At 68.7% G+C, this 56,402-nt stretch carries 55 protein-coding genes (2 of these 55 running past the window's edge); 27 read left to right on the forward strand and 28 right to left on the reverse strand.

All coding sequences use genetic code 11. The features are described from left to right. The 5 genes from NF557_RS17910 to NF557_RS16175 all read right to left on the reverse strand — a co-directional run. A protein-coding gene (locus NF557_RS17910; protein WP_370584414.1) for a GNAT family N-acetyltransferase crosses the window boundary here: on the reverse strand, positions 1-462 show its 5' portion. 126 nt of this gene lie to the left of the window's left edge; only the first 462 of its 588 coding nucleotides appear in the window; it begins with the start codon at positions 460-462; its stop codon lies beyond the left edge, outside the window. Further along, on the reverse strand, positions 416-1,645 hold the full coding sequence (locus tag NF557_RS16160; protein ID WP_252620796.1) for a lipopolysaccharide biosynthesis protein: 1,230 nt from the start codon (positions 1,643-1,645) through the stop codon (positions 416-418). Before NF557_RS16160 ends, NF557_RS17910 begins: the two co-directional genes overlap by 47 nt. Further along, positions 1,642-2,640, reverse strand: a complete 999-nt coding sequence (locus NF557_RS16165) for a hypothetical protein (protein ID WP_252620797.1) — start codon at positions 2,638-2,640, stop codon at positions 1,642-1,644. The genes NF557_RS16160 and NF557_RS16165 overlap by 4 nt, the downstream gene beginning before the upstream one ends. 332 nt (positions 2,641-2,972) lie before the next feature. Beyond that, the gene (locus NF557_RS16170) at positions 2,973-3,989 is read right to left on the reverse strand and encodes a Gfo/Idh/MocA family protein (protein WP_252624255.1); all 1,017 of its coding nucleotides are present in this window, start codon (positions 3,987-3,989) and stop codon (positions 2,973-2,975) included. 68 nt (positions 3,990-4,057) lie between these two features. After that, on the reverse strand, positions 4,058-5,176 hold the full coding sequence (locus tag NF557_RS16175) for a DegT/DnrJ/EryC1/StrS family aminotransferase (protein WP_252620798.1): 1,119 nt from the start codon (positions 5,174-5,176) through the stop codon (positions 4,058-4,060). A gap of 74 nt (positions 5,177-5,250) precedes the next feature. Between NF557_RS16175 and NF557_RS16180 the strand changes: the two genes are divergently transcribed. The 5 genes from NF557_RS16180 (at position 5,251) to NF557_RS16200 (ending at position 11,274) form a co-directional block, all read left to right on the forward strand. Further along, positions 5,251-6,570, forward strand: coding sequence for a nucleotide sugar dehydrogenase (locus tag NF557_RS16180; protein WP_252620799.1), 1,320 nt, complete (start codon positions 5,251-5,253; stop codon positions 6,568-6,570). Positions 6,571-6,698: 128 nt separating this feature from the next. Beyond that, complete coding sequence (locus tag NF557_RS16185; RefSeq protein ID WP_252620800.1) at positions 6,699-6,983, forward strand: DUF4235 domain-containing protein; 285 nt, start codon at positions 6,699-6,701, stop codon at positions 6,981-6,983. A gap of 207 nt (positions 6,984-7,190) precedes the next feature. Next, positions 7,191-8,921, forward strand: a complete 1,731-nt coding sequence (locus tag NF557_RS16190) for a polysaccharide biosynthesis protein (RefSeq protein WP_252620801.1) — start codon at positions 7,191-7,193, stop codon at positions 8,919-8,921. 64 nt (positions 8,922-8,985) lie between these two features. Then, positions 8,986-10,416 carry a tyrosine-protein kinase domain-containing protein gene (locus NF557_RS16195; protein WP_252620802.1) on the forward strand — a complete coding sequence of 477 codons (1,431 nt, stop codon included), beginning with the start codon at positions 8,986-8,988 and terminating at the stop codon, positions 10,414-10,416. Positions 10,417-10,419: 3 nt separating this feature from the next. Then, on the forward strand, positions 10,420-11,274 hold the full coding sequence (locus NF557_RS16200; protein ID WP_252620803.1) for a hypothetical protein: 855 nt from the start codon (positions 10,420-10,422) through the stop codon (positions 11,272-11,274). An 86-nt stretch (positions 11,275-11,360) separates the two neighbouring features. On the opposite strand, the gene NF557_RS16205 is transcribed toward NF557_RS16200, so the two are convergent. Both NF557_RS16205 and NF557_RS16210 read right to left on the reverse strand, forming a co-directional pair. Then, a complete protein-coding gene (locus NF557_RS16205) occupies positions 11,361-11,930 on the reverse strand; it encodes a hypothetical protein (protein WP_252620804.1) in 570 nt (189 codons plus the stop codon). Next, on the reverse strand, positions 11,887-12,594 hold the full coding sequence (locus NF557_RS16210; RefSeq protein WP_252620805.1) for an integrase: 708 nt from the start codon (positions 12,592-12,594) through the stop codon (positions 11,887-11,889). The genes NF557_RS16205 and NF557_RS16210 overlap by 44 nt, the downstream gene beginning before the upstream one ends. A 301-nt stretch (positions 12,595-12,895) precedes the next feature. Between NF557_RS16210 and NF557_RS16215 the strand changes: the two genes are divergently transcribed. Next, positions 12,896-13,579: a sugar transferase gene (locus tag NF557_RS16215; protein ID WP_252620806.1), complete on the forward strand. Its 684-nt coding sequence runs from the start codon at positions 12,896-12,898 to the stop codon at positions 13,577-13,579. Here NF557_RS16215 and NF557_RS16220 read toward each other — a convergent pair. From NF557_RS16220 to NF557_RS16230, 3 genes are all read right to left on the reverse strand, one after another. Next, a complete protein-coding gene (locus NF557_RS16220) occupies positions 13,576-14,403 on the reverse strand; it encodes a glycosyltransferase (protein WP_252620807.1) in 828 nt (275 codons plus the stop codon). The two genes, NF557_RS16215 and NF557_RS16220, sit on opposite strands and share 4 nt — an antisense overlap. A gap of 260 nt (positions 14,404-14,663) precedes the next feature. Then, positions 14,664-15,950: an O-antigen ligase family protein gene (locus NF557_RS16225; protein ID WP_252620808.1), complete on the reverse strand. Its 1,287-nt coding sequence runs from the start codon at positions 15,948-15,950 to the stop codon at positions 14,664-14,666. Beyond that, positions 15,947-17,401, reverse strand: a complete 1,455-nt coding sequence (locus tag NF557_RS16230; RefSeq protein WP_252620809.1) for a tyrosine-protein kinase domain-containing protein — start codon at positions 17,399-17,401, stop codon at positions 15,947-15,949. The genes NF557_RS16225 and NF557_RS16230 overlap by 4 nt, the downstream gene beginning before the upstream one ends. Positions 17,402-17,461: 60 nt before the next feature. Here NF557_RS16230 and NF557_RS16235 point away from each other — a divergent pair, with 60 nt between their 5' ends. From NF557_RS16235 to NF557_RS16255, 5 genes are read left to right on the forward strand one after another with little or no spacing between them, the layout of a single operon-like run. After that, a complete protein-coding gene (locus NF557_RS16235; protein WP_252620810.1) occupies positions 17,462-18,751 on the forward strand; it encodes an oligosaccharide flippase family protein in 1,290 nt (429 codons plus the stop codon). Further along, complete coding sequence (locus tag NF557_RS16240) at positions 18,748-19,848, forward strand: glycosyltransferase (protein ID WP_252620811.1); 1,101 nt, start codon at positions 18,748-18,750, stop codon at positions 19,846-19,848. The genes NF557_RS16235 and NF557_RS16240 overlap by 4 nt, the downstream gene beginning before the upstream one ends. Then, positions 19,841-20,899, forward strand: coding sequence for a glycosyltransferase family 2 protein (locus NF557_RS16245; protein WP_252620812.1), 1,059 nt, complete (start codon positions 19,841-19,843; stop codon positions 20,897-20,899). Before NF557_RS16240 ends, NF557_RS16245 begins: the two co-directional genes overlap by 8 nt. Continuing rightward, positions 20,896-22,029, forward strand: a complete 1,134-nt coding sequence (locus NF557_RS16250) for a glycosyltransferase (protein WP_252620813.1) — start codon at positions 20,896-20,898, stop codon at positions 22,027-22,029. Before NF557_RS16245 ends, NF557_RS16250 begins: the two co-directional genes overlap by 4 nt. A gap of 46 nt (positions 22,030-22,075) precedes the next feature. Continuing rightward, positions 22,076-23,194: a glycosyltransferase gene (locus tag NF557_RS16255; protein ID WP_252620814.1), complete on the forward strand. Its 1,119-nt coding sequence runs from the start codon at positions 22,076-22,078 to the stop codon at positions 23,192-23,194. Here NF557_RS16255 and NF557_RS16260 read toward each other — a convergent pair. Further along, positions 23,191-24,444 (reverse strand): ATP-grasp domain-containing protein, encoded by a 1,254-nt coding sequence (locus NF557_RS16260; RefSeq protein ID WP_252620815.1) that lies wholly within the window; start codon positions 24,442-24,444, stop codon positions 23,191-23,193. The genes NF557_RS16255 and NF557_RS16260 overlap by 4 nt on opposite strands. Before the next feature lie 18 nt (positions 24,445-24,462). Beyond that, a complete protein-coding gene (locus NF557_RS16265; RefSeq protein WP_252620816.1) occupies positions 24,463-25,209 on the reverse strand; it encodes an esterase family protein in 747 nt (248 codons plus the stop codon). 231 nt (positions 25,210-25,440) lie between these two features. On the opposite strand from NF557_RS16265, the gene NF557_RS16270 reads away from it, so the two are divergent. From NF557_RS16270 to NF557_RS16280, 3 genes are all read left to right on the forward strand, one after another. Continuing rightward, a complete protein-coding gene (locus NF557_RS16270) occupies positions 25,441-25,782 on the forward strand; it encodes a hypothetical protein (protein WP_252620817.1) in 342 nt (113 codons plus the stop codon). Between the two features lie 170 nt (positions 25,783-25,952). Beyond that, a complete protein-coding gene (locus tag NF557_RS16275; RefSeq protein WP_252620818.1) occupies positions 25,953-27,200 on the forward strand; it encodes a sensor histidine kinase in 1,248 nt (415 codons plus the stop codon). Then, a complete protein-coding gene (locus NF557_RS16280) occupies positions 27,197-28,039 on the forward strand; it encodes a response regulator transcription factor (protein WP_252620819.1) in 843 nt (280 codons plus the stop codon). The genes NF557_RS16275 and NF557_RS16280 overlap by 4 nt, the downstream gene beginning before the upstream one ends. Before the next feature lie 423 nt (positions 28,040-28,462). Here NF557_RS16280 and NF557_RS16285 read toward each other — a convergent pair whose 3' ends face one another. Next, positions 28,463-28,930 (reverse strand): hypothetical protein, encoded by a 468-nt coding sequence (locus NF557_RS16285; RefSeq protein WP_252620820.1) that lies wholly within the window; start codon positions 28,928-28,930, stop codon positions 28,463-28,465. A gap of 380 nt (positions 28,931-29,310) precedes the next feature. Here NF557_RS16285 and NF557_RS16290 point away from each other — a divergent pair, with 380 nt between their 5' ends. After that, positions 29,311-29,997 (forward strand): class I SAM-dependent methyltransferase, encoded by a 687-nt coding sequence (locus NF557_RS16290; protein WP_252620821.1) that lies wholly within the window; start codon positions 29,311-29,313, stop codon positions 29,995-29,997. 165 nt (positions 29,998-30,162) lie between these two features. On the opposite strand, the gene NF557_RS16295 is transcribed toward NF557_RS16290, so the two are convergent. Further along, on the reverse strand, positions 30,163-30,633 hold the full coding sequence (locus tag NF557_RS16295; RefSeq protein WP_252620822.1) for an Lrp/AsnC family transcriptional regulator: 471 nt from the start codon (positions 30,631-30,633) through the stop codon (positions 30,163-30,165). Positions 30,634-30,826: 193 nt separating this feature from the next. Between NF557_RS16295 and pdhA the strand changes: the two genes are divergently transcribed. The 3 genes from pdhA to NF557_RS16310 are packed head-to-tail and all read left to right on the forward strand — an operon-like array spanning position 30,827 to position 34,247. Then, positions 30,827-31,933 (forward strand): pyruvate dehydrogenase (acetyl-transferring) E1 component subunit alpha, encoded by a 1,107-nt coding sequence (pdhA, locus tag NF557_RS16300; RefSeq protein WP_252620823.1) that lies wholly within the window; start codon positions 30,827-30,829, stop codon positions 31,931-31,933. Next, positions 31,930-32,943 (forward strand): alpha-ketoacid dehydrogenase subunit beta, encoded by a 1,014-nt coding sequence (locus NF557_RS16305; protein WP_252620824.1) that lies wholly within the window; start codon positions 31,930-31,932, stop codon positions 32,941-32,943. Before pdhA ends, NF557_RS16305 begins: the two co-directional genes overlap by 4 nt. After that, positions 32,940-34,247 (forward strand): dihydrolipoamide acetyltransferase family protein, encoded by a 1,308-nt coding sequence (locus tag NF557_RS16310; protein WP_252620825.1) that lies wholly within the window; start codon positions 32,940-32,942, stop codon positions 34,245-34,247. Before NF557_RS16305 ends, NF557_RS16310 begins: the two co-directional genes overlap by 4 nt. A 281-nt stretch (positions 34,248-34,528) precedes the next feature. On the opposite strand, the gene NF557_RS16315 is transcribed toward NF557_RS16310, so the two are convergent. After that, entirely contained in the window at positions 34,529-34,774 is a 246-nt protein-coding gene (locus NF557_RS16315; RefSeq protein WP_252620826.1) for an addiction module protein, read from the reverse strand. A 50-nt stretch (positions 34,775-34,824) separates the two neighbouring features. Continuing rightward, the gene (locus NF557_RS16320; protein ID WP_252620827.1) at positions 34,825-35,391 is read right to left on the reverse strand and encodes an NADPH-dependent FMN reductase; all 567 of its coding nucleotides are present in this window, start codon (positions 35,389-35,391) and stop codon (positions 34,825-34,827) included. Positions 35,392-35,529: 138 nt separating this feature from the next. Between NF557_RS16320 and NF557_RS16325 the strand changes: the two genes are divergently transcribed. Further along, on the forward strand, positions 35,530-38,007 hold the full coding sequence (locus tag NF557_RS16325) for a helicase-associated domain-containing protein (protein WP_252620828.1): 2,478 nt from the start codon (positions 35,530-35,532) through the stop codon (positions 38,005-38,007). A 26-nt stretch (positions 38,008-38,033) separates the two neighbouring features. Here the strand turns inward: NF557_RS16325 and NF557_RS16330 are convergent, their stop codons facing one another. Further along, positions 38,034-38,423: a PIN domain-containing protein gene (locus tag NF557_RS16330; protein ID WP_252620829.1), complete on the reverse strand. Its 390-nt coding sequence runs from the start codon at positions 38,421-38,423 to the stop codon at positions 38,034-38,036. Further along, positions 38,420-38,674, reverse strand: coding sequence for a type II toxin-antitoxin system Phd/YefM family antitoxin (locus tag NF557_RS17915; protein WP_370584415.1), 255 nt, complete (start codon positions 38,672-38,674; stop codon positions 38,420-38,422). The genes NF557_RS16330 and NF557_RS17915 overlap by 4 nt, the downstream gene beginning before the upstream one ends. A 138-nt stretch (positions 38,675-38,812) precedes the next feature. Between NF557_RS17915 and NF557_RS16335 the strand changes: the two genes are divergently transcribed. After that, complete coding sequence (locus tag NF557_RS16335; RefSeq protein ID WP_252624257.1) at positions 38,813-39,277, forward strand: YbaK/EbsC family protein; 465 nt, start codon at positions 38,813-38,815, stop codon at positions 39,275-39,277. Positions 39,278-39,283: 6 nt separating this feature from the next. Here the strand turns inward: NF557_RS16335 and NF557_RS16340 are convergent, their stop codons facing one another. Continuing rightward, positions 39,284-39,922 carry a DUF2652 domain-containing protein gene (locus NF557_RS16340; RefSeq protein WP_252620830.1) on the reverse strand — a complete coding sequence of 213 codons (639 nt, stop codon included), beginning with the start codon at positions 39,920-39,922 and terminating at the stop codon, positions 39,284-39,286. A 101-nt stretch (positions 39,923-40,023) separates the two neighbouring features. Here NF557_RS16340 and recC point away from each other — a divergent pair, with 101 nt between their 5' ends. Genes recC through recD form a run of 3 tightly spaced genes read left to right on the forward strand, consistent with a single transcriptional unit; the run spans position 40,024 to position 48,772 of the window. Beyond that, a complete protein-coding gene (gene recC, locus NF557_RS16345) occupies positions 40,024-43,536 on the forward strand; it encodes an exodeoxyribonuclease V subunit gamma (protein ID WP_252620831.1) in 3,513 nt (1,170 codons plus the stop codon). Continuing rightward, a complete protein-coding gene (locus NF557_RS16350) occupies positions 43,533-46,955 on the forward strand; it encodes a UvrD-helicase domain-containing protein (RefSeq protein ID WP_252620832.1) in 3,423 nt (1,140 codons plus the stop codon). The genes recC and NF557_RS16350 overlap by 4 nt, the downstream gene beginning before the upstream one ends. Beyond that, positions 46,952-48,772, forward strand: a complete 1,821-nt coding sequence (gene recD / locus NF557_RS16355; protein WP_252620833.1) for an exodeoxyribonuclease V subunit alpha — start codon at positions 46,952-46,954, stop codon at positions 48,770-48,772. Before NF557_RS16350 ends, recD begins: the two co-directional genes overlap by 4 nt. A gap of 39 nt (positions 48,773-48,811) precedes the next feature. Here the strand turns inward: recD and NF557_RS16360 are convergent, their stop codons facing one another. The 7 genes from NF557_RS16360 to NF557_RS16390 form a co-directional block, all read right to left on the reverse strand. Next, the gene (locus tag NF557_RS16360) at positions 48,812-49,042 is read right to left on the reverse strand and encodes a DivIVA domain-containing protein (RefSeq protein WP_252620834.1); all 231 of its coding nucleotides are present in this window, start codon (positions 49,040-49,042) and stop codon (positions 48,812-48,814) included. Positions 49,043-49,046: 4 nt separating this feature from the next. Further along, positions 49,047-49,409: a DUF2200 domain-containing protein gene (locus tag NF557_RS16365; protein WP_252620835.1), complete on the reverse strand. Its 363-nt coding sequence runs from the start codon at positions 49,407-49,409 to the stop codon at positions 49,047-49,049. Between the two features lie 62 nt (positions 49,410-49,471). Further along, complete coding sequence (locus tag NF557_RS16370) at positions 49,472-49,732, reverse strand: Txe/YoeB family addiction module toxin (RefSeq protein WP_252620836.1); 261 nt, start codon at positions 49,730-49,732, stop codon at positions 49,472-49,474. Beyond that, complete coding sequence (locus NF557_RS16375; protein WP_252620837.1) at positions 49,729-49,977, reverse strand: type II toxin-antitoxin system Phd/YefM family antitoxin; 249 nt, start codon at positions 49,975-49,977, stop codon at positions 49,729-49,731. Before NF557_RS16375 ends, NF557_RS16370 begins: the two co-directional genes overlap by 4 nt. A 74-nt stretch (positions 49,978-50,051) precedes the next feature. After that, positions 50,052-50,423, reverse strand: a complete 372-nt coding sequence (locus NF557_RS16380; RefSeq protein WP_252620838.1) for a DUF4333 domain-containing protein — start codon at positions 50,421-50,423, stop codon at positions 50,052-50,054. A 118-nt stretch (positions 50,424-50,541) separates the two neighbouring features. Then, positions 50,542-50,916 carry a hypothetical protein gene (locus NF557_RS16385; RefSeq protein WP_252620839.1) on the reverse strand — a complete coding sequence of 125 codons (375 nt, stop codon included), beginning with the start codon at positions 50,914-50,916 and terminating at the stop codon, positions 50,542-50,544. Between the two features lie 134 nt (positions 50,917-51,050). Continuing rightward, a complete protein-coding gene (locus NF557_RS16390) occupies positions 51,051-51,470 on the reverse strand; it encodes an Hsp20/alpha crystallin family protein (RefSeq protein ID WP_252620840.1) in 420 nt (139 codons plus the stop codon). A 160-nt stretch (positions 51,471-51,630) separates the two neighbouring features. Between NF557_RS16390 and NF557_RS16395 the strand changes: the two genes are divergently transcribed. Continuing rightward, a complete protein-coding gene (locus NF557_RS16395; RefSeq protein ID WP_252620841.1) occupies positions 51,631-51,987 on the forward strand; it encodes a J domain-containing protein in 357 nt (118 codons plus the stop codon). Between the two features lie 8 nt (positions 51,988-51,995). Further along, entirely contained in the window at positions 51,996-52,319 is a 324-nt protein-coding gene (locus NF557_RS16400) for a MerR family transcriptional regulator (protein ID WP_252620842.1), read from the forward strand. 87 nt (positions 52,320-52,406) lie between these two features. Here the strand turns inward: NF557_RS16400 and NF557_RS16405 are convergent, their stop codons facing one another. After that, on the reverse strand, positions 52,407-53,060 hold the full coding sequence (locus tag NF557_RS16405; RefSeq protein WP_252620843.1) for a hypothetical protein: 654 nt from the start codon (positions 53,058-53,060) through the stop codon (positions 52,407-52,409). After that, entirely contained in the window at positions 53,053-53,676 is a 624-nt protein-coding gene (locus NF557_RS16410; protein ID WP_252620844.1) for an RNA polymerase sigma factor, read from the reverse strand. The genes NF557_RS16405 and NF557_RS16410 overlap by 8 nt, the downstream gene beginning before the upstream one ends. A gap of 100 nt (positions 53,677-53,776) precedes the next feature. On the opposite strand from NF557_RS16410, the gene NF557_RS16415 reads away from it, so the two are divergent. Both NF557_RS16415 and NF557_RS16420 read left to right on the forward strand, forming a co-directional pair. Continuing rightward, the gene (locus tag NF557_RS16415) at positions 53,777-54,382 is read left to right on the forward strand and encodes a COG4315 family predicted lipoprotein (protein WP_252620845.1); all 606 of its coding nucleotides are present in this window, start codon (positions 53,777-53,779) and stop codon (positions 54,380-54,382) included. A 247-nt stretch (positions 54,383-54,629) separates the two neighbouring features. Then, positions 54,630-56,402: the 5' portion of a serine hydrolase domain-containing protein gene (locus NF557_RS16420; protein WP_252620846.1), read on the forward strand. 63 nt of this gene lie beyond the right edge of the window; only the first 1,773 of its 1,836 coding nucleotides appear in the window; it begins with the start codon at positions 54,630-54,632; its stop codon lies off the right edge, out of view.

Raw genomic sequence — 56,402 nt, forward strand, 5'->3', positions numbered from 1 at the left:
AATCAGGATCCACCTCTCAGGCCATTCACTCGCGGCGGCCAGCGCCAACTGGACAAGGAGCGCCCGGTACACCCCCTGGCCCCGGCAGTCGAGAGATACATAGCAATTCCTAATGAGACAACTCGTCTCCGGGACCCGAATATGCTCCGGGCGCGTCCTACGTGGTCCTGGTATCTTCCGAACCCACCCGTGGCCGACCACCCTTCCTCCCTTCATAGCGAAAAGGCCTATATCTGCGGTGGACTTTACCGCAGCGGCGAACGCCGCGGTGGGGGGATCCGCGCGCGCTTCGCCGACGCGGAGTAGATTGGAACGGGTGATTCGTTCGAACTGAACGTCCGCGAGTGGGCGCCCTTGCGGAGCACCACCTGGCCAGCCGTAGATGGCCTGCTTCCGCACGGCAAACAGTCTCATGCTAGTTTCTCCTAACCAAGCGGTACGCCACGATCCAGGTCGCCACATAATTGGCGAGTTGCCCTATGGAGGCGCCTAACACAAGGCTCACGGGATCGCGTTCCATCGCGTAGAACCCGTAGGCAAAGGCGAGGACAAGCACTGGACGCGACAAATCAATAGCAATTGACGCCCGAGCCGCCTGATAGAGGGTAAACACACTGGACACCGGGGCGACAATCAGGCTCGCGATGGCACTCACGGCAAGGGCACGTATGTAGTTGGGGATGTCAGGCCAGTCCGGTGCCACCCATTGGCACACGGTCAACAGGACAGGCGAGTAGACGAAAGTTGCAACGGCGGATGCCAGAACAAATAACATCCCCGTGGCCGCCCTAAACAACTGAAGGCTTGAACGCCCGGCACGCATCCTTGAAGCGATCTCGGCGGACACGACCTGCCCTACCCCCTGCGTTATCAGAGCGGCGGGTGCTTGAAGCAGTCGTTGGCCGACCGCGAGCGCGCCCGCGGCTACAGGACCGAACAGGCTAGCGGTAAGAAGTATTGGAATGTTTGACCCAAAAGAGTTTAAGAGTGCCGAGGGAGCAAAAACAACCGGAAATTTCCAATAGGTGACTGCCACCTCTCTGAGGGGCTCCGCCCGCGGCCTCACTGAGTATCGTGAAGCACCCTTAACTAGTGGAACAATCCCAATCCACCGTCCCACCAACTGTCCAATCAGGAGTCCGTAGCCCAGTCCGATCCGCGCCAAACCGAGGCCAACCTGGATCGCTGCTGTTGCAACTCCTTGCACAACGTGACGCGTGGCTACACGTCGATAGTGACCATCGCGTAGTGCCAGTTGTGTCAGCAAAGCAAAGAGTCCGTTGGCTACTACTAGTCCGGCCGCCCATAGGCCATATGTCCAATCAGGCACTGCCCCGAACTTTGATAGGGTCGCACAGACAATCAGGGTCGCAACGCTCGTGAGCAGAAGACTGAGTAGGCCTAGCCACGCGAGCAGGCCGACTTCTCGAGTCGCTTCGGGCAGTAGTAAAGCCCTATCAAACTTGAGACATGCGGCCGGCGCGGCGACCGCAGCCAGTGCCAATATCGTCCCAAAGATGCCGAAGGCTTCTGCCCCATACGTTCGAGTTAAGAGTGGCAGCGAAAGCAAGGCTATACCCTGGGCTACAACGGCCCCAAGGGTGATCTGGGCCACTCCCGAATACAGATACCGAAAGCCACTCATCCCGAGTCCACAGTACGAGTACTGTATCTATTTGTCCTGATTCGTGCTGCTTTTAACCAAGTGTAGGCCCGTGTTTTTACTTCGCGGATAGCGCGATCACTGGGGTGCTGAATAACGTAGTACGCGTGAAGGTTCATGCCCCATCGCTTCTTGCTAGCGTCAACGCTGGGGATGTTAGCCCCTATGTAATCGTAGGTGGTCGCCCCCGCGCTCGCGAGCTCTTCAAGCACTTCCTTCTGCATGAATTGAGCGGCGCCGAGACTTAATCCCCGAGGAGTGGTCGCTTGCAGCCAGCCGAGCGCAGTTGCTCCGGGCGTTAGAAGTCTGATACCTGCGCTGAGCACTTCCCCGTCGCCACCACGGACAGCGCTCGTCCGCAAGGCCGCCGCGCCCAGTCCGGCCCTTAGAGAATACAAATCATCTAGAGTTATACCGAGTTTGTACCCCTTCCTGTCCGATGCGTCTCTCAGGAGTGGATAGATGTGTTGCGGGTGCTCGAGTTCCTGGTAAGTCAAGCCTTTCCGTGATACGTTTCGAATGCGTTTCTTAAGTCGGGCGTCTGCACTATCGAGATCGTAGGGCAACTTGCATGTGTACGTATATTGTGGTTCGACAAGAAATCCTGCCCACTGGAATGCGCGGACATCTGAGATGATGGGCGGGAGGGCCAGGGCGCCACCGAACTTTCGGGCCTTAAGCGTTTTCGCGAACTGCTCTAGCAGGCCGCTGACAGCACTGCGATCAACTGCCGGACCCACTCGACGGATACTCATAGGGACATAAGGTAGGTGGCGTGGCATGACGAATCGCCCTCTCTTGTCCGCAAAAAGGATGACCTCTAGTACCGCCTTATTGCTCTCATAGTAGAGCGCCTCCGGAACCAGGTCATACTTACTACTGAACCAATCCACTAATCCCGGATTCGTGAGTGATGCGTAGTCAAGGTCGGACGTCGTTCCCGCACAAGAGTGTTTACTGCTAGGAGTGGCGTTCATTCCAAGTCCCTCCATACTGCCGTACGGCGCCGACTACGAGTTATTCGGTGACGGTGGAACCTCACGTTCGCGGCGTTTAGGACCGCGACGCGATTCCACGGAAGGATGCTGCATGGCATCTCAGTTGCCGCCTTCGGCTGGAATGCAGTGCGAGCTTGACAGGCTCTCACTGGCACTCGGGCGTCATTGTGCGCTGCGGGGGCAGCGAGATATTTTGGCGACCCCATGTTAGGGCAGACACATCTAAAGCATTGTGCTTGTCGCCGTTCTGCACCGACACCATCGCGATTACGTCCCTTTCTGACATCCTCCGCAGAGAATTTTTTCTGTACCTAGGACAACTGACCTTTTCGCTGTTCCCTCTCGTACGCCGAGCGGCCTAGGAACTGCAGGGTCTGGGTCTCTGCCGACTGTAAGAGCGCTTGGGTGACGCGTAGCGCGTGCACGCCCTCGGACATACTCACCGACTCAGACTCCCTGCCCCACAAGCGATCCCGGAAGTTCTCCTGCTCCACCCGCAGGGGCTCCCGCTTGGCGATCGCATAGCGGATCGAGTCGCCCTCGGAGACACCACGGAACACGGTGACCCGGTCCCAGTCCGACCGCACATCACCATTGGCCACAAACGTCAGGTCCCCCGAGAGGGTGTTGGCCACGAACGAGCCCTTCTCCCCCGTCGCGACCGTCTCACGCACCTTTAACGGCGAGAGCCAGTTCACGATGTGGTTGACGATGATTCCGTTGGCCAACCGCCCCGAGGCCACCATCATGTCCTCGTGCTCCCGCCCCGACCGGTGCGTGACCTGCGCGCTGACCATCGCATAGGGCGACTGCGCGATCCAGGACGTCAGATCCACATCATGAGTCGCCAGGTCCTTCACCACCCCCACATCCGCGATCCGCGCCGGGAACGGCCCCTGCCGCGAGGTGGTGATCTGATAGACATCCCCCAGCTCACCGGCCTCGATCCGGTGCCGCATCTCCAACAGCGCCGGGTTGCACCGCTCGACATAACCCACACACCCCACCAGGCCAGCGTCCGCAAACGCCGCCGCGACCGCCTCCCCCTCGGCCACGGTCGCCGCGATCGGCTTCTCGATCATCGCGTGCACCCCCGCGCCGGCCAGCTCCAACGCCACCTGCTCATGCAGATAGGTCGGCACCGCCACCATCGCCGCGTCGATCCCCTCACCGATCAACGCCGCCACATCCGGCAACACCTCCAGCTCACGGGCCACCCCGTGCTTATCGCCCTGCGCATCAGCAACCGCGACCAGCTCCATCCCCTCCACCTCACGGATCACCCGCGCATGGTGGCGGCCCATCGCGCCCAACCCGATCAACCCCATCCGGATCGGCTGCCCCTCCGGGACCACCGCACCCGACGGGCCACCATCGGTGCCACCCCACGCCCCCATCAGGAACCCGCCCCCACAACCGTGGTGACGCCCGTCGCGATCCGCTCCAGGTCCTCCTGGCTCAACGACGGGTGCACCGGCAGGCTGATCACCTCAGCCGCCGCCCGCGCCGTCACCGGCAGCTCATGCTCCGGGGCAAACCGCGCCAACGACACCAGCTCATGGTTCGGGATCGGGTAATACACCCCACACCCCACCTTGTGCTCCTCACGCAACGCCGCCACCACACGGTCCCGCTCAGCCCCGCTCGCCCCCGCCAAACGCACCGTGTACTGGTGATACACGTGCGTGCACCCCTGCCGCACCGGCGGCACCACCACCCCAGACAGGTTCGCGTCCAACCACGCCGCGTTGGCCTGCCGCGCCGCCGTCCACGCCTCCACCTTGGTCAGCTGCACCCGCCCGATCGCCGCGTGGATATCAGTCATCCGGTTGTTCAACCCCACCAGCTCGTTCTCGTACTGCTTCTCCATCCCCTGGTTGCGCAACAACCGCACCCCCCGGGCGATCTCCTCATCCTCACACGCCACCATGCCCCCCTCACCCGAGGTCATGTTCTTCGTCGGATACAAGCTGAACATTCCAAACGTGCCAAACGAACCCACCGGCGCACCGGCATACCGCGCCCCGTGCGCCTGCGCCGCGTCCTCAAACAGCTGCAACCCCGCCTCGTCCGCGACCCCCTGCAGACCAGCCAGGTCCGCCGGGTGACCATACAGATGCACCGGCATAATCGCCGCCGTGGCATCCGTGACCGCAGCCCGCACACTGACCGGGTCCAGGTTGAACGTGTCCGCCTCAATGTCCGCAAACACCGGCGTCGCCCCCGTCAACGCCACCGAGTTCGCCGTCGCCGCAAACGTGAACGACGGCACGATCACCTCATCCCCAAGACCGATCCCCGCCGCCAACAACCCCAGATGCAACCCCGACGTGCCCGAGTTCACCGCCACACACGTGCGCCCACCCACCAGCTGCGCCGCGAACTCCTCCTCAAACGCCGCCACCTCCGGACCCTGCGCCACCATCCCCGAACGCATCACCCGATCAACAGCCGCCCGCTCCTCATCACCAATAATCGGCCTCGCCGCCGGGATCATCGCCTGAGTTCCTAGCATGTGGACTAACCTCTCTGGTTCAAACTCAAAGAATACGCAGGCCACCCTAACCCTCAGAACAGAAGGAGGCGAAAATGAAGATCGCCGTTGTCGCACTGGGCAAGATCGGCCTGCCGCTGGCAGTGCAGTTCGCCGATGCGGACCCCAGCCACGAGGTCGTCGGGGTCGACGTCAACCAGGGCCTGGTCGACCTCGTCAACCAGGGCACCGAGCCGTTCCCGGGGGAGGCGCACCTGGCAGAGAAGCTCGCCGAGCTCGTGCCGGCCGGTCGACTGCGCGCCACCACGGAGTATGCCGACGCGATCCCGGGTGCGGACGCGATCGTCCTGGTCGTCCCCCTGTTTGTGGACGAGGCCACCGGTGCGCCCGACTTCGGCTGGATGGACGACGCGACCAGGAGCCTGGCCCAGCACCTGACCCCCGGGACGCTGATCTCTTATGAGACGACCCTGCCGGTCGGCACCACCCGCGACCGGTGGAAGCCGATGATCGAAGAGATCTCCGGGCTCACCGAGGGCAGCGACGAGGGTTTTCACCTCGTCTTCAGCCCGGAGCGGGTCCTGACCGGGCGTGTCTTTGCGGACCTGCGGCGCTATCCCAAGCTGGTCGGCGGTCTGACCGAGGCCGGCACCGTCAAGGCCGTGGAGTTCTACAAGTCTGTCCTGTCCTTCGACGAGCGCGACGAGCTGCCGCGGCCCAACGGCGTGTGGGACATGGGCACTGCCGAGGCGGCCGAGATGGCCAAGCTCGCCGAGACGACCTATCGGGACGTCAACATCGGCCTGGCCAACCAGTTCGCCCGCTTTGCGGACACGGTCGGCATCGACGTCCAGCGTGTCATCGAGGCATGCAACTCCCAGCCGTTCAGCCACATCCACCAGCCCGGCATCGCCGTCGGCGGCCACTGCATCCCGGTCTATCCGCGGCTCTACCTGGCCACCGACCCCGACGCCACCGTCGTGCGCAACGCCCGCGAGGCCAACGCCGCGATGCCGGAGTATGCCGTGGCGCGCGCCGAGTCCCTGCTCGGGTCACTGGCCGGCCTGAAGGTCGCCGTGCTGGGCGCGTCCTATCGCGGCAAGGTCAAGGAGACCGCCTTCTCCGGCGTCTTCGGCACGGTCGAGGCGCTGCGGCAACGGGGGGCCGAGGTGGTGGTGCACGACCCGATGTTCTCCGCAGACGAGCTGGCCACCTACGGCTGGACCGCGCACGCCCTCGGCGAGCCCGTCGACGTCGCGATCGTCCAGGCCGACCACCCGGAGTATGCCGAGCTGACCCTGGCCGACCTGCCCGGACTCAAGCTGCTGCTGGACGGCCGCCGGATCACCGACCCTGCCGCGTTCACCGGGGTGCCCCGGCTGACCATCGGCGGGGGTGAACCGGTCAGCGGATGAGCTGTGAGACGTGGACTGCCTTTGCTCCTCCTCTGAAGCTGAATGAGCTCAACGATCCTGCGCTCCGATTCAGCGCTTCTAGGTGACCCAGGTGACGCAAGGACACAGGTCATGGCAGGCTAGGGCTTATGGGCAACATCGTGGCTAAGATCCTGACCGCCGGTGCGGCCGTCGCCGCGAGTTTCATCGCACGCAAGGCGACGGACGGCACCTGGAAGTTCGTGACCGGCAGTGACTCCCCAGAGAACCCGGAGGACCCGGACATTGACATCAAGGAGGCCATCGCCTTCGCGGTCCTCTCCGGTGCGCTCGTCGGTCTGGCCAGGCTGCTGGCCAACCGGCAGACGAGCAAGGTCGTCGCCAAGGGCAGCCACAAATCCTCCGAGCAGGTGGCGGACGCCGCCAACGGGTGAGTTGCGTCACCCTTGTTGCGGGACACACGATGCTCAGGAGTCTGGGCCTCTTGCCGCGCGTGTACCTTGAAGCGATTGAATGTGAAAGCACTGCCGTGAAGGGGTCTGATGGCAGACGTTCCTGCCTCCATGTTGTCTAGTCGTCGCGAGCACACCGTGCGAGCTCTCTGGATCGCGATAGACGGAGCCTGTTGGGTCATCGCCATCATGGCGACGCTGTGGACCCGACTGGAGCTTGACGGCAACGTCTTGACGCACCTCAACACCTGGCTCGTCGCGCTGGGAGCCGCCAGCCTCCACGCCGTCGTCGGCACCGTCCTCGGGCCCTACATGGTGCGCCACGTGCGCGGCAGCTTTGAGGAAGTCATCTCGGTGGTCCGCGCGGCTGCCATCACGGGCCTGGTCCTGCTGGTGGTCGCCTTCGCCTTCAACACCATCTTCCTGCCAAGGTCGGTCCCCTTCCTCGCGACAGCGCTGGCGATCGTGCTCATGCTCGCCGCCCGCTTCACCATCCGCACCTATCGCTCCCGACGTGCGGGGACGCGGGAAACAGCCGGTCGCGTCATCGTTTACGGCGCCGGGCTGGCCGGCCGCCGCCTCGCCTACAACATGCTGCACGACGACCGCAGCGAGCTCGTGCCCGTCGCCTACATCGACGATGACCGCCACAAGCGTCGCCTCAGGGTCGAGGGCGTGCCGGTCCTGGGCACCGGTGCTGACCTCGTCGCCGTGGCCGAGCGCACCAACGCCACCCACGTCGTGGTCGCCATCCCTCGTGTTGACTCAGAACTGCTGCGCGAGACGCGCGAGCTCGCCGAGGAGGCCGGCCTGAAAATCAAGGTCCTGCCCCCGCTCAACGAGTGGGTCCGGACGGCTGATCCCCAGGGGAGCGACCTGCGCGACCTCAACCTCGAGGACCTGCTCGGTCGGCATGCTGTCGCGCTCGACCAGGACGCGATCAGCGCCCACCTCACCGGTAGGGTCGTCCTGGTCACCGGCGCCGGCGGCTCAATCGGCTCAGAGTTGTGCCGCCAGATCGCGAAGTTCAACCCCGGACGCCTCGTCATGCTCGACCGCGACGAGTCGACTCTGCATGCCACCCAGCTCAGCATCACCGGTCGCGCGCTGCTCGACGCCGACGACCTGATCCTGGTCAACATCCGCGACGCCGACACGCTTCGAGCCCACTTCGCCGAGTTCAAACCCGAGATCGTCTTCCACGCAGCCGCCCTAAAGCACCTCAGCCTGCTCGAGCGCTACCCCACCGAGGCATGGCAGACCAACGTGTTGGGCACCCTCAACGTGCTGCAGGCCGCCACCGAGGCTGGCGTCGACACCTTCGTCAACATCTCCACCGACAAGGCGGCAAGTCCGACCTCCGTCCTGGGCTACTCCAAGCGGATCGCCGAGCGGCTCACCGCGCACTACGCCCAGACCGCCCCCGGCCGTTATGTCTCCGTCCGCTTCGGCAACGTCCTGGGCTCCCGCGGCTCGGTCATCCCCGCCTTCACCGAGCAGATCCGTCGTGGCGGTCCCGTCACTGTCACCGACCCCGACGTCGAGCGTTACTTCATGCTCATCCCCGAGGCGTGCCAGCTCGTGATGCAGGCCGGCGCCATCGGCCACGACGGCCAGGCGATGGTGCTCGACATGGGCACCCCCGTGAAGATCGTCGACGTCGCCCACGAGCTCATCGCGCTCTCCGGCAAGGACGTCGAGATCCAGTTCACCGGCCTGCGGCCCGGGGAGAAGTTGACTGAGGTGCTCTTCATGACCGATGAGGCCCACCAGCCGACCTCCCATCCGATGATGGCGGCCGTGGACGTCCCCTCACTGGACCCGCACTTTCTAATGCGACTGCAGGTCCAGGACCCCGCATCCGTCCGCCGAGCCTTCGAGGCCTGCGGGAACAGCGACACCTCCGCAGCCGCGATGTGAAAGCTACGACCCCTTCGCGGGTAGGGTGACCCAGTCCGCAACCGTCTCAAGTACAGGATTATCGGTGGAGCTAACTGACTACGTGCGAATCGCCAGACGCAGTTGGCGGCTCATCCTGGCAGCGGTGCTCACCGTGGTCGCCCTGGCCGCGCTGCTGACGGCTCTGACGCCGCGGGAGTATCGATCCACGGCTCAGCTGTTCGTGTCGACAGCCGGCGGTGACAGCGTCTCAGACCTGGCCCAGGGCGGGTCGTTCACGCAGCGTCAGGTCGCGACCTATGCCGACATCGCCACGACACCGATCGTCCTTGACAAGGTCGTGGCAGAGCTCGGACTGGATGAGTCCGCTGGGTCACTGGCGGGACGCGTGAGTGCCGTCGTGCCACCCAACACCGTCCTCATCGACGTCGCGGTGGTCGATGACGACCCGGTGGAGGCAGCACAGGTCGCGAACTCTGTCGCCGCTGAGTTCGCCGAGACCCTGCAGGAGCTGGAGCGAGTCGACGCCTCAGGCGAGAGTCCTGTCAAGGCGACGGTCGTGAAGCCCGCGACCGCGCCGCAGTCGCCTGCGAGTCCCAGCCCCCTGCGCAACCTTGCTCTGGCGACCGTCCTGGGTCTGCTGCTCGGGGCTGGGCTAGCTGTGCTTCGCGACCTGCTCGACACCAACGTCAGGGGGGAGTCCGACATCCACCGCGTCACTGACGAGCCCGTGATCGGGGCCATCGCCTTCGACAAGGACGCCGAGGACCACCCCCTCGTGATCGAGATTGACCCGCACAGTCACCGCTCCGAAGCTTTCCGCTCGTTGCGGACCAACCTCTTCTATCTCAGTCCCGACGAGCCGGCGCGGACGCTGCTGATCACGTCCACGGTGCCGAACGAGGGCAAGAGCACCACCTCGGTGAACCTGGCGCTGACCATGGCCGAGACTGGCGCCAGGGTCTGCCTCATCGAAGGTGACCTGCGGCGCCCGCGGATGCTCGAGTACATGGGGCTCGAGAGCGCTGCGGGCCTCACGGATGTGTTGGTCGGGCGGGTGGACGTCGAGGACGTGCTGCAGCCCCACGTGTCGAACCTGCACGTCCTCGGGTGCGGGCCCATCCCACCGAACCCGAGCGAACTGCTCGGGTCCGCTGCGATGGAGCGTCTCCTGGAACGACTCTCGAAAGACTACGACTACGTCGTCATCGACGCACCACCCGTCCTGGCAGTGACGGACGCGGCCGTCCTCTCGACGTTGGCGGACGGGACGATCGTCGTCGTCGGGGTTGGGGTGGTCAAGCGTGACACTCTGTCGCGAGCGATCGCCGCGCTCGAGCGGGTGGACGCCAACGTGCTGGGCGTCGTGCTCAACCGGCTCCCGGTCAAGGGGCCAGACGCCTACGCCTACGACTATCAGAGCTATCGGCCCGGGGTGGAGATCGAGGGCCGGGGGCGACGCGCAAGGTCCAAGGCCTCGCGTCGGCGCTCTGAGCTCGCGCAAACACAGGAGTGAGCGATGGCGCCCAGCACCAGGACTCAGAACGTGATCGTCACGGTCCTTGCTGTGCTCGCCATAGGTCTGTCGGGCTTTGCGATGTGGAGTGTCGCTCAACCGCACTCGTCTCTCGTGGACGGCGCGACCGCGACGACGCGACCTGCGACTGGGTCTGACAACCAGGCGGCCGCAACCTCGACTGCTGCGCCAACCGGTGACGAGGACGAGACCACCGAGAGCGCCACGGGCGAGACCGAGACGGCCACGGCCTCCAACGCGAGTGTGGACAGCGAGTCCACCCCCAGTGTTGAGAGCTGGGTGGACGCCTGGTCTGGGGAGGCGGACCTGCTCGTCATCGGCGACGGCCTGAGCAACATGCCAAACCAGTGGGTGCAGCTGTGGGCGCGGCAGGTCGGCCAGGACCGTCCCGTCCAGCTCCACCACTGGGGCGAGCGCTCGAACGTCTCCTTCAACGACCCGCGGGTGCTCTCCGAGGCGGGCGGAGCTGCCCTGACCGTCTGGAGCGCCAGCCGCGCCGGGTCGAGCGTCGCGGACGCCGCAGAGCACTACGAACGCTTCGTCGAGGCGTCGACCACGCCTGACGCGGTGCTCGTCACGCTCGGGCACAGCAGCGGGCGCGAGGACGTGGCAGCCGGCCTCGACGCACTCCTGGACCAGATAGACGAGACCATCCCCGTGCTCATTGCGATCGGGCCCGAGGGGCTCTATGCCGACGGCGTCGGTGATGCCTTCCTCGACTGGGCCCAGGACCACGATGACCGCGTCTCGATGCTCGACATCCGGCCAGTCGCACCGGCCTATCCCACCGCCGAGCAGTGGGCTCTCGCCTTCCAGGAGGCGCTCGACTCACCCTGACCAGGGTCCGTAGTGCCTCATGTCAAGATGCCCGCGAAACGGGGCCCGTGCCTCAACTAGGAGCTGCCCGCGAAAGCGGGTGTGGCTCAGCTGGCCTGGACGCGGATGCCGCAGCGGACGTCGGGCAGGGCTGAGGGGAAGCTGGCGAGGTAGAGCTGCTCGGTTTTGTCCTTGGCCAGGACGAGTAGCCGCTCTTGTAGGTCGGCGATGCGGCGGGCGAGGTCGGCGGGGTTCAAGGAGTCGCGGTAGGTGGTCAGCTCGGCCTCCTGCTGGGGGGACAGGACCTGGGCGCTCAGGAGGCGGTCCAGCGGGGTGGCGGGCATGTCGTAGAGGCGGGTGCGGTGCCCGTGGCGGTCCTGCCCGTACCCGATCGGCTTCTTGGTCGGGGTGAGGTAGTTGAGGCGGTCGTTGACCAACGGCCAGAGCCGGCCCAGCACCTTGCGCTCCTCGGCGGTGTCGTAGCGGTAGTAGAAGCCGTACCTGCGCACCAGGTGGTTGTTCTTGGACTCGATGGTGGCCTGGTCATTCTTCTTGTACGGCCGGGACCTGGTGAAGAAGATCTGCCGGTCAGCGGCCCAGCTGATGACGGCGTGGTTGAGTAACTCGCTGCCGTTATCGAAGTCGAGGCCGGTGACGGCGAACGGGATAGTCTGCACCCCGGCCTGAAGCGCGCTCAGGATGTGGGTGTGGGCGTTGTTTGCGCACCGTGGTCGTGAACACCCACCCGGTGTGCATGCAGGTCAGGTTCACGGTACGAGCGAACTCGCCCTTCAGCGTCGGCCCGCAGTGCGCGACGGTGTCGCCCTCGAAGAACCCTGGTTCGGCCTCGACCTCATCACCGGCCTTGCGGATCGCGATCGAGGACCGCAGCAACGGCGAGGGCTTGGTCGTGCAGACCCCGCGCAACTGGTCGGTGGCCTTGACCGGCTTCAGGTACCGGTCGATCGTGGCGGCGCTCATCGACAGCAACTCGACGCGCACACCCGGGCTGTACCTGCCCTGCGGGTCCAGCCGGCCTGACCCGTCCAAGGCGAACTCGCCATGACGTTCCAGGGCATCGAGCTGGGTGGCCATCGAGGCGGCCAGGTACTTGCCGCACTGCCCTCCCGAGGCCGCCCACACCTTTTGCAGGATCTTGGTCGCGTCGTAGGAGTACTTCGGCGCCCGTGGCTTCCTGGGCCGTGCTGCGACCTGCCGGCCCGGCCCTGGCGGTGCTTTCGCCGCCGCCGTCAGGCGGCGTCGGGCGTTGTCCCGCGACCAGCCTGTCACCGAGACCACCTCGTCCAGGATCTGTCCCCTCTCCTTCTTCGCGGCCCTCACGTACGCCTTGGCGTACCTGGTTGTGACCTCGGCACGAGACCTCATCGACAGCCCACCGTCCATGTCCCAGGATGCACCCCCAGCCCCCATTTCGCGAGCATTCATAGGTGAGGCACCAGGCCCGTTTCGCGGGCGCTTTAGGTGAGTCTCGTCGGGGTCTTGCCCTCCGGACCATTCCACGACAGACTCTGTGCCTGTGGTCGTGCGGCACGCGATGCGCGACTCCCCGAGGGAAAGTGGGCCCGACGTGGTGGTTTCGGGGTTCGGTCGTGCGCACCCGCAGCACAGCACCCGTCGACGCGTGGCCGCCGTGCCGTCGCCTACAGGGGGCGTTGCTGTGCCGGAACCGCGCAAGGTAGTGGCACTCGGGGGCGGGCAGCCGCACCACGCGAGTCGTTTTCCCACCTCGTCCGCGAAGCGGACCATCGACCTCGCCACCGGGGTGCTGCTCGCCACTCTCCTCGCCGTCCTGATCGTCCCCCTGGGTATCCTGATCAAGATCGGCTCTCCCGGGCCGGCGATCATCCGACAGCCACGCGTCGGTCAGCACGGCCGGGTATTCCAGATGTACAAGCTGCGGTCAATGCGCTCGGACGCCGAGGCGGACGGCGTCGCCCGCTGGGCGCAGATCGACGACCCCAGGATCACGCCCATCGGCCGGATCCTGCGGAAAACCCGACTCGACGAACTTCCGCAGGCCATCAACGTGCTCCGCGGCGACATGGCCGTCGTGGGTCCACGCCCAGAGCGACCGGAGTGGATCGACCTGCTCGGCAGCACCCACGAGAACTTCCACCTGCGTCACAACGTCAGGCCCGGAATCACCGGGATGGCCCAGGTCCACCACTGCTACACCTCGACCCTGACGGACTGGGAGCAGAAGCTTCTCTACGATCTGCACTACGTCCGTTCCGCGACGCTGGGCCTGGAGCTGCTGATCCTGCTCAGGACCGTCGCCGTCGTGCTCAATCGCCGCGGTCTCTAGCCTGCGGGCGCGACGGCGGCCTCTGCCGTGTCAATCGCGTACTCCCAGGACAGGAGCGCCGCCGATCGGGTGGACAGGGCTCTCCGCTCGGAGTCACGCGACTGGCCGACGAGGTCTGCGACCGCGAGCGCCACGTGCCTGGCCGTCTCCTCGACCGTGATCCCACCCTGCGCCAGAAGCACCGTATTCGTCTGCTGGCGCAGGGGAGAGACGACGGCCGGAACGCCCAGCACCAGGCTGTCCAGCAACTTGAACGGGATCCCGTTGATCTGGTTGCGTTCGAGGTCCGAGGTGGGCAGGCACAGACTGACCGAACTGGCCGCCAGGACCTCCAACGCTCGGTCCCGAGGGAGCCGTCCGTGGTATCGAATGTGGGGCAACTTGCGTGCAGCGTGGCGCACAAGCCCCGCGTGCTGGCCGTCGCCGACGACCTGCAGCCCCACGCCCTGCGGCCAGTGCGGTGAGGCTGAAGCCGCAAGCAGGAGCTCGATCCCCTGCCAGCCGGCCAGCACGCCCACGAAGCACGCATACGCCGGCACGGCCGCCGACCGCCGCCGCCGCACAAGCTCGGGATCCGCCCCGTTCCTGGCCCAGCGGACGTCGGTGTGACCGCGGGCGGTCCGCCGGACCCACGCCTGCAGACCAGGGCTGACGCAGATCACCGAGTGCGCGAGCCGGAACTCGGTCCGCGCCAGGAGCCGCAGGAGCGGGGCAAGGGTGCGCGCCCTCGGGTGGGCAATCGGGACGTCCCCGAGACCGCCGTTGACCTCGAGGACGAGCCGCTTGCCGTGAAGCCGCGCGAGAAGGCAGGTCGGGAGGTCCACAACATGCCAGCGACAGTAGACCGCGTCCACGTGCCGCACGCTGCGGAGCGTTCGCCACCAGTACCGGGACCAAGTGCTGAACCTCCCTCCCGGGCCAGAGGGGCTCGCCGCCGTGTTCCAGTTCCTGACGACTCTGAGACCCCGCCGGGTGAGGCCCCTGCAGATGACCTCACCGTGCACGCGCGCGGCCGACCCCTCGATCGCGGGCTCGAGGCACGTGTGCAGGACGGTGACGCGCTGCCGCATGTCCGTCAAGCCTGTCATGGTCGCAGAGCCAGCAGCGACCGGCCGTGGCCGGTCCGTGACCGCACGAAGTCTGTGCCGTCAGACGGGGCCGTGTCTCCGAGGAGCGTCAGCCCGGCGACGACCCAGACCAGGCAGGTCGCCTGGACCGTGAACATCGGGGCCAAGGTGAGCGACCCGAGCGCCACGACGGCGCACACGAAGGCCAGCGGCATCACCCGCGGTCCCCCCCGCAGGTGCAGCACGAGCGGGGACAGGAGAGCGAGCACGTAGGCACCGACCAGGAACAGTCCGCCCTGCAGGTAGAACGCCACGAACTGGTTGTCGATGAACCCCCCGAACTGCACCTGCGGCGGCCCCAGCGTCCCGAAGCTGAAGCGGGGGTCGGCGGGGCTGTAGTCCAGCGCGAGCCGCCAGGCCTCGACCCGCCCCATCAGGTTGGCATCCGTCCGGATCCCCTCGGTGAGGATGTCGGTCACGCTGCCCAGGCGGTTGGCCAGACCACCCTCGAGCAGCCGCTGCGGAAGTCCCCACGCATACAGAAGCAGCGTACCGGGCAGCACGAACACTGCGGCGCCCACGACGATGCGGCCGAGCCGTGCCCAGTCGCGGACCGCGTGGACCGCCCAGACCAGGAGCAGCACTGCCAGGCAGAAGATCCCCGTGCGGGACTGGCTTGCCAGGATGCCGACGATCGCCAGGGCAGCTGCACTGTGACGACGCGCGCCGCTCAGGTAGCAGTAGGAGAGGACCAGCGCCGCGACCCCCCACATGGCAAAGGTGTTGGCATTGATGAACAGACCCGTGGACCGGCCGACGATGACGTAGGCCTCGCTCAGGGAGCGCTGGGACTCGATGTCCCACTGCTGAAGCGGCCCCCACACCGACGTCGGCAGCAGTCCCAGCCGGTAGAGCGCCTGGCCCAGCGCGTAGGCCCCGTGGATGACGATGGCTGCGTGGCAGAACGGCAGGATTCGCGCACCCGCGGTCACGGTCAGGGCCAGCACGGCCAGCGGCACCAGGACGACCATCCACGAGTAGAGCGAGGTCACCCCGTAGGTGCCCAGCAACACACCTGCCGCGGGATACACCAGCAGCAAGAAGAACAGCGGGCCGACCGTCTCCACCCACCCGCTGCGGACGGCCGGCCATGGGCGGCCGGCGCCCACCCACGCGAGGACCGCCGCCGCGACGAACAGCACCTCGAGGACGGGAAGACCAGCGAAGTCGCCCGTCCGTCCGATATTCACCCTCATGCCTAGCGTCAGGTAGACCAGGAACAGCCAGAGGGCGACGGAGGTCATCGGAACCCGGCCCTGGCCCTGCGGTCGCGCCGGTCCCGACGCTCCTGCCGCTCGCGCCGGCCCCGACGCAGGCCCTTGTCGGTGGGCGACGGCCCGTAGCCCTCGTAGTAGTAGCCGTAAGTGTTCGCAGAGTTGACCGGCTGTCGGTTCATCAGCAGCCCGAGGATCTTGGCGTCCACACTGTCCAGGATCTCCAGGGCTCGCGTCAACTGATGGCGGCGCACGATGCCGCTCCCAACGACCATGATCGTGCCGTCGACCACCTTGGACAGGACGGCGGCGTCGGTCACCGGCAGCAGCGGCGGGGCGTCGATGAGAAGATACTCGAACCGATCCCTCAGCTCGGTCAGGAGCGTGCGCATCGCCGGGCTGCCCAGCAGCTCGCTGGGGTTGGGCGGGACGGCACCGGCGCCGAGAGTCGTCAAGTGGCGGCCGTAGGGCTGGAGCACGTCATCCAGCGAGGCCTGACCGATGAGCACCGAGGTCAGCCCTGCGGCACCCTCCAGCCCCATGTACTCCAGCAGCTTCGGCCGGCGCAGGTCTGCCTCGATCACGCAAACCTCGGACCCCGCGGCAGCGAGAGTCAGTGCCAGGTTGAGCAGGGTCGTGGACTTGCCCTCCCCCGGCAGCGAGGAGGTGATCAGGAGCGACCGCGGCTGCTCGGCCGCGTCGAAGAACTGCAGGTTGGTCCGGATTGCCCGGAACGCCTCCGCCCGCGGGCTGTAGTCGGCGGCGTCCACCACCAACGGGATGCGCGCAGCCTCCTTGTCGAAGGCGATCCCGCCGATGACCGGGAGGTCGGCGATGCGTTCCAGGTCCGAGACGCTCCGGACCCGGGTGTCCAGCACTTCCCTCAGGACCGCGGCGGCGATGCCCAGCATCAGCCCGAGGCTGACGCCGAGGGCGAGGTTGCGGGACGGGTTCGGCAGGTCCGGTGTGCTCGGTGCCTGAGCAGGACGCACCAGCGACGCCTTCACGGGGCTGGCGCCCTGGGCATCGGACCGTTCCAACTGGTCGATGGTCCGGGTGAACTGATCGGCTACGGCGTTAGCGATCTCGGCCGCCTGCTGGCTGTCCTCCCCGGAGACCGAGACGTTGATGAGCACCGTGTCGTCTGGGACGGCGGTGCTGATCCGGGCGGCCAGGTCTGCCGGATCATCATCCAGCTCCAGGGTCTCGATCACCGGGTCCAGCACGACGGGCGCCGTCACCAGGTCCGCATACGTGGTGACCTGGCGGAAGGTGAACGAGCTCCCCTGCGCCAGGTCGGAGACGTTGCTCTGGGAGGTCGTCGAGATGAACAGCTGCGCCGTCGCACGGTAGGTGGGGTTGGTCAGCGCCGTGGCGGCCAGGGCGCCGCCGACACACACCACCAGCAGCAGCGCGACCCAGGGCCAGCGCCGCGTCAGAAGTCGCAGGTAGTCACCCAGGTCCACCAGCAGATCACCCATCTCGGTCGTCTCAGGCGAAGACTAGTAGAAGAGCACTCTCGATCAGGCATGATGGCGGTCGTGTCCCCCAGCCGTCTCGACCGTGGGTTCGCCCGAAACGCCGGGGCCCTTCTCCTCGGGCAGGCCGTGCGGGTGCCGATCACGGCCGTCTACTTCGTCGTGGCGACCCGTGCACTCGGCGTGGAGTCGTTTGGCCGGCTCGCGGCCGTGACCGCGCTCATCATGATCGCCGCACCGTTCTCCGCCCTCGGCTCGGGCGCGCTGATCGTCAAGTACGGCGCCATCCAGCCAGAGACCACCGGTCGGTGGCTCGGTGCCGGACTCACGATGAGCGTGATCGGCGCGACGGTCGTCGGCATGCTCCTGCTGGTCTTCTCCCCAGTGCTGATCCCGGTCGGCACCGAACTGGCGGTCGTGGGCGGGCTCGTGCTGGCCGAGTTCGTCTGCGCCCGGGCGGCGGACCTGGCCTCGTCCGTCTTCGTCGCCCGCGAGCAGATGCACATCACCGCGTTCTGCCAGGTCCTGCTTCCCGCCCTCCGGCTCCTCGCCGTCGGGCTGCTTCTGCTCTCTTCCTCGCCGGTCAGCCTCCGGGCCTGGGTCGCGGCACTTGTGCTTAGCTCCTCGCTCTCCGGCGCCATCTGCCTCGCCCTCGCGGTGCGGGCGGTCGGGCGGCCCAGGTTCGGGCTGGCGCCGTTCCGTGGCCGCTGGCGGGAGGCCGCGCTCTTCAGCGTGGGGATCGGCGTGCAGGTCGCTCACAACGACATCGACAAGGTCATGCTCGGCCGGCTCGACGATCCGGCGGGCGTCGGCGTCTACGCCGCCGCCTACCGAGTCGTCGACACGGCGTGGTTGCCGATGCGGGCGGTGCTCGGCGCCGCGTGGCCGCGCCTCTTCCGGCACGCCCGCGGAGGACCGGGAGAGCTCCTGCCCTTCGTGCGCAAGGTCGCCCGGCCCTCCCTCCTCTACAGCACGGCGGTCGTCATCGTGATGGTCACCGCCGCCGGCGTGCTGGTGCCGCTGCTCGGCCAGTCGTATGCGGCGTCGGTACCGCTTCTGCGCGTCCTGGCGGTGGTCGTGCTGCTGCGCTGCCTGCACTATCTGCCCGCCGATGTGCTCACCGGCATGGGCCGTCAAGGGGTGCGCACCGTCATCCAGGTGGCGGTGCTCGCCGCGAACATCGGTCTCAACCTTTGGCTCATCCCGACCTACGGGGTATGGGGTGCCGCCTGGGCGACGCTCGTGTGCGAGGGCGCCCTGGCCGTAGCGCTGTGGACCGCTCTGATCGTCGTGCTGCGCCGACTGCGCGGGGAACCGGTGACGCCGGGGGGCGCCACGGGGGCGGCGCCATGACCGGGGCGCGCGCCTCCCTGCGGGTGACTTTCCTGGCCACGGTTCTCACCCCACGGCACGGCATGGAGCATGCCCTGCTGCGGCTGGCCACAGCGCTCGCGGAGCACCATACGGTGGAGATCCTGGTCCTGCACGACCCCGGACCGGTCGACGCGCCCACGGTCACGGTCACGTCGCTGGACCGCGGGACCGAAAGCCGCACAAGGAGGGCTCTGCGCCAGCGGCTCCGGGCCGCGCGGCAGCAGGAGGTCGTCGTCGTGACCGGGGTTTGGGCGGGCGCCCAGCTGCTTCTAGCCACCCCGTGGGCCTTCCGCTCTGCGGTGGCCTGGGAGCACTCACTCACACCGCAGCGCCTCGCCAGCGGGCGCCGGTTCCGACTTCGGGCGGAGACGGTGGCCCGGTGCTACCGGCTGTGTGCCGGCACGGTCAGTGTCAGCCCGGTGGTGGCCACGCTCCTCGATGAGCGGTGGCGGGTCGACTCGACCGTGATCCCCAACCTCCTCGACCTGCCGGAACGCTCTCCTGGCCACCGACGCCACGATCGGGAAGCCACGACGGTCGAGCAGAGCGATGACCGAGGACCGGTCCGCCTGCTCGCGCTCGGCGAGGCCAAGCCGGTCAAGAACTACGACGTGCTCATCCGCGCTCTGCCACTCCTCGACGTCGACTGGCGGCTGACGCTCGCGGGAGGCGGGACGCAGCAGCTCGAGCTCCGGGCGCTCGCCGACTCTCTGGGCGTCGGCGACCGGATCGAGTGGCTCGGCTTCGTGGCCGATCCAACACCGCTGTTGATCGGCAGCGACCTGCTCGTCCATCCCTCCGCCTCCGAGACCTTCGGATACGTCCTGCTCGAGGCTGCCGAGCAGTGGCTGCCCGTCGTCGCCACCGATGCCCCGGTGATGAACAGACTGGTGCCGGCCGTGGTGCCCGGCACGCTCACCACGGCCGATCCTCCCTCGCTGGCCGAGGCGATCGTCTCGACGCTGGCCAGGTCACCGCAGGTAGCCTCGGACCTCGTCGCCGCCGATGAGACACGGCGTCGCGAGTTCGACCGGGCGAAGGTGCTCGCTGCCTGGGAAGGAGTGCTGCATGGCTGACGATCGGCCGGCCGCTAAGGTGCGGGTCAGCGCGATCCTGCCCGTCCGCGACCCAGGTCCCGGCCTGGGTCCTGCCCTCGAGGCCGTCCGGACCAGCCTGTCCGTCCAGGACGAGCTCATCGTTGTCGACGATGGCTCCACGGACGGCACCGACGTCGTGCTGCGGAACACGGACTTGCGCGGCCTCCCGACGACCGTGCTGACGGGCGTTGGCGCAGGGGTCGGGGCGGCCCGCAACCTGGGACTGGCCCAGGCCCGTGGCGAGATGGTGTGGTTCGTCGACTGGGACGACCGGTGGGACCCCAGCATCATCGGGCTCCTGTATGCCGCACGCGTGGCATCGGGCGCTCCTGTCGTGGGCTGCGGCGCCGATCTGGTCGACGCCCGGGGGCGCCGGCTCGAGATGCTCGGGACCGTCGACCGCCCCACGCTGCTCACCGGTGGCCAGATCGGCGTGGCGATCCTGGACGGACGGATCCGCGGCTATCTCTGGAACAAGCTGTTCGCGCGCGACATCCTCGGAGAGGCGCCCTTCCCGGCGTACCAGACCCGGTCTGACTTCGCGGGGTCGGCCGAGCTGATGGCACGCCTGCCCTCGGTCTACCTGCTGCCCAACATCCTGTTCCACCACGTCCAGCGCCCTGGTTCCGTGACTACCTCGCAGCATCCGACCCTGGATACCCTGAGGCGGTCGCTGCACATCGGGGAGCGGGTCGCCGAGGCGGCTCGGACCCACCCTGACGGGCGTGCGGACGAAGGGACCGTCCATGCGGCCCTGCGCGAGTTCCGGTATCGGGAGTGGCACCTGGCGGTCGCGGGCACGGCCATGCGAGCACCGCTCGACCCAGCCACCCGGTCGGAGTGGCTGCGGCTTGCCCTGGACGGCGCTCTGCTGCGACACGTTCCGCATCTCCTGCGTCGGGATCCTGTGCTCGCCGCGCGAGCGGCGGTGCTCGCGACGGCCGGTCGGCACTACCCGGCCGTGTATTGGTCCGTCGTCCGTCTCCGCGCGGGCATGCGACGGCTGACCGATCGGGGTGCGCCCGAGTGAGAGCCCTGCTGCTGACGAACATCTACCCCACCCGGGCCACGCCCACCGGAGCGACCTTCATCCGCTCCCGGCTCCGGGCGCTGGCCGACCTCGAGACTGAGATCGTGCCGATGGCTGTGTGGCCGACGTGGACCACCGCCGCCACAGTGGTCCGAGCTCCGTTCCGGAGGGCGGAAGAGGGCCCTCCGGTCGAACCCTTCCTGCCCGTCACGGCGCCGCTTGGGCCGGGGCAGGCTCTGCGTCGTCGCCTGGAGAGCCGCGCCGGCCGGCGGTGGCTCGACGACATCACTGCCCAAGTCCTGGCGCACCGGGCGGGTCCGGTGGACGTCGTGCACGCGCACGGGATGTACGACCTACCGGCCGGACTGGTCGCCATGAGGGTGGCCGACCGGCTGGACGTTCCTTACGTCGTCTCCATGCACGGCACCGACGTCAACGAGGTGATGCCGCGGCGGCGGCAGTTCTACTCTCAGGTCCTGATGGGGGCGTCCGCCACGATCTATGTCAGTGCCGCCCTCCGGGACCGGTCGCACAGTCTGACCGTGACGCATCCGCAGGCGCACGTCATACCTAACGGGGTCGACCCGGCGACTTTCACTCCCGGGGCTCGGGCGACGGTGCCCACGGTCCTCTACGTCGGCAACCTCGAGCCAGTCAAGGGCGTCGACCGTCTGCCGACCGTCTGGACCCACGTCCGTGCCGAGATACCGTCCGCACGGCTCGTCGTGGTCGGCACCGGATCCCTCCTGGCGCGGATCCGGCGGGGGCTCGACGACCAGTCCGTGTCCTTTCTCGGCCGGCTGGACCCTGCCTGCGTCGCACGGGAGATGGCACGGGCCCACGTGCTTGTCCTCCCCAGCCGGGGCGAGGGATGGCCCACCGTGATCATGGAGGCCTACGCCACCGGCACGCCGGTCGTCGCGACTGCCGTGGGAGGCGTCGCGGAGGCAATCGTGGAGCCGGACCACCTGGTCCCCGACGGTCCGGGCCTCGAGGAGAGGCTGGCGCAGGCGGTCGTCCGGGTGCTGCGGGCCGCGGAGGGCAGCCGCCCAGAGCTGATCGAGGCGGCGCGGCCCCACACCTGGCCGCAGGTCGCCGCGCGCGAGCTCGAGGTCTACCGGTCCTGCTGAGAGCCTGGACGACCGCCGCCCACCGGGGTCCACTAGTGTCACGCGTGTGGCCACTCACGCTGCTCCTCGACGGCGCAGAGCACTGACGATCGCCACCGTTTCGCGGAGCCTGGCGCTGCAGAGCCCCGAGGGGTGGCAGATCCTGCGCGAGCGCGGCTACAACATCACCTTCGCCGCGGCCCGCGACGCCTGGACGGCGTCACTGCTCACCCCCGGAAGCGTCTACCACGAGATCCGTGCCGAGCGGAGCCTGCGCCCGCGCGTGGTGCTCGAACTCGCCGCCGGGCTACGCGCCCTGAGCCGTCAGGAGTGGGACCTGGTGCAGATCCAGTCGCCGATCATCTCGGTCCTCTGGCGGCTCGTCGCGACCGGCCGTTCCCGGCGGCGCACCGTCTACGTCGTGCACGGCTTCCACTTCCAGTCCGGGGAGCGGGGCCTCCGTGCCCAAGCCGTCCGACTCCTCGAGGCGGCTCTGGCGCACCGCACGCTGGCGCTGGCGACGGTGAGCGCGGCAGACCACCGCTTCGTCCGCAGCCTGCCACGACTGCTCCACCCGAAGCTGCTGGTCGCCCTGCCGGGGGCCGGGGTGCCGGTCGACACGTATGCCGCCCTCAACCTCCCCCGGGAGGGTTCCTCGCCCAGCGCCTACGCGCTCTTCGTCGGCGACCTGAACGCCAACAAGGACCCGATGTGCGCCGTCGCGGCCGTCGAGGAGTGCCGTCGCCGGGGCCGGCCCCTGGAGCTGACCGTGATCGGCGAGGGACATCTTGCGGACGACATTCGGACGGCGACCCGCACGCGCCCGTGGCTGCACCTCGTCGACCGGACGCGGGCTATCCCGTCGTGGATGGCCCACGCCCAGGTGTTGCTCGCCCCGAGCTATCGAGAGGGCGTGCCGAGGGTCATCATCGAGGCCCTGGCCGCCGGCACACCCGTGGTCGCGAGGCGCAACCGTGGATCCGTCGAGCTCCTGGCCGGCGGCCTCGGCGAGATCCTGCCCACCGATGATCCGCAGGCCTGGGCCGACGCCGTCGAGCACGTCCTGGACGCACCTGCTGACACCGTAGCGATGCGGGAGAGGGCAGAGGCTTACGGACTCGACCGCTTCCGGTCCGCCTACTCGGATCTGGTGACGCAGATGGAGAGCAAGCGGTCCCTGCTCTAGCCGGCGGACTGATGCAGGTTGTGCTGGTCCTTGACCCACAGCCCGACCAGACCGCGGAAGTGCGCGAGGAACTTCTCGTGCTCGTGGGCGGGATAGGTCGAGCGGACCGTGTCGAGCAGGATCTTGTCGAAGCCGTCGGAGTCAACCCACTCCAGCACCGCCTCGGGCAGGTGGGCCAGGTGCTTCTCGCAGAACTCCCAGTAGCGGTCGGTGTCGAAGTGCGCGTCAGCGAGCGTGCGGTAGCCCTCCATCTTGGCCTGGTAGTCCAACGACTCGTCGTCCGCGATCTCGTAGTAGCGCCGCGTCTCCAGGTCCACCGTGGCCGGCCGGTTGGTGGCCAGCGCGAAGACCGACCACCGCACCAGCGCCGTGATCGCCCACGGGAAGTAGTAGTGCAACGAGGTGACCGCCACGTCCGGGCACGCGTTGGCATAGTCGATCGGGTGGACCTCGTTGCCCGCGACCAGCATCTCCGCGGAGTTGAACTCCCAGCCGAAGAACGCGTTGACCACCTTGGACACCGTCTCAGCCTCCCACCCAGCCTGCTCGGACAGGAAGTCGTGCGTCACGGCATACCGGTTGTGCATCGGTTGTTCGGGACGGAAGTCCATCACCATCGTCTCCGGACCGATCGACAGGGCGCGGGCGAACTTGTCATAGTCCACCGTCGCCTGCAGGTGCATCAGCATCTCGCCGGACTCGTCATACGACTTGTGCAGCCCCGCCTTGTCATCCACCCGCGAGACCCCACGCCACCCGCCACCGTCAAACGGCTTCATATACATCGGGTAGCCGACCTCTTCAGCGATCGCGTCCAGGTCGAACCGGTCGTTGTACTTCGCCGAGGTGTAGGCCCAGCGCACGTTGTCCACCGGGTTCTTGTAGGGCACCAGCACCGTCTTGGGGATCTTCATGCCGAGGCGCAACATCGCGCAGTAGGCACTGTGCTTCTCCATCGACTGGAACGTGAACGGGCTGTTGAGCAGATAGGTGTCGTTCATCAGCGCGGCCTTCTTGAGCCACTCGCGCGGGTGGTAGTACCAGTAGGCGAGGCGGTCGATCACCAGGCCAGGGTCCACCGGGTCGGTCAGGTCGAACGGTGAGATCCGCAGCCGCTCGGAGGTGATCTCGACCGACTCACCGCCGACCTTCAGCGGTCCGACGAGGCCGAGGATCGACTCGAACGCACGGGGCCAGTCCTCCTCGGCACCGAGGAGCAGACCGATCAGCGGGGGGCGCTTGGCAACCATGCTGGCAACCTATCGCGATCAGCAGAATCTCGGCAGGTGATAGGCGATTTGCTTGCGCCACCACGGCCAGTCGTGGGCCGAGTCGTGGCCCCAGATGTCGAGCTGGTGCGGGACCCCCTTGTCGGCGAGCACGTCGGCGAGCGCACGGGCGCCGGGCAGCGACTTGGTGGGGTGCACCTCGAAGGCCCCCTCACCCACGACGATCAGGACCTGGACCGCGCTGCGCAGCCACTGCAGGTGGTCTCCGGACGCACCGGCCACATAGGCCAGGGGATTGTTGAGGTATGTCGCCTCGCCGGTCTCCCCCCAGCCGCGCCAGGAGGTGGGGTCGAAGTTGCCGGACAACGAGATCGCGACCGGGAAGAGGTCGGCGCGCTTGAGGGCGAAGTTGACCGCGTGGTAGCCGCCCATGCTGCAGCCCGTCGTCACGATGCCCTGGTGGCCGGGTGAGTCGGCGTCGATCATCGGCACGACGTGGTTGAGGATCCAGTTCTCATAGATCCGGTGCCGGTGGGCGCGGTCCTCGGTGGGCAGCGAGTAGTTCGACCAGGACAGGTGGTCGAAGGAGTCGACGGCATAGAGCTTGATGCGGCCCTCCTCGACCAGGCTGCGCACCGCCTCGACCATGCCGCTGTTCTCGTAGTCCCACGCGCGCCCCGCCTCGGAGGGGAAGGCGATGACCGGGCGACCGAAGTGGCCGTAGCGGATCACCGTGCCCGGGTGGTCCAGGCCCTCCGCGTTGATCTCGACCTGCTCCCTGTCCATCGTTGCCTCCCGGCGGTAGGTTCCTGGCAAAGCCAACCACACCGGGGCGTGCGTCGGAAGGTCGCAGGGTGCGAAAGATACATCTGCAGGATGACGCGCGAGCCGGGGACCACGAGAGAAGGTATTGACGTGCATCACAACAACGAAGTTCGCGTCTTCCTAGGCGGGCCCCAGGGCCGTGACGAGTCACCAGCGGGGGTTGGCTGGCTCGTCTCTCCGAGTGTTGTCGTGATGAGGCTGTCCGGGCGTGGGGCCAGGCCCGGACAGCCGTCGCACATCACTGTCCCTGCCGCTTCGGGGGGCGGCAGGGGCAAAAACGTCCCGGTCCTCGGCGTCTTCGAGTCCACCGAGCTGGATGGGTGGATCGCCCTCCAGCTCGACGAGGACGTGGACGCTCCCGACATCGGCATGGTGCCGGACAGCCTCGACCTGTCGCGTTCAAAGACCACCGAGGCCAGCGCGCTGGGTGGCGAGGCCAGCGTCCTGGGCGGCGGGGCCAGCGTCCTGGGCGGCGGCTCGACAGACGGTTGGATCTGCAGGTGTTTCCCCTCGCTCCCCGGTTGTCGACGCTGACGACCGCACGACCTGCCGCTCCCCCGCACGGCGCCAGGACACCGACACTTCGGACACTGGCACTCGGCTCCAGAACCAGTGACAATGACCCCCATGCAGGTCCCTCTTCTGGCGTCGGCCGCCTCTCGTCCCTGGCCGGTTCCGTCTTTGCGTCGTCCGGCTCCGCGCCCGTGAGCTCAGCTGACGAGGTGGGGCGCGACTCCGGCCCACGACGCATCGACCTCCTGGTCGTGCCCGCGTGCGCCGCCGCCGATTTGTTCGTCAGCGGTCTGCTCACCGGCGACCCGATGACGACCACCCTTGGGCCCACGCTGCCCTCGTGGCCAGTCATGGCGGTCATCGCGCTGGCCTATGGCGTCCTGGCCTGGCGCAGGAGCCACCCGTGGCTGACCTTCCTGGCGATCCTGGGCATCTCCCTCGCGTTCGGTCTGGTGCTGACCCAGTTCCAGCCCATCATCGGCGTCGCCCTCGCGCTGCTCAAGGTCGCTCGTCGTTCGCCGGCCCGGCAGGCCAACCCGGCCCTGGTGCTGGCGGCCTTCGCGGCGCTCAACAGCGGCTGGACCGCCACCAGGATCTCCGGCGACGACTCCGTCTTTGCGCTGATCAGCATCTCTGGCATCTTCATGTCGCTCTTCACCCTGATCTGGGTCATCGGTCGCCGGGAGCGCAGGTCGCGAGTGCGCACACAGCAGGAGAAGGAGCGCCTGCTGGCCACCGCCCAGGAGTCCCTCGGGCAGCAGCGGCAGCAGATCGCCCGCGACCTGCACGACATCCTGAGCCACTCGATGAGCGCGATGATCCTGCAGTCCGCGGGAGCCAAGGCCGTCTCGACCAAGTTGGATGGCACGACCGAGGCCAAACAGGTCACTGAGGCCCTCACCGCCATCGAGTCGACCGGGGCGGAGTCGATGCGCGAGCTGCACCGCCTGCTCGGCCTCCTACGCACCGCCGACGGCCAGGGCGAGTCCGGCGTCGCGCGGCTGCGGCTGGCCGACGTCGACACCCTGATCACCGCCACCCGACACGGAGGCCTCGTCGTGCAGCTGCACCGGGAGGGCGCCGTGCAGCCGCTCGACCCTAGCGTCGACCTGGCGGCCTATCACATGGTCCAGGAGTCACTCACCAATGCGATGAAGCACGCTGGCCGCGGCGCTGTCGTCGACATCTATGAGACGTGGGAGCCGGGCGAGCTGCAGCTGCAGGTGCGCAGCAGCCGTGGGCTTGCGCCCGAGGCTGGCGATGCCGCCGTGCCGGAGCCGGCGGGTTCGGGCACCGGCCTGTGGGGCCTGCGCGAGCGCGTCCAGCTGGCCGGCGGCTCTTTTGAGAGTGGTCCTGTCGACGGTGGCTTCGTCACCTCGGCAGTCCTGCCCGTCCGATCCGGGCGCGGCACCAACGTGGAGCCTGAGGGGGAGTCATGAGCACCAACATGAGCATGAGCACGGGCGGCGCGGAGGCGAGCCCTTCCACGACTTCAGCGGGCGCCCCCGCCACAACTCCAGCGGGCGCCCCCGCCACAGCTCCAGCGGACACCACCCCCACAACTCCGGCGGGCGCCCCCTCCACCACGCCGGCGGACACCACCCCCGCCACCATGATCCGCGTCGTCATCGCGGACGACCAGCCGATGGTCCGCCAGGGCATCGCCATGCTGCTCGGGGCGGAGTCGGACATGGAGGTCGTCGGTGAGGCCGGTGACGGGGCCGAGGCGATCAGGATGGTCGACCGCCACCGCCCCGACCTCGTCCTGATGGACGTGCGGATGCCCGGCATGGACGGCATCGAGGCCACCCGCCGGCTCATCCAGGAGCGCACCGACGACCCGGACCAGATCACCAAGGTCCTGGTGCTGACGACCTTCGACGAGGACGCTGCCCTCTATGGCACGCTGCGGGCCGGCGCCTCGGGCTACATGCTCAAGCACGCGGCCCCGACCGAGCTGACCGACGCGATCCGGCGCGTAGCCGGCGGCGACGCCTGGATCGACCCCGTCGTCGCGCCCAAGGTGCTGGACACCCTGCGCGAGATGGCCTCGGCCAACCCGGAGGGAAGGCCCAGCCTGGACATGCTCACCCCGCGCGAGCTCGATGTGCTGAGCGAGCTCTCCGACGGCGCGACCAACAGCCAGCTGAGCAAGCGCATGGTGCTCAGCGAGGCCACGGTCAAGACACACATCTCGCGGATGCTGATGAAGACCGGCTGCCACGACCGCGCCCAGCTCGTCGCCCTCGCCTATCGCAGCGGCCACGTCCAGCCCTGAGCGACACCCGGCCGCCCCGCCGCCGCCACCGCCGCAGCACTGACCTCCCGAATGTCTGCCATGGCATGCATCCGAGCGGTCGAAAGCCCGGCCGCTCCCGCCACCGCAGAACTGACCTCCCGATTGTCTGCCATGGCATGCATCCGGAAGGTCGAAATCCCGGCCGGCCGCACACGCGCCCCGAGCACCCGTTGACCTGGACCTGACGCTGCTCGACAACTTCATCGCAACCGTGGGGACGCAGCCGATCCTGGACGCGGGGTGCGGGGCGGGGCGGATCAGCGGCTATGGCGCGCGCCCAGCTCGCCGCCCTCGCCTATCGCAGCGGCCAATTCAAGCCCTGACCCCCGCTGCCACCTCGCCCCACCAGCACACCACCCCAGATCGACGCCGACCTCACTGCCAAGGCGAGCAACGCAGCGGTCACCCGACGGATTGGCGCAGCAGGAAACTATTGGCGAGGGTCACGGCTTCCGCCTGTGGAGGCCGTGGGGTCTCATGGGGCAGCCGACCGTGCTCGATCGCCCACGCCACAACGTCACCCCAGAGCCAAACCCCACCGGAAACAGGGTTGAATGGCGCAGGGAATCCAGCACCGCGACGCCCTGCGGCCCAGTTCGCCGCAGCCTGCCTGGTGGCCCCAAGGCGACGGGCAATGTCTCCACGAGTAGCCAGGTCCAGATCGACCCGCTGGGCAACACATCCGCGCTCCTCGAGCCACCGGCTAAGACTTTCGACTGCGTCGAGGAAGGTCGGCGCCTCAATGAACCCGTTCACGAACGCGGAGCCCGTGTGATCATGGCCCGTCGTTCCCTCAAAGATGTCGATGAGCTCGTCCACGATGCCCTCAGGCACCTCGTCAACGATCAATTGGACGTCAAAGGCGTTCACGGAATCTCTCCTCTCAGAGACGGGTGGGTTCAGCATGTTCCACGCGACACATGTTGTCAAGTGGAAACAGAATGGCGCTACTCACCGGCCCGGCCCCTGGCGCTTGCGTGCCCGCGGGCCGTCTCCGGATACCCACGCCAGGGCTTCCGGGCGTCACCCTTCGACAACTCATCGCTTGTCAGAGGCATGACGCATCACCGGCGTGTCGTTCGCTTACCCCGACGTAGCTCTACCCCTCTGCATCCTCGCCCCATCCTGGCTACCGGACCCTACCGGGCCGACCCTTGTGGGGTAGCGGAGTTTCCACAACTTTGTCCACCGGACCTGGGCGTCGACGGTCACCCGGCGGCGCGTCGGCCTCGCTGCGGCATCATGAGCAAATGAGCGACACCCCTCGACCACCCCAGGCGCAGACGCAGGACACGGTGCGGACGGCATACGACACTGTGGCTGCGGACTATGCGCGGTCGATGCCGGACACGAGCCCCGAGCACCCGTTAGACCTGACGCTGCTCGACACGTTCATCGCGGCCGTGGGGACGGAGCCGATCCTGGACGCCGGGTGCGGGGCGGGGCGGATCAGCCGCTACCTCGCCGACCGTGGTGGCCGCGTGGTGGGCGTCGACCTCTCGCCCCAGATGATCGCGCAGGGTCGAGCGCTGCATCCTGACCTCGACCTGTCGGTCGCCTCGATCACCGACCTGCCGCACGGCGGTGCGTCGTTTGGCGGGGTGCTGCTCTGGTATTCCACGATCCACCTGTCCGAGGCGGACCTGGGCCGCGCCCTCGACGAGGCTGTCCGCGTGGTGGCGCCGGACGGCTACGTGCTGGTCGCGTTCCAGTCTGGCGTTGGCACGCGGGACCTGTTTCGGCAATACAGCCAGCACGGTCACGATGTGACACTTGAGCGCTATCTGCGCACCCCCGACGAGATGGCCGAGCAACTTGCCGCTCGCGGCATGACCGAGGTGGTGCGACTCGTGCGCAGCGGCACCGAGATCGACCGGGACGGGCAGACGATGTTGCTGCACCGCAGGTCGGACAGCGGTCCTCACCGCAACCTATAGAACTTCCGCGCGGAACTATAGGAAGGACCTGGAAGTTCCCGATCCTTGCCACGGCATGCAGCTGACCTCCCGATTGACTGCCATGGCACACATACGGGAGGTCAAAGTCTCAGCGGCGCGAACGCGCTAGAGTCCTGAGCTGGGGGCGGGCTCGGTGTTGCCGCCTCAGGCGTCTTCCTGAGCCAGGTCGCGCACGTCGGTCTCCTCGAAGATCAGCCAGGTCCTCGTCGCCTTCACACCGGGGATCGCCTGGATCTGCTCCAGCACGGTGTCGCGCAGCTCGTGGTTGTCGCGGCAGCGGACCGTGACGAGCGCGTCGAACTCCGCGCCGACGAGAGCGACCCGCTCCACGGCTGGCACCCGGCGCAGGGCAGCAGCGACCGGCTTCCAGGTGTTCTGCTCGATGGAGACCGAGACATAGGCCGACGTGCCCAGCCCCAGGTGCTCGGGTGCCACCTGCGCGCTGAACCCGGTGATCACGCCGGCCTCAAGCAGGCGCTCGAGGCGGGCATAGGCGTTGGCCCGGGAGATGTGCACCTGCTCGGCCAGGGCCCGCACCGACAGCCGCCCGTCCGCCCTCAACGCACGGATGAGCGCACGGTCCGTGTCGTCGACAAGCGCGCGGCCAGGGCTCATCGCCGCGCCCCGACCGGCGCCCCACTGCTCGCAATCCTCCAAATGTCCAGCCCGCCCCCGCGGACTGCACCGACAGGCAGACTTTGTGTCGTCATACGGAGCAGTTTAGAGCCGTTTGTCTTGCATCAGGGCCACAATCCACACGGTCGGTCCAGACTCAGCGACGATAGGAGGACCACCACCGGAGGAGAACATGTCGATGACGACCGCCGACCTTTTGCCGTGCGCGGAGCCGGTGCGGTTCCTGGACGAGCATGGACAGCTCACCGACCCCGGGCCCGAGGCGACGGCGCGCGGCTATGCCATGCCCTCGGACGAGGACCTGCTCGCCGTGTGGCGCCAGATGGTCATCGGGCGCCGTTTCGACACCCAGGCCACCGCGCTGACCAAGCAGGGACGCCTGGCGGTCTATCCCTCCTCGCGCGGCCAGGACGCCTGCCAGGTGGCGCCGGTGCTGGAGCTGCAGGAGCAGGACTGGTTCTTCCCGACCTATCGCGACTCGATGGCGCTGGTCAGCCGCGGGCTCGACCCCATCGAGGTGCTGACGTTGCTGCGGGGCTCGTGGCACTGCGGCTATGACCCCGTGCAGACGCACACCGCCCCCCAGTGCACCCCGCTCGCGACCCAGGCGGTGCACGCGGCTGGCGCGGGTCACGGGCTGGCCAGGCGCGGCACCGACGGCGTCGCGCTGTGCTTCATCGGCGACGGCGCGACGAGCGAGGGCGACTTCCACGAGGGCCTCAACTTCGCCGCCGTCTTCAACGCCCCCACCGTCTTCTTCGTGCAGAACAACAAGTTCGCGATCAGTGTCCCGCTGGCCAAGCAGACGAAGGCACCGAGCCTGGCCTACAAGGGAATTGGCTATGGCATCCGCTCCGAGCAGGTCGACGGCAACGACCCCGCAGCCGTGCTCGCGGTGACGCGCGCGGCCTACGCTCACGCCCGCGCCGGCCACGGACCGGTGCTGATCGAGGCGCACACCTATCGCCTCGAGGCGCACACCAACGCCGACGACGCCACCCGCTATCGCCAGGCCGACGAGGTCACCCAGTGGTCCGAGCGCGACCCGATCGCCCGGCTGCGCACCTATCTGACCGGCACGGGTGCCCTCACCGCTGAGATCGAGGAGCAGGTCGCCGCCGAGGCAGAGGCGTATGCCGCGCGCGTGCGGGAGCGGATGAACGAGGAGCCCGTGGTCGCTCCCCTCTCCCTGTTTGACCATGTCTATGCCCAACAGACACCGCAGCTGCGTGAGCAGGCGCAGCTGGTGGCCGCCGAGCTTGAGGAGGTGCAGGGATGAGCACGATGACGTTTGCCCAGGCCCTCAACCACGCGCTGCGCGACGCCCTGACCGAGGACGAGGACGTGCTGGTTTTTGGCGAGGATGTCGGCCAGCTCGGTGGCGTCTTCCGGATCACCGACGGGCTGACCGCGGACTTCGGTGAGGACCGCTGCTTCGACACGCCGCTCGCAGAGGCTGGCATTGCCGGCTTCGCGGTCGGTCTGGCGATGCAGGGCTTCCGCCCGGTGATCGAGATGCAGTTCGACGCGTTCGGCTATCCCGCCTTCGAGCAGGTCGTCTCGCACATCGCCAAGATGCGCAACCGCACCCAGAGCCTGCTGACGATGCCGATCGTGATCCGCATGCCCTATGCCGGTGGCATCGGCGGCGTCGAGCACCACTGCGACTCCTCGGAGGGCTACTACGCCCACACACCCGGGCTGCACGTGGTCACTCCCGCGACGCCGGCCGACGCCTACTCGCTGCTGCGCGAGGCGATCTCGAGCCCCGACCCGGTCGTCTTCATGGAGCCCAAGGCGCTCTATTGGTCCAAGGCCGAGCTGGAGCTGCCGACGCGGACCGAGCCGTTCGGCACGGCGGCCGTGCGCCGTGAGGGCACCGACGTGACGCTGGTGGCCTATGGCCCGCAGGTGCCCAACGCGCTCAAGGCCGCCGAGGTCGCCGAGTCGGAGGAGGGCTGGAGCGTCGAGGTCGTCGACCTGCGCACGATCACGCCCTTCGATGACGAGACGGTCGCCGCCTCCGTGCGCAAGACCGGTCGCTGCCTAGTCGTCTCCGAGGCCCAGGGCTTCGGCGGTGTCGGTGGTGAGGTCGCGGCCCGCGTCGGCGAGCGCTGCTTCCACTCGCTGGCCGCGCCGGTGCTGAGGGTCAGCGGGCTGGACATCCCCTATCCCCCGCCGAAGCTCGAGCACACCCACCTGCCCAGCGTCGACCGGATCCTGGACACGATGGCCCGCCTGCAGTGGGACGACCAGCCGGACACCGCACACCTGGCGGCCAGCCGATGACGCAGGTCTTCCGCCTCCCCGACCTCGGCGAGGGCCTCACCGAGGCCACGATCATCGAGTGGCACGTCGCCGAGGGCGACCACGTCACGATCGACCAGGAGGTCGTCACCGTCGAGACGGCCAAGGCCGCCGTCGAGGTGCCCTGCCCGTATGCCGGGGTGGTCACCTCCCTGCACACCGCCGCCGGGGAGGAGCTCGCCGTCGGGGCGCCGCTGATCACGATCGCGGCGCTCGCGGACGGGGAGGCCTATCGCACCGAGGAGCAGGCTGGCTCCACATCGCCGGAGCGGCCACTCGTCGGTTATGGCGCCTCCGAGGCACCGCGGCGTGCCCGTCGACGCCGGGCTGCGGCGGCTGAGGAGGGCGCAACTCCCGCGCCCGAGTCTGCTCCTGAGCCCGAGCCCGCGAGCCAGTCGGCCATCAAGGTGATCTCACCGCTCGTGCGCAAGCTCGTCGAGGACGCCCGGATCGACCTGGCCAGCATCACCCCGACGGGAGAAGGCGGAGTCATCCGTCGTGCCGACGTGGAGGCCGCCGTCGCTGACCGCGGTCAGCCGTCGCCCACCGCACCCGCCACCACTCCGGCCGCTCCCCGTGCCACATCCACAGACGCACCCGCCGACCAGCGGATCCCGCTGACCGGCGTCCGCCGGGCCATCGCCCAGAAGCTGTCGACCTCGCGACGGGAGATCCCGGATGCGACCACGTGGGTCGACGCCGACGCGACCGAGCTCCTGGCAACCAAGGACGCCCTGAAGGCGGCGCGGCCGCAGGACGCGATCGGCATACTCGCGCTGCTGGCTCGCATCACCGTGGCCGGACTGCGGGCCTTCCCCGAGCTCAACTCCTCCGTCGAGGGCCACGAGATCGTCCAGCACGGCCGGATCAACCTGGGCTTTGCCGCGCAGTCCCCGCGCGGCCTGGTGGTGCCCGTCGTCCACGACGCGCACGCGATGACGACCGCGGAGCTGGCGGCTGCCCTGCGCAGCCTGACCGAGGCCGCCCGGGAGGGCACGGTCACGCCCGCGCAGCTGACGGGTGGGACGTTCACGCTCAACAACTACGGCGTCTTCGGCGTGGACGGTTCGACCCCGATCATCAACCATCCCGAGGCCGCGATGCTCGGCATCGGCCGGATCATCGACAAGCCGTGGGCGCACGAGGGAGCGGTGGCGCTGCGCAAGGTCACCCAGCTGTCGTTCACCTTTGACCACCGGGTCTGTGACGGCGGCACTGCCGGTGGGTTCCTGCGTTATGTCGCCGACTGCGTCGAGCAACCGGCGGTCCTGCTTGCGGGCCTGTAGGCGCCGGCGCGCGATTGGATCGAATCACTCGTGGTCACTTGCCGACGACACGGTCCCGCCAGTAGCCCGGCTTTCGTTTCTGGTGCGCGATCGCGATGACCACGAGCTCATCCGGCGTGACGAGATAGATCAGGCGGGGGTCGGCCACTCCAGGATTCCGTCGATGACAGCATCAACTGCGACCTCCAAACGGTCTCCCAGTCCCGTGCCGCGCTCCTCATACCAAGCAATGTCGGCGCGAAGTTCAGCAGTCGCCTCAGGGTGATAGCTGACCGACAGGGTCAACGCTGCCTAGCGGTGCGGTCGGCCGCGAGCTGCTTCCTGACCTCGTCGCGAGGGATGGTCTGCACTCGGCCAGTGACGATGTCGTCAACCCGAGAGTTGATCTCTGAGGTCCACGACCGATGCACCTCCGAGGGATCGGCCACGTCATCCAAACTCTCCAGCAACCGGCTTGCGACCTCGGCGCGCTCGCTCACCGAGAGCGTCAACGCCAACTGCGTGATCTCGTCGATTCCGGCTGCCATGACACCCAATCTACGCTCTTCGTCCCCCGAGCCATAGGCGTCATTGCTCGCTAGTCGCGCGGGAGGACGGTGAGCACCCGCTCGATGTGGTCGCGGAACTCCTGCATGAACGCAGTCAGGATGCCCTTCAGCTCCTCCTCCAGAACCTCACCGTTCTCGCCATACGCCTCGGGCTTGAAGGTGATGTAGGCCTCGGGTGCGGTCATCTGACGGGCGTTGCAGAAGCTCAGCACACCGCGCAGCGACTGCTGGGCGACGGCCGTGCCGATGCCACTGGGAGAGGTGCCGATCACGCCCGCCGGCATGTGGTCAAAAGCATTCTCACCATAGGGCCGGGACGCCCAGTCGATCGCGTTCTTGAGGGCGCCGGGGATCGAGCGGTTGTATTCCGGAGTGACAAAGAGCACCGCGTCCGAGGCAGCGATCGCCTCCTTGAGCGCCTTGCCCTCCGGCGGATAGTTGCCGTCGAAGTCCGCGCTGTAGAGCGGCAGGTTGCCGATCGGGATCTCAGTGAACTCAAGATCCTGCGGCGCCACGCTGAGCAGCGCCTTGCTGAGCGTGCGGTTGATCGATGTCGATGACAGGCTCCCGACGAAATAGCCAACCTTGTAGGCCACGGTGCACTCCTCGATGGATGGATGCGGTCGAATCCGGCCGCCTCCACCCAGAGTTCCAGAAAGTCCCGAGTTGCGAAACTTGAGAGACCTGTGGACGGGCGTCGACAACTTCGCTCACCGCCGGTGACAATGGAAGACATGTCTGAGGACCGTTCTGCCCGCGCCTGGCTCGACTCCCGCTCCGACGACCAGCTCCAGGAGCTGCTCGCGATCCGCCCTGACCTGCACCAGGGGGCGCCGGTGGTCGACCTGGACGATCTCGCGCGCCGCCTGGAGCACCCGATGTCGGTCTCCAGCGTGGTGATGAACCTGCCGCGCCCCGCGGTGGAGCTCCTCGAGGCGGTGACCGCACTCGATGTCGGAGCCACGTCGGAGCGGCTGCTCGAGCTGCTCGACACCGGTGGCCGCGACCGTGACGAGCAGAGCCAGCTGCTGCTGCACTGGATCGAGATCCTGGAGGTGGTCGGCCTGGCTTGGGAGGTGGCCGGGCGGCACGTCGTCAACCCGGGAGTGCACCGGATCGTGGTCAACCCGCTCCTCATGGGGTCACCGGCACGGCTGCTCACCCAGGACCTGACCGTCGACGTCCTCAAGCAGTTGTATGCCGGGCTGGGAGTCCCCGCCCCGCCCCGCAAGGCGGAGCTCCTGGCGGGCATCGGTGCCTTGTATGCCGATGGGTCCCGGATTCGTCAGACGCTCGCCAAGGCACCCGAGGAGGTGATGGAGACCCTCGCCGCGCACGCCGCGGACGTGGCTGCGGCCTCGAAGCGCGGCGACGAGGCGCTAGATGAGGACCACTACGCCTGGACCCCGTCCCGGCAGGGGCAGTACCAGCGGGACATCACCATGCGCCGCTGGGCCAGCCAGCACGGGCTGGCGGTGACCGACAGCTACTACAGCTATGCCTATGCACCGGCCCAGTTCCCGGCGGAGGTGCTGCTGGCGCTCGTGCCGCCGAGCTATCGCGCACCCTTCCACCCCCGGCCGCCACAGATCCCGACCACCGAGGTCTCCCCGGTCCAGACCGAGCGGGCCTCTGCTGCGGCGGTGACCGAGGCCGTCGCCGCGATGACCGCGGTCCTGGAGAGCACGCTGCGCACACCGGTCCAGCGGCTGAAGTCGGGCGGCGTGGGCGCCCGTGAGATCAAGCGGCTGTCCAAGGCCGTCGGCGTGGGGGTGGCCGAGGTGCGCCTGGCGCTGGAGCTCGGCGCACGCTGCGGGTTCTTTGACTGGACCGACGAGCTGCGCCCCAGTGGTGAGTTCGAGCAGTGGCGTCGGCAGTCGGCCGCCGAGCGCGCCGGTGACCTGCTGCGCGCCTGGTGGCCTCTGCGCTTCCCGCCCACCCGGGAGCGGGACGAGGACGGCATGGCGCTGCCGGCGCTGACCGGGAGCGACAATGCCTATGCACCCACCGCGCCGCAGCTGGCGGTGGTGCTGCAGACGCTGGACGGTGCGGCGACCAGTCTGGAGCCGGTCCTGGAGCTGCTCGGGTGGAACCGGCCGATGGACCAGCTCTCGGCGGACGACGCGCGACACACCTGGGACGAGGCTGCTCTCCTGGGTGTCATCCGCGACGGTCGTCTCACCGATCTGGGCCGCACGCTGCTCACCGGCGAGCAGGACCAGGTGGTCGAGCAGCTGCGCACGCTGCTGCCCGCCGAGAGTCAGGACGTGCTGTTCGGCTCGGACCTGACCATCGTGGTGCCGGGCAGCACAGGAGCGGCGGTGGTCGACCTGCTGGACGCGCTGGCCGTGCGGGAGTCCCACGGCGTCGGGGCCACCTGGCGGGTCAGCGAGGCCTCGGTGCGGGACGCTCTTGACCACGGCTACACCGTCGACGCGCTGCTGAGTGAGCTCCGCGAGGTCGCCGGCAAGGCGCTGCCCCAGCCCCTGGAGTATCTGCTGCGTGACGTCGACCGCCGGCACGGCGTCATCGGGGTGCGCCCGGCCTCCTGCGTCGTGGTCTCGCAGGATGAGGGGCTGCTCGCCGAGGTGGCCGCGACCAAGGTGCTGCGCCCTCTCGGGCTCACGGCGGTCGCCCCCACCGTGCTGGTCGGCACCGCCGACCGGGCGACGACGCTCGCCGCGCTGCGCAAGGCCGGCTATCTGCCCGTCGAGCAGGACAGCGACGGCTCACGCACGGTGGAGCTGCGCTCGCGCGGGCCGGTCGGGGAGCGCGCCGCGGCACCTGACGACGTGGACGCCCTGTCCGACGAGGAGTTCAACGTCCTCATGGAGCGGGAGCTTGCCGCCCAGAGACAGCGCCTCAAAGGCCGGGCTCCGAGCGTGCCGCGCCTGCCGGAGGAGCCGGCTGAGCTCGTCAGCCGGCTGCGGTCCGGGGGCCGGCCCTCGCACGAGGTGGACCAGAGTGTCCTCTCGCTCGTGGAGCAGTTGGCACCTCGGCTGCGGCCGGACGAGCAGCGCCACCTGGTGTCGGCTGTGGCCAGCGACGGCAGCGTCGTGATCCGCTATCGCAACGAGAGCGGCAACGAGAGTGAGCGGAAGGTGTCCGACCTGGACCTGTCCGGTGCCTACCTCACCGGCTACTGCCACCTGCGTCAGGACGTGCGGTTCTTCCGGCTCGACCGCATCACGATGGTCGCGCCGGTCACCTGACGAGCCGATGGCGGTGGGACGGCCCCCTACTCGCCCGGGTCTGGCTTGCGGGCGTCGACGAGGTCCTCGATGATCCCGAAGTCACCGACGTTGTGGGTGAGGAGAGGCACGTTCTCGACGGTCGCGGTCGCCGCAATGGCGAGGTCAAGCTGCCGGCGGCGCGGCTTTCCTCCCCGTTGGCTGACGGCGGCGGCCAAGCGTCCCCAGGCCCGAGCAACTTCTGGGGTGACCGGCAGCGGGTCGAAGGTCGCTTCGACGGCAGCGAGACGGTCGGTGCGCCGGGCCCGTTCGTCGGGATCGGTGGCCAGCAGGACGCCGAAGTGGAGTTCGGTGAGCGAGACGACGCTGATCGCGGCCTCGACGCCGTCCGGCGCATCAGCACCGATGAGCACCGACGTGTCGAGGATGACCCTCATGACGCGAACGGGTCGACGACGGCCGCGTCGAGCCTTGCCAGGTCGTCATCCAGATCACCAGGAGTGGGACCGTGCCACACCTCAGCCAGGGCGGCGCCAGCTATCCAGCGCCGACGTTGCGTCGGACGAAGCTCGGCCACAGGTCGGCCCGAGACCGTCACCGTGAGGGATTCCCCAGCCTCGACTCGTCGGAGCACCTCACCCACGTGGTTTCGGAGCATCTTTTGCGGGATCACGTCCATGAGGATCATGGTAGCAGTTCTGCTACTTCGTCCGAGTGCACTGCGTGGCGAAAGGCCCGAGCCGGTCGAAGGATGGACGCAAGACAGCGCGCTCGGTCGATGGGTGAGGTGGCGTGAGTGCCCGGCGCATCCGGCATACTCGCGGGCATGCACCCACGCACCCAGACCGTGCAGGACGCGCTGCAGGCCGCCGGCATCGCCGCTCAGATCGAGGTGCTCGACGAGCACGCCCGCACGGCTGCCGTCGCGGCCGAGCAGCTCGGCTGTGAGGTTGCCGCCATCGCCAACAGCCTGGTCTTCATGGCTGACTCCGAGCCGCTGCTGGTGATGGCCAGTGGCGCAGCGCGGGTCAACACCGACGCGATCGCTGCCGCGGTGGGCGCCGAGTCCGTGGTCAAGGCCTCTGCCGACCAGGTGCGCGCCGCGACCGGACAGGCGATCGGCGGGGTCGCGCCGACCGGACACCCAACTCCCCTGCGCACGCTGGTCGACCCCGACCTCGGTGTCCACGACACGATCTGGGCCGCGGGCGGCACGCCGGACAGCATCGTGCCGCTGACCTTCCAGCAGCTGGTGATGGTGACGTCCGGCCACGTGACGGCCGTGCGCTGAGCTAAGTCAGCTCAGGCCGAGCACGAACGTGTTGATCGGCGCGAAGTGCTCATAGCTCTGCGACATGGGCACCGCCGAGTCGACCGGCACCGCGAGCTCGTCGACGGCGGACTCGGTGAACAACGCGTAGGCGTGGGATCCGAGCACCTCGGCCGCCTCGGACTTCAGCAGCAGGTGCGCCATCACGACGTCAGGACCGGTCAGCTCAGGGTTGCCGGCGAACTCCTGGATGACGAAGTCGCCGGCGTGCAGGACGAACTTCAGATCCAGCCCGTTGGCGGCGCTGCACTGCTCGCACGTGCACGTCCAGATCACACCGACATCAGCCAGCTGGGCGCGGAAGCTGGCATAGCACTTGTGGATGCAGTCCAGGACCTCCTCGCCATGGGGCACGTCGGGTCCCGAGCGGGCGAAGGCGAAGACCGCGTCACCCTCGAGCTTGGACAGGGTGAAGTATGGCGTCACGGACTGCACGATCCCGTCCAGCAGGCTCGACATCAGTCGGAAGGCCTCAGGGATCTGGCCCGTGGCGAAGGCATCGTCCTTGTGCGCCTCCTGGACGCCGCGCAGGAACGAGGTGTAGCCGCTGATGTCCGCCAGGAACAGGGGTCCCCTCGCGGCCTCCTGGGTGAACTGGACCGCCATCGCCATCTCCTCTGTATGGGTCTGACCCACTCTTGCAACGTAGCAGGCGTGACGGACAGTGGTCCATGCCTCCTGTCAGACCCACGCCATAGGGTCAGTGCATGACCTTGTTCGTGCACCGCGCGGCCAACACCGACCTGTTGGCCGGCGGGCTTGCCGAGCTCCTCGCGGCCCCGCTGGACGACGTGTTCGCCGAGGAGGTCGTCGCGGTGCCGGCCAAGGGGGTGGAGCGGTGGCTGGCCCAGCGGCTGTCGCACACGCTGGGGTCCGGGCCGCGCGGCGGCGACGGGGTGTGCGCCGGTGTGCGTTTCCTCAACCCGCACTCGCTGGTCGCGCTCGTCCTGGGCATCGAGCGCGATGACCCGTGGCGCTCCGACCAGCTCGCCTGGCCGGTGCTGCGCGCGGTCGACGACAGCCTCGGCGAGACGTGGGCCAAGACCCTGTCCGACCACCTGGGACACGGCCTCACCGGCACCGAGCATGAACTGCGCCGGGGTCAGCGATTTGCCGTGGCGCGCCGGCTCGCCGGCCTGTTCGCCGACTATGCCGCCCAGCGCCCCGCGATGCTGGCGGACTGGCGTGAGGGTGGCGCCGGTGACGGGCTGGGTGGTCCGGTGGCCGACGACCTCGCCTGGCAGCCCGAGCTGTGGCGCCGCACGTTGGCCCTGGTCGACGCCGAGCCCCCCGAGGTGCGGCAGACACGCGTCCTGCAGGCGCTGCGGGAGCAGAGCCCCGAGGGCCTGTCCCTCGGTGATCTGGTGCTGCCCGGGCGCCTGTCCCTGTTCGGACACACCCGGATCGCGCGCAGCGAGGTCGAGGTGCTGACCGCCCTGGGCGAGCACCTGGACGTGCACCTGTGGCTGCCGCAGTCCTCCCCCCGGGCGTGGACGCGGCTGGCTCCGCTCGCGGCAGAGGGCCCGGTCCCCCGCGCGGAGGACACGTCCGCCGGGGTGATCGAGCACCCGCTGCTGGCCAGCCTCGGGCGCGACTCCCGCGAGCTGCAGCGCACCCTCGCCCTCACGGGTGGGACCGACGACCTGCTGGTCCGCGACGAGGCCGACGACGTGGTGGTCCGCGACGAGGCCGACGACGTGCTGGTCCGCGACGAGGCCGACGAGGCACCGGCCCGCAGTCTGCTACAGCTCCTGCAGGACGACCTGGCGCGCGACCACGCACCGACCGCTGAGGACCGCCGGTCTCGGGTGGTCGAGGCGCAGGACCGCAGCATCCAGGTGCATGCCTGCCACGGGCGCACCCGGCAGGTCGAGGTGCTGCGCGACGTGCTGGCCGACCTCCTCCAGCGCGACCCCACCCTCGAGCCGCGCGACATCCTGGTGATGTGCCCCGACGTGGACACCTATGCGCCCCTCTTCCACGCCGGCTTCGGGCTCGCCGAGGTGGTCCGCGAGCAGACCGCCGCGACACACCCGGCCCACGGCCTGCGGGTCCGGCTCGCGGACCGCGGCCCTCGGCATACCAACCCTCTGCTGGCCCTGGCCGACCAGCTCGTCGAGCTGGCTGGCGGGCGCCTGACCGCCGGGGAGGTGCTCGACCTGGCCCGATCCGCCCCTGTTCGCCACCGGTTCGGCCTCGGTGACGACTCCCTCGAGCGACTGGGGGACTGGGTCCACGCAGTGGTCATCCGGTGGGGGCTCGACGCCGACCACCGGGCCACCTATCAGCTGCACCATCTGGGTCAGAACACCTGGCGCGCGGGGCTGGACCGGGTGCTGGTGGGCGCGGCCGTCGACGGTCAGGACATCGACCACCTCGGGACCACCCTGGCGCTGGACAACCTCGACAGTGGTGACCTCGAGCTGGCCGGGCGCCTGGCTGAGCTCGTGGAGCGGCTGGCCACGACCCTGCGCGCTCTGCGCACGACCGACACGGTCGATGTCTGGGTGCGCGAGCTGAGTGACGGGGTGCTCGGGCTGGCCGATGTGCCGCTCGCGGACGCCTGGCAGCTCACCCAGTTCGAGCGTGAGCTGGCCAGGATCCAGGCGGCTGCACGGCGGGGTGCCACGTCGACGCCGTCCCTGTCGCTGGCCGACGTCCGTGCGCTGCTGCGGGAGCAGTCCGGAGGACGGGCGACCCGGTCCAACTTCCGCACCGGCTCGCTCACGGTCTGCACGATGGTGCCGATGCGCTCCGTGCCGCACCGCGTGGTGGCCCTGGTCGGGATGGACGACGGTGTCTTCCCCCGGCACAGCACCCCGGACGGTGACGACGCGTTGGCGCGGCGCGCGGTCACCGGCGAGCGCGACCCGCGCAGCGAGGACCGGCAGCTGCTGCTCGATGCGATCACCTCGGCCGGTGACGCGCTCGTCATCACCTACACCGGCGCCGACGAGCACACCGGCTCACAGCGGCCTCCGGCGGTCCCGCTCGGAGAGCTGATCGACGCCGTCCGCGCGACCGCACAGGGCCAGGGGGTCGAGCGCGTCGTCACCGATCACCCGCTGCAGCCGTTCGACCCGCGCAACCTCGGCGTCACCCCCGAGGACGAGACCAGCCTGCTGCCCCAGGACCGGCCGCTCAGTTATGACCCGACGGCTCTCGCCGGGGCGCTCGCTCTCCGCGCGGGGCAGTCCCAGCCCGTCCCCATCGCGGCCCAGCTGCTCCCCCCGCTGGCCGGCGACGAGGTCGCGCTCGATGACCTGCTCCGGTTCTTTGACAACCCGGCCCGCGCCTTCCTGCGCTCCCGCCTCGGGATGGTCCTGCCCGAGGTCCCCGAGGAGCGCGGCGAGGGCATCCCGATCACCCTCGACGGGCTGGAGAAGTGGACGATCGGCGACCGCATGCTGCAGGGGGTGCTGACCGGCCGGGCTCCCGCCCAGGCGGTCAACGCCGAGCTGTGGCGAGGCGCCCTGCCGCCCGACCAGCTGGGCGAGACCACCATGCGTGAGATCACCCAGGCGGTCCAGGCCCTGTGCGAGGCCACCTGGCGCACGGTCGGCACCGGCGGGTGGGAGCAGGACCTGCCGCGCGACAGTGTGGACCTCGACCTCGCGCTGCCCGGCGGTCGCCAGCTCACCGGCACCGTCGCCGGGCTCGTGGGAGGCGCAGCGCTGACCGTCACCTACTCGCAGGTGAAGGCCAAACAACGCCTCCGCTCCTGGATCATCTCGCTGGTCCTGGCTGCGGGCGGACACTCCGGGGTGAGCCGTCTGATCGGCAAGCACTACTGGCGCAAGGGCGACAAGAGCCCTGTGCTGTTCACTCACGGGCCGCACGACCCGGCCACGGCACTGGAGCTGTTGACCCAGCTCGTCGACCTGCGCGACAGAGGCCTGCGTGAGGTCGTCCCGCTGCCGCTGGAGACCAGCCTGGCCTGGGCGGACTACTTCGTGAAGACGGGCAAGGCCACGCTGGCTGCACAACAGGGCGTCAAGAAGTGGGTCACCCCCGACGGCGGCTTCGGTGGCGGCGGTGAGCAAGACGATCCGTCCTGGTCACGTGTGCTGGGAGCGGGCGTGCCCTTTGACACGATCCTCGGCACGCCACGCGCCGATGAGGAGTGGACGCCGGGGGTGGAGTCGCGGCTGGGTCAGTTCGCGCTGCGGGTGTGGGGCCCGGTGCTCCGAGGCGGCGCAGAGTCGAAAGTGAAGCCATGACCGCCGAGGTTGACGCCAGGACCGCCGGAAGGGAAACCATGACCGTGCAGGAGTTCGCGATCACCGACCCTCTGCCGTCGGGCACGATGCTGCTCGAGGCCAGCGCCGGCACCGGCAAGACCTGGACCATCGCGGCCCTGGTCACGCGCTATGTCGCTGAGGGCGTGGCCCTGCTTGAGCAGATGCTGGTCGTCACCTTCAGCCGAGCCGCCAGCCAGGAGCTGCGCGCGCGGGTGCGTGAGCAGCTCGCTGAGGCCGAGGCGGTGCTGGCCGGCCGGCAGCAGCCCGACCCGGACAACGAGCTCCTGGCGCTCCTGCTCGACGTCGACGAGCAGACCCGCGCCCTGCAGCACGCCCGGGTGCGGACCGCCCTGACCAACTTCGACGCGGCGACCATCGCCACCGTGCACCAGTTCTGCCACGAGGTGCTGCGCAGCCTCGGCGTCGCCGGCACCTCCGATGCCTCCGCCGAGCTGGTGGAGGACCTGGGCGACCTGCTCGTCGAGGTCGTCGATGACCTCTATCTGCGCGGCTTCCGCGGGGAGACCGAGCCGATCTTCAGCCGGTCCGAGGCACTGGTGATCGCCCGTGCGGCCGTCGAGGACATCCACGCCGAGCTGCGCCCCACCACGGCCGAGCCCGGCACCCCCGCCGCGCGCCGGGTCCGTTTTGCCCAGGCGGTCCGCGACGAGCTCGACCTGCGCAAGCGGCGTCTGCAGGTGATGCACTACAACGACCTGCTCACCCAGCTCTCCGACGCGTTGGGAGAGCCCGACTCTCCCGCGCGACACCGGATGCGGCAGCGCTGGCAGGTTGTCCTGGTCGACGAGTTCCAGGACACCGACCCCGTCCAGTGGCAGGTCCTGGACCGCGCCTTCAGCGGCCATGCCCAGGCGATGGTCCTGATCGGCGACCCCAAGCAGGCGATCTACGCCTTCCGCGGCGGCGACATCGTGACCTATCTCGCGGCGGCGGGCAGCGCCTCCGACCGCAGGACCCTGCCCCGCAACTATCGCTCCGATCCCGGCGTCGTCCACGCGCTGACCACCCTGCTGGAAGGCACGCAGCTCGGGCACCCGGAGATCACCGTCCGCGCGGTCACCGCTGCCAAGGAGGGGGCCCGGCTGCAGGGGGCACCCCACGGGTCACCGGTGCGGGTCCGTCAGCTGCTGCTCGGTGAGCACCTGTCCGACGACGACCGGATCGCGCCCACCCGCGCGCACATCGCCCGTGACCTGGCTCTCGACATCGCCGCGCTCCTGGCCTCCGGCGCCACCTTCGACGACCGTCCCGTCCAGGCCCACGACGTCGCCGTGCTCGCCCACCGCGGCAAGGACCTGCTCGCCGCCCAGCGAGCCCTGCGCGAGGTCGGCATCCATGCCGTGAGCGCCGGCGGGTCCAACGTCCTCGAGAGCGGCGCGGCCCACGACTGGCTCACCCTGCTGGAGGCGATGGCGGCGCCGCACCGCTCGGTGCTGACCCGGGCCGCCGCCCTGACCGACCTGCTCGGCTATGCCGTGCCCGAGGTCGATGCCGGGGGCGCCGACCTGGATGACCAGCTCGCCCAGCACGCGCGCGACCTGGCCAGCACCTATGCCCGGCAGGGCATCGCCGCCGTCCTCGAACGGCTCACCGTCGACGGCCTCACCGCCCGGGTCCTGGGCCAGGTCGGCGGCGAGCGCACCCTCACCGACATCAAGCACCTCGCGGAGCTGCTGCACGAGGCGGGGCGCTCGCACCAGCTCGGACTCGTGGCGCTGCTGGAGTGGCTGCGGGCACAGCTGGCCCAGGACTCGTCGGCGTCGGCAGGTGCCCGCACCCGCCGGCTGGACAGTGACTCCGCCGCCGTGCAGCTGCTCACCATCCACGGCAGCAAGGGTCTGCAGTTCCCCGTCGTCTATCTGCCGAGCCTGACCGACCGCAACGTCCCCGACACGCCCCACGTCCCCCTGTGCCACGACGACCCGCCGGAGCGCACCCGCTATATCGATGTCGGCGGCCGGGCCGGCCCCCAGTGGGCCGACTCCGTGCGGCGCCACAAGGAGGAGGACGCCGGGGAGTCCCTGCGCCTGCTCTATGTCGCGCTGACGCGCGCGCAGTCCCAGGTCGTGACGTGGTGGTCCCCGACCAGCCGCAACGGTGGACCCTCCGCGCTGCATCGGGTCCTGTTCGGTCGCAAGCCGGTCGCTGAGCCAGAGTCCGTCGACGGCGCTGTTCCCGCCACCGCCCCTGTCCCCAAGGAGGACGACGCCGCCAGCCGGACCCTGCAGGCCTGGTCCGACCTCGGCGCATTCACCCTGGAGCGGGCCGACCACGCGGGCCCCGTCGCCGTCCCCACCCCCGACGACGCACGCGATCCTCGGGTCGCCGAGTGGACCCGCCGGGTGGACCACGACTGGAGGCGCACGTCATACACCGCGCTGTCCACGCCGCGTGAGCAGGAGGCCCACGCCCTGACCGGCGGCGTAGGGAGCGAGCCCGAGGTCACCGCGCGACAGGACGAGCCGGAGCTGCCCGAGCCGGTCCTGGAGGCAACGCCGGCCCTGCCGGGTCTCAGCCCCGAGCCGCCGGGTGCCGACGTGCCCTCGCCGATGGCGGACCTGCCGGTCGGCGCGACGTTTGGCTCCCTAGTCCACGGGGTCCTCGAGCACGCCGACCCCGAGGCCGCCGACCTGCGCTCGGAGCTGCTCGGCCACATCCGCGAGCAGCTCGTCCAGTGGCCGGTCGACCTCGACCCAGAGATGCTCGCCGACGCCCTGGTCGCGGTCAACGACACCCCGCTGGGGCCGCTCGCCGGTGGGACGACGCTGCGGCAGATCGGTCAGCGGGACCGGCTGCGCGAGCTGGACTTCGAGCTGCCGCTGGGCGGTGGAGACCTCCCGGATGGGGCGGCCGCGCACGCGACGCTCGGCGAGCTGGTCCCGCTGTTGCGCGAGCATCTGCCGGCCGGCGACCCGGTCCGGGCCTGGGCCGACACCCTCGACCAGTCCCCCGACCTGGCAGCCCAGCACCTGCGCGGCTATCTCACCGGCTCCGTCGACGTGGTCCTGCGCACCGGCGGGAGCTATCTCGTCGTCGACTACAAGACCAACTGGCTCGGGCGCACCGAGGAGCCGTTGACCGCTGCCGACTACCGCCCACAGATGCTGGCCGAGGCCATGGGTCACTCGTCCTACCCCCTGCAGGCGCTGTTGTATGCCGTGGTAGCCCACCGGTTCCTGCGGTGGCGGCTGCGCGACTATGACCCGGCCCGTCACCTGGGCGGCGTGCTCTATCTCTATGTGCGGGGCATGTGCGGCCCGCAGACGCCGCTGGTGGACGGGCACCCGTGCGGGGTCTTCTCGTGGAAGCCCCCGGTCGCCCTGGTCACGGCCGTCTCTGCCCTGCTCGACGGACGCCCTGAGGAGAGTGCGGCATGACGATCCTGGAGACCTTTGAGCCGATCGGTGAGCACGACCGGCGTCTGGCGCTCGGCGCGACGGGCGTCCTGGCGGAGTTCAACCAGGCCGGGGTGATCACCGCCGCGGACGTGCACGTCGCCAGCACGCTGGCCCGGGTCACCCACGAGAAGGACGCCGACGCCGTGCTCGCTACCGCCCTGGCCAACCGCGCCGTCCGCACCGGCTCGGTCGCGGTCGACGCCACTGCTCTGGCGACCACCGGGAGGCAGACTCTGCCCGACCTGCCGTGGCCGGAGCCTGAGGACTGGGCCGAGTCGGTCGCGGGGAGCCGGCTGGTCGCCGAGGGCGCGGTGGTCGTGGACCGCGGACTGGTCTATCTGCAGCGCTACCACCACCAGGAGGTGCAGGTCGTCGCGGATCTGCGGGCGCGGGCAGCGCTCGAGCCGCCCACCGTCGATGAAGCCACCCTGGCCGCCGGGCTGACCCGGATCTTCCCGGGCGAGCAGTATGCCGAGCAGCGCGCGGCCGCCGAGGTCACCGCCCGCGCCCGCACCAGTGTGATCACCGGGGGGCCCGGCACTGGCAAGACCACGACCGTCGCGGGTGTGCTGGCACTGCTGGCCGAGCAGGCCGCAGCGGCGGGCGAGCGCCCGCTGCGGGTCGGGCTGGCAGCCCCCACCGGCAAGGCCGCGGCCCGCGTCAAGGTGGCGGTGGCCCGTGCGCTCGACGAGATCCTGGAGCGCACCGACGACCCTGCGACCCGGTCCGTCATCGCACCGCTCGGAGCGGTCGAACCCACGACGTTGCACCGGTTGCTGGGGTGGCGCCCGGACAGCCGCACCAGGTTCAGGCACGACCGCACCAACCGGCTGCCCCACGATGTCGTGCTGGTCGACGAGGCCTCGATGGTCTCCCTGACGCACATGGCCCGGTTGCTGGAGGCCCTGCGCCCCCAGGCCCGGCTCATCCTCGTCGGTGACGCGGACCAGCTGGTGTCGGTGGACGCGGGCGCTGTCCTGGCCGACCTGGTCGCCGGCGCCCAGCTGGCGCAGAACTCTCCCGTCGCCCTGGCCCGGCTGAGCACGGTGCACCGCTTCGGCAAGACCATCGGTGCCCTCGCGGAGGCGCTGCGCACCGGTGATGGTGACGCCGTGGTGTCGGCGCTGTCGGCTGGCAGCGCCGAGGTGGAGTGGGTCACCGACGAGGATCCCCGGCCGTTCCTGCAGCCGCTGCTCACCCGGCACGCTCGCGCGGTCCTGACCGCCGCCCGGGCCGCCGACGGTGACGCCGCGCTGGCCGCGCTCGGGGCACACCGCCTGCTCTGTGCGCACCGGGAGGGGCCGCACGGTGTCCGCACCTGGAACAGGCTGACCGAGACCTGGCTGGGCGAGGACACCGGGCTGACCTTCTATGACCCGATGTATGTCGGGCGTCCCCTGATCGTCACCGCCAACGACTACGCCACCGGGGTGCTCAACGGCGACACCGGCGTCATCGTCGCGTCACACAAGCCCGACGGCACGCCGGTGCGGATGGCCGTGGTCGAGGGGGCGGCCGGGGCGCACCGCTTTGCCCCTAGTCGGCTCGGCGACGTCGACACCATGCACGCGATGACGATCCACAAGGCCCAGGGCAGCCAGGCGCGCGAGATCACCGTCCTGCTCCCGGACAGCGACAGCCCCCTGCTCACCCGCGAGCTGTTCTACACCGCCGTGACCCGCGCCGAGGAGAAGGTCCGGGTCGTCGGCGGCGAGGAGGTCGTGCGGGCCGCCGTGGCCCGTCAGGTCCAACGGGCCAGCGGGCTGCGGCAGCGGCTGGCTGAGGCCGACAGCTAGGTCAACTCAGGAGCCACCTCCGTCGGAGTCGCTGACTGCTCAGCCAAGTCCGGTGGCGAGCTCGTCCAGGAAGAGGTCGACCTCCTCCATGTCGTAGCCGCGGCGCCCACGCGCCACCCCAAAGCGCGCCGAGACAATGTTCGGCGCAGGCTGGCCGCTGGCCAGCGCGTTGAAGACCTCGTCGACGAAGGCATCGACATCCTCGGTGGCATAACCCTGGGCGAAACCGCGGGTGTGGCGGAACTGTGGTCGAGCGCCCTCTGTCGTCATGCCCCTATGGTGCCGTGTTCTTGGAAGCGCGCAGGACTTTGTCCATCGCCTTGCCCTTGGCCAGCTCGTCGACCAGCTTGTCCAGATAGCGGATCTGCTGCATGAGCGGGTCCTCGACGTCCTGCACCCGCACCCCGCACACGGAGCCGGTGATCAGCGAGACGTTCGGGTGGAGCGTGGCGTCGGCGAAGAACTCCTCAAACGTCGTCTCGGCGTCGAGGTGCGCGGTCAGCGCCGACTCGTCGAAGCCGGTCAGCCACTCGATCACCTGGTCCAGCTCGGCCTTCGTGCGGCCCTTGCGCTCGACCTTCGTCACGTAGAGCGGATAGACCGATGCCACGCTGGTGGTGAAGATGCGGTGCTTCATTCCTGCAGGATAGATGCCGGTGACGCGGTCTGTCAGGGCGTTGGGGCGCGCGGCCGGGTCTCCTACTTCGTGTAGTGGTAGCGGGCTTGTAGGAGGACGAGGTCATCGTCTCGGACCACGTAGACCAACCGGTGCTCCTCGTTGATGCGCCGCGACCAGGCATGAGCCAGCCCGTACTTCAGTGGCTCGGGTTTGCCGACTCCGGCGAAAGGGTCCCGAGTCGCGTCATCGATCAGCCGGTTGATCCGCTTCACCACGGTCCGATCGATGCGTTGCCAGTGGAGGTAGTCCTCCCACGCCTGAGGCGCGAAGACGGGCCTCATGTGCGATCAAGTTCGCGTTCAGCCCCTTCGCCGCGGTCCACCGCCTCCATGGCATCAAGCAGTCTCCGTGCGTTGGCGGGAGAGCGAAACAGATAGGCCGTCTCCTGCCAAGCCGAGTAGTCCTCGGCTGACATGAGTACCGCGTTGCCTCGCTTCGAGGTGATCTCCACTGGAGCTCGGTCATCGTTGACCTGCTCGATCAGGGGGAAGAGGCGCTTGCGGGCCTCGCTTGCGGTGATGGACATGGGACACCTCCGAGAGTGGTACGACAAATAGTACCACTCGCCTGATCGAGGAGCTGGACCTCACACACGCCCCGCTAGGACGTGGCCTCGGCATCGTCGGGGGTGGCTTCAGCGTCATCGGGGACGCCGACGGCCAGGGGCTCCAGCCGGTAGCGCACCTTGTCGCCGTCGACGGAGGTCACCACGACGCGCACCCGGTCAACCGGTTCACCCAGCGCGTCCTCGTCCCAGAACTCCACCGCGCAGACCACGGTGGCGTCAATATCGGCAGCCACACCGGTCGGGCAGCTGACCGACTGCATCTCCACACCCTGGGTGGCCATGCCGTCTCGCACGCTCTGCTCGACCGCGCTCGCCGAGACCTCCTTTGCCCCGCAACCACTCAACGCGGCGACGGCAGCAGTCAGAGCTCCGACCGTCCGGAACCTGCGGGACCTGATCAGCACGGCGCACTCCCTTTCTGTCCACTGCTGGAGTGAACAGGGTAGGACACCAGCGCCGACTCGTCGTCTGGCTCTTCGGTAGGCCTGGCCTCTCGGCCATGCGGCGCTCTCGCCTCGGGGGTCACGACGGAGGAGTGATCGGCATGGCACTCCACGCGGCAGCCAGCTCTTTGAGGGAGATGAGCCGTTTGGTTCCCGGTTCCAGGTCGCCGGGAATGAGCTGATCCCAGAACCCGTAGTGCGGCGGCCCGCAGTGCAGCACCGCGGTGACCTGCCCGCGCACGGGCGCCCGGTGATGGAGAGCGGTGACCTGGACATACCGGTGGCCGGAGTCGTCGGCCCGCCAAGCCACCATCGTGGGATCGGACAGGATCCTCGCCCAGGCGAGTAGTTCTGAGGGGTTGTCGACGGTCGCGGTGATGTCACCGACGACATCGAGCTCCCTGCTGATCCGCAACAAGATGGACAACTCACGGGCGTCCTGAGACGGGTACATAGGTCCCTGCTTTCGCGTGAGAGTTGAGTCTGCCCAGTCCCCCTGGGGCCTGGGCAGACTCAACGATGGACCGTCCGGGTCGGTCATGCCCAACGCCGCTGGCCCGGTGCCAACCTGGCTAGAGCGCCAGAGTCCTAGCTGGCGATCTCCTTGCGACCCTGACCGCCGGTGATCTCAACCTTGCGCGGCTTGGCCTTCTCCGCGACGGGAAGCTTGATCGTCAGTACCCCAGCGTCATAGTCGGCGGTGAGGTTGTCGGCGTCGAGGGTGTCACCGAGGAACACCTGACGGCTGAACATGCCGTGGGGACGCTCGGCGACGATCCTCTCGTTGCCCTCCGCCTGCGGCTTGCGCTCGGCGTGCACGGTGAGCACGTTCTGCTCGACGGTCAGGTCGATCGAGTCGGTGCTCACCCCGGGCAGGTCGAGGTGGATCACGAAGTGGTCGTTGTCGCGGTAGGCGTCCATGGGCATCACCGCCGGGCGACCGCGAGTGCCGAGCATGGCTTCGGTCAGTCGGTCCAGGTCCCGGAAGGGATCGGTGCGCATCAACATCGGAGAGTTCTCCTTCCTCACGGGCTCGGCCCCTGATGAGTACAACCCGCATTCAGGGAGCACGGGCAATCTATGTCGGTCACTTCATATTTTGCATCCTGATGAGATAAAGTCAAGTCAGTTTGGCACAGAAGATTCAGCAACTGAGGAGGTGCATCCGGTGGTCGACACACCTGACCGGAATGCGGCCCTCGCCCTGCTCGGGCTCTCCCCAGCCGCGTCCCCGAACCAGATCGCCGCCGCCTACCGACGTCTGGCCCGAAAGACACATCCTGATCGGTGCGACGACGACGAGGCCGCAGAGCGGTTCGCCTCCCTCAACGCCGCCTACCGCATCGCCAGCCTCGGCGTTAGTGCGGTGCCGGCACGTGGGCCAACGGTGATGCCGGTGCCCGTCTGGCGCGTCGAGAAGTCGAAGCCGCACGTGCCGGCCGGGGTGCCCTTCCTGGCAGGTCCGGCGTTGTGGACGCCGTGGCCACCTCGTCAGATGACGCACCCTGAGGAGAAGGGACAGTGACAGTGAGCATGAACTTCGACGGCCTGAGTAGGGACCGCGCGCTCTACGGCGTCTCCGTTGCCGCTGAGTTGACCGGCGTCCAGCCGCAGATGCTGAGGGCCTACGAGGCGAAGGGGCTACTCGAGCCGTACCGCACCGAAGGCGGAACCCGACGTTACAGCGGCGACGACCTGGCGCGCGTGGGTCGGATCACCACACTGCTAGCAGCCGGACTCAACCTCGCCGGGGTCGATCAAGTCTTGCAGCTTGAAGCTGAAACCCAGCGCCTCCAGGCCGAGCTGGACGCGCTGCATACGCGCCAGCGGTGGCAAGAGGAGGAGGACCAGCAATGACCGCGCAGAGCTGCGGTGGCGCCGTCGGCTCCACCCTGCACGGTGCGCTCACTGCTGCGCAGGCGAGTTCGGACGCTCGTGCAGCCTTCACAGGGTCGCGCTGGACCAGACCGTCCCGGAGTCGGTGACCAGCTCGACCGACGTCACCCCGGGGTCGGGCACGACCCAGCTGTTGGGCCGGTCCGGGGACAGTGTCCAGCGCCCGACGTCCTGCGTGCCACCCCCCTCCAGCACCAGGCGGCACTGATAGCTGCGACCGGGCTGCCCCGATGAGACGTCCACGACCAGCACCGCCTCACCGTCGCTCCAGCTGCGAGACACCGTCCCCACCTGGTCACCGTCGGCCGTGGTCAGCGGCAGTCCCGCGCTCTGGACCGGCTGCTCCGTGGCGGGTGCGCCACCGGGACCGTCCCCGAGCGCCAGGGCGAAGCCCGAGCCGACGCCGAGTCCGAGCACGGCCGCAGCGGCCACCCCGACCCAGCGCGGCACCCGCGGCGTTGGCTCAGTCACCTCACCGACCCCGATCCGGCCCAGCACACTCGTGGCCAGACCGGGCGGTGGTTCGGTGCGCGGCACGGCGGCCAGTGTCCCCTCCACCGCAGCGGACAGGTCGGCCAGCTCCGCACGGCACCCGACACAGTCAGTGACGTGGACCATGACCTCGTCCCGCACCGGGCCGGTCAGGTGACCGAGCGCCAGGTCCAGGAGCAGGTCGGGGGACGTGTGCTGCGACTCAACCACGATCCACCTCCCCGTCCCGACCAGCGATGGGGGACGTGGCTGCGGTGTCTGCCGCGGCATACGCCTCTCGCAGCCGCCGCAGACCGTCCCGGATGCGGGTCTTGGCCGTGCCCAACGGGATCTCCTCCCGGACGCTGACCTCCTGGGCCGTGCAGCCACCGATCACAGCTAGCACGACCGCCCGTGCCTGTGGGGGCGACAGCTGGTGCAGCCGCCGGATCGCCCGGTCGGTCTCGAGCCGGTGCACGGTCGTCTCCGCCAGGTCCCGGGACCCGAGCGTGTCCTCGACCAGCTGGTCGAGGAACTCGCCGTCGGTCGGCACCGGGCGCCGCGTGCGGATCGCGTCGATCGCGGTGTTGCGGGTGATCGTCAGCAGCCAGGTCAGCACCGAGGCTCGCCGGATGTCATAACTGCCTGCCGCGCGCCACGCCTTCACCAACGCCTCCTGACTCACGTCCTCGGCCAGCCCGGGGTCGCGGGTGATGCTCAGCGCCAGCCCGAAGACGGCGCCCTGGAACCGCGCCACAAAGGCGCTCGCGGCCTGCGGGTCCGCCAGCGCCAAGCCGGCGAGCAGCGCGGCATCAGCCGCCCGGTCTGCTCTCGGGAGGCGGGGCATGTCAGGGGATACGCGCGCCGGCCCGCGACGGATTGCCCAATCCCGGCCACCCTCGGGGGTCGTACCACCCTCCACGAGAACTCCTAGCTCTGGAGGAACCATGAACCGCACACACACGCTCTGGCCCGCGGCGCTGGTCGCCGCCCTGGTCCTCACCGCCTGCGGCAGTGACGACCCTGACCAGTCTGACACCGAAGAGACCCCGCAGGGTCAGAGCGCCGACGAGGACCCGACGACGACTTCCGATGGCGCGACCACCGACAGCGCGACCACCGAGAGCCCCTCCGAGGACGCCACTGACGACGCGGCGGGCGACACGATAGGCCCCGGGCCAATCGTTGCGACGGCCGACACCGATCTGGGCACGATCCTGGTCGACGGCGAGGGCATGACCCTCTATCTGTTCACCCAGGACAGCCCGAACACCTCGGTCTGCATGGACGACTGCCTGGTCGCCTGGCCGATCCTCGAGGGCGAACCGAGCGCCGGCGACGGCGCGGACGACAGCAAGCTCGGGTCGTTCGAGCGTGCCGACGGCACGGTGCAGGCGACGTATGACGGGTGGCCGCTCTACTACTTCGCCCAGGACCAGGCGCCGGGAGACACGACCGGTCAGGCGGTCAACGACGTGTGGTGGGTCATGGACGCCGACGGCGCCGCGATCACCGGCGCGCCCGGCGACGCGTCTGGTGGCTACGACTACTAGAGGAGTAACTTCCGGCCGTTAGTGGTCGCCCACCCACAGGCATTCGCTCTCATGAAGAAGAGATAGCCTAAAATGTATGAGAATGTCGTCGCTTTTTCCTCGGCTATTTCCGATCGTCGCGAAAACCTTGGGAATTCTCCTCACAATCGGCGCTGCGCCAGCTGTCAATATCTTCGCCGTTTCTGACGCAGCCATGACGTCGCCCGTTGCATCGGCGGCGCCGGTGTCTGTGTCGCCTGCTGCACCTGTGCCCCTGACGCCGGAGGACGTGGACGCGTGGCTGGACGGTGTCGTGCCGTCCTTGCTGGACCGCGAGGGGATCGTCGGGGCGACCGTCGTGATCGTCGACGATGGTGAGGTCGTCACCCAGCGGGGTTTCGGGTGGGCGGAGGTCGACGCGAACGGCACCGGTGTCCGCCCCGTCGACCCCGCACGGACGCTGTTCCGCATCGGATCGGTCTCCAAGGTGGTCGTCGGCACCGCAGTGATGCAACTGGTCGAGCGGGGGCAGCTCGACCTTGACGCGCCGGTTGAGGACTACCTCGACCTCGAGATTCAGGCGAGGTTCGCGACGCCGATCACGCTTCGACACCTGCTCACGCACACGGCTGGCTTCGAGGACAGAGTGTCGAACGTGCTGCTTCCCGAAGGTGCGGAGGCCCCGGAACTTCGGGATGCGGTCAGGCCACCACCGCCCCAGATCTTTGAGCCCGGGACGACACCTGCATACTCCAACTACTCGAGCACGCTGGCCGCCTACATTGTCGAGCGCGTGAGCGGTGAACCCTTTGCCGAATACGCCCGGAAGAACGTGTTCGAGCCTGCCGAGATGGGCACCGCGAGTTTTGAGCAACCGCTGCCGGAGGACCTTGCTGCCATGGCTACGACCACCTACCCCAGCGCGGGGGAACCGGCCACACACTTCGAGCACCTCGGCCCGTGGCCGTCGGGCTCGGTGTCCGCCTCGGGCGCAGACATGGCTGCGTTCATGCTGGCGCATCTCGACAGCGACTCCTCGCCGCTGCTCAGCCCCACCAGTTTGGAGACGATGCACTCCCGGGCTCTGTCCGCAGACACGCTGGGCGGCCTCGCGGACGGCGACTCGATGGCGATCTCGTTCTATGAGCAGACGCGGAACGGGGTGTCCGGGATCGCGCATGGCGGCGACCTGTCCCACGACCACGCCGAGCTCTGGCTCTCCCCACAACGGGGCTCGGGCATCTTCGTCGGTTTCAACAGCTCGGGCGTGCGGAATGACTCGCCGGCCGCCTTCCGCGAGATCATCATCGACGGTTTCGTCACCCGCTACCTCGCGTCGGCACAGGCGACACCTCAGCAGCTCGACACGTCGGTCGACCACGCGGCGCAGCTCGCTGGTGTCTATGAGCTCTCCCGTCGCGCTGAGTCCACGTTCGTGCGCATCTACAGCGCGGCGAGCAAGGTGACCGTCAGGGCAGACGGAGTCGGCGCCATCACCCTGACGGGGATCACCGACCTGGCTGGGGTGCCACTGCGGTTCGTCCAGGTCGAACCCTGGTTGTGGCAGTCCGCCCGCGGCTCCGACCAGCTCAGCGTGCGTGTCGGCGAGGACGGTTCCATCGAGGCGATCGCTCTGCATCCCGCGTTCGTGATCACGCCGATGTCGCCGTGGCGGGCGGCGGTGGTGCCGACGCTGGTCGCCTCAATCGCGCTCCTGCTTATCGCAGTCGTGGCGTGGCCGGTGCGCGCGGTCGCAGGTGTCGTGTTCACCAAGCCACTCCGGCAGCGTCCCCGCGACCGGCGCCTGCGCCTGCTCTCGCTCCTCGCGGCCGTCGCAGCGCTCGCTGCGGTCGGGCTCTGGCTGATGGCTGCCGTGCAGATGCTGAACTTCGGCGGCCTGTCCCACCTGGTGGTTCGCACGGCGCAGGCACTCACCCTGATCGGCATCCTGGGAGCCGTCCCGGCGTTCTGGCGCGCCGTGCGCATGGTGCGCGAACGGCGTTGGTGGCCGGCCGCACTGGCGGTCCTGACCGTGGTCGGG

The sequence above is a fragment of the Ornithinimicrobium cryptoxanthini genome, from assembly GCF_023923205.1.
Classification (GTDB): Bacteria; Actinomycetota; Actinomycetes; order Actinomycetales; family Dermatophilaceae; genus Ornithinicoccus; species Ornithinicoccus cryptoxanthini.

Bases quoted from the DNA above. Each gene is read 5' to 3' on its own strand.
- NF557_RS16335 (WP_252624257.1), top strand. From the start codon at position 38,813: ATGCACCCACGCACCCAGACCGTGCAGGACGCGCTGCAGGCCGCCGGC.
- NF557_RS16190 (WP_252620801.1), top strand. From the start codon at position 7,191: ATGGCGACGCTGTGGACCCGACTGGAGCTTGACGGCAACGTCTTGACG.
- NF557_RS16310 (WP_252620825.1), top strand. From the start codon at position 32,940: ATGACGCAGGTCTTCCGCCTCCCCGACCTCGGCGAGGGCCTCACCGAG.
- NF557_RS16365 (WP_252620835.1), bottom strand. From the start codon at position 49,409: ATGAAGCACCGCATCTTCACCACCAGCGTGGCATCGGTCTATCCGCTC.
- NF557_RS16340 (WP_252620830.1), bottom strand. From the start codon at position 39,922: ATGGCGGTCCAGTTCACCCAGGAGGCCGCGAGGGGACCCCTGTTCCTG.
- NF557_RS16400 (WP_252620842.1), top strand. From the start codon at position 51,996: ATGAACTTCGACGGCCTGAGTAGGGACCGCGCGCTCTACGGCGTCTCC.
- NF557_RS16360 (WP_252620834.1), bottom strand. From the start codon at position 49,042: ATGACGACAGAGGGCGCTCGACCACAGTTCCGCCACACCCGCGGTTTC.
- NF557_RS16225 (WP_252620808.1), bottom strand. From the start codon at position 15,950: ATGACCTCCGTCGCCCTCTGGCTGTTCCTGGTCTACCTGACGCTAGGC.
- NF557_RS16185 (WP_252620800.1), top strand. From the start codon at position 6,699: ATGGGCAACATCGTGGCTAAGATCCTGACCGCCGGTGCGGCCGTCGCC.
- NF557_RS16160 (WP_252620796.1), bottom strand. From the start codon at position 1,645: ATGAGTGGCTTTCGGTATCTGTATTCGGGAGTGGCCCAGATCACCCTT.
- NF557_RS16180 (WP_252620799.1), top strand. From the start codon at position 5,251: ATGAAGATCGCCGTTGTCGCACTGGGCAAGATCGGCCTGCCGCTGGCA.
- NF557_RS16270 (WP_252620817.1), top strand. From the start codon at position 25,441: ATGAGGCTGTCCGGGCGTGGGGCCAGGCCCGGACAGCCGTCGCACATC.
- NF557_RS16385 (WP_252620839.1), bottom strand. From the start codon at position 50,916: ATGTACCCGTCTCAGGACGCCCGTGAGTTGTCCATCTTGTTGCGGATC.
- NF557_RS16305 (WP_252620824.1), top strand. From the start codon at position 31,930: ATGAGCACGATGACGTTTGCCCAGGCCCTCAACCACGCGCTGCGCGAC.
- NF557_RS16410 (WP_252620844.1), bottom strand. From the start codon at position 53,676: ATGCCCCGCCTCCCGAGAGCAGACCGGGCGGCTGATGCCGCGCTGCTC.
- NF557_RS16280 (WP_252620819.1), top strand. From the start codon at position 27,197: ATGAGCACCAACATGAGCATGAGCACGGGCGGCGCGGAGGCGAGCCCT.
- NF557_RS16375 (WP_252620837.1), bottom strand. From the start codon at position 49,977: ATGTCCATCACCGCAAGCGAGGCCCGCAAGCGCCTCTTCCCCCTGATC.
- NF557_RS16415 (WP_252620845.1), top strand. From the start codon at position 53,777: ATGAACCGCACACACACGCTCTGGCCCGCGGCGCTGGTCGCCGCCCTG.
- NF557_RS16325 (WP_252620828.1), top strand. From the start codon at position 35,530: ATGTCTGAGGACCGTTCTGCCCGCGCCTGGCTCGACTCCCGCTCCGAC.
- recD (WP_252620833.1), top strand. From the start codon at position 46,952: ATGACGATCCTGGAGACCTTTGAGCCGATCGGTGAGCACGACCGGCGT.
- NF557_RS16240 (WP_252620811.1), top strand. From the start codon at position 18,748: ATGACCGGGGCGCGCGCCTCCCTGCGGGTGACTTTCCTGGCCACGGTT.
- recC (WP_252620831.1), top strand. From the start codon at position 40,024: ATGACCTTGTTCGTGCACCGCGCGGCCAACACCGACCTGTTGGCCGGC.
- NF557_RS16260 (WP_252620815.1), bottom strand. From the start codon at position 24,444: ATGGTTGCCAAGCGCCCCCCGCTGATCGGTCTGCTCCTCGGTGCCGAG.
- NF557_RS16170 (WP_252624255.1), bottom strand. From the start codon at position 3,989: ATGGGGTTGATCGGGTTGGGCGCGATGGGCCGCCACCATGCGCGGGTG.
- NF557_RS16265 (WP_252620816.1), bottom strand. From the start codon at position 25,209: ATGGACAGGGAGCAGGTCGAGATCAACGCGGAGGGCCTGGACCACCCG.
- NF557_RS16350 (WP_252620832.1), top strand. From the start codon at position 43,533: ATGACCGCCGAGGTTGACGCCAGGACCGCCGGAAGGGAAACCATGACC.
- NF557_RS16290 (WP_252620821.1), top strand. From the start codon at position 29,311: ATGAGCGACACCCCTCGACCACCCCAGGCGCAGACGCAGGACACGGTG.
- NF557_RS17915 (WP_370584415.1), bottom strand. From the start codon at position 38,674: ATGATCCTCATGGACGTGATCCCGCAAAAGATGCTCCGAAACCACGTG.
- NF557_RS16245 (WP_252620812.1), top strand. From the start codon at position 19,841: ATGGCTGACGATCGGCCGGCCGCTAAGGTGCGGGTCAGCGCGATCCTG.
- NF557_RS16230 (WP_252620809.1), bottom strand. From the start codon at position 17,401: ATGGGTGATCTGCTGGTGGACCTGGGTGACTACCTGCGACTTCTGACG.
- NF557_RS16330 (WP_252620829.1), bottom strand. From the start codon at position 38,423: ATGAGGGTCATCCTCGACACGTCGGTGCTCATCGGTGCTGATGCGCCG.
- pdhA (WP_252620823.1), top strand. From the start codon at position 30,827: ATGTCGATGACGACCGCCGACCTTTTGCCGTGCGCGGAGCCGGTGCGG.
- NF557_RS16370 (WP_252620836.1), bottom strand. From the start codon at position 49,732: ATGAGGCCCGTCTTCGCGCCTCAGGCGTGGGAGGACTACCTCCACTGG.
- NF557_RS16315 (WP_252620826.1), bottom strand. From the start codon at position 34,774: ATGGCAGCCGGAATCGACGAGATCACGCAGTTGGCGTTGACGCTCTCG.
- NF557_RS16175 (WP_252620798.1), bottom strand. From the start codon at position 5,176: ATGCTAGGAACTCAGGCGATGATCCCGGCGGCGAGGCCGATTATTGGT.
- NF557_RS16200 (WP_252620803.1), top strand. From the start codon at position 10,420: ATGGCGCCCAGCACCAGGACTCAGAACGTGATCGTCACGGTCCTTGCT.
- NF557_RS16390 (WP_252620840.1), bottom strand. From the start codon at position 51,470: ATGTTGATGCGCACCGATCCCTTCCGGGACCTGGACCGACTGACCGAA.
- NF557_RS16165 (WP_252620797.1), bottom strand. From the start codon at position 2,640: ATGAACGCCACTCCTAGCAGTAAACACTCTTGTGCGGGAACGACGTCC.
- NF557_RS16295 (WP_252620822.1), bottom strand. From the start codon at position 30,633: ATGAGCCCTGGCCGCGCGCTTGTCGACGACACGGACCGTGCGCTCATC.